The sequence below is a fragment of the Brucella tritici genome (assembly GCF_902825325.1).
Classification (GTDB): Bacteria; Pseudomonadota; Alphaproteobacteria; order Rhizobiales; family Rhizobiaceae; genus Brucella.
Window position 1 is genome coordinate 228,435 of record NZ_CADEAR010000007.1, and the last position, 57,111, is coordinate 285,545.

A 57,111-nucleotide genomic window follows, 5' to 3' on the forward strand; every position below is an offset into this window, starting at 1 on the left:
ACATAGCCATCGCCGGTGCGGTCCTGCAGGATGCGGACAAGGCGGCGTGTCAGCCGTGAAAAAGTTTCGACGCATTCATACGGATCGCCGATGGCCGGTCTGGTTTCATCGATGAAGACGATGAGATCAATATCGGACGAATAATTGAGTTCACGCGCACCGAACTTGCCCATGCCGAGAACAATCCAGCCACTGTCCTTGTCGGGCTGGTTTCGGTCAGGAAGTTTAATCTTGCCCGCACTATCCGCATCAAGCAGCAGAAACCGGACGGCTGCGCCAGTGCAGGCCTCGGCCAGATCAGTGAGCCAGCCCGTCGTTGCTTCCGTATTGAAAATGCCAGCGAGATCGCAAAGCGCGATAAGGACATGCGCCTCACGTTTCAGAACACGCAGGCTGGTCATGAGGGAGGCTTCCGTCACGTCTGCACTTGCAGCACTGGCCGAGATATCCGCCAGAATATTCTCTAGTGCAGCCTCCGGCGATTTGTCGACGATGCGATCCAGAATACGCGGATGACGGGTCAGTGCTTCGCGAATGAATGGAGAAAGATCGAGAACGGCCGAGAAGAACGGCGCGGCTTCTGCCTTTTTCAGCAAGGCTACGACGTCTGTAAGTTCCTCTTCTCCGGCACGCGCCGCAAGGTCGGCCAGGAAGGTCTCCGCCCTTGCGGGATCAAGCGGCGTCAAAGCACGAATCTCTCTCTCCAAGAATAGTGCCGTTGCGTTTTCTGCCGCCATGATCCCCTCTTATGTCACGCCATTATTCGACCTTGCCCGATGGCAATGGAAACTCCAGCACAGCGCGCAGGCCCGGATCATTGCCTTCAAGACGAAGTGCGCCACCGTGCAATTTCATCACCGCCTTGGCAAGACTTAAACCGAGTCCCGAACCGGGCTGCGTGCGGCTTTCCTCAAGGCGAACAAACCGTTCTGTCGCCTGTTCGCGTTTTTCTTCAGGAATGCCGGGACCATTATCGGCAACGATGATGCGGACCCAGTTCGGATCACGCTCCATAGAAAGGCTCACTGTCGCAATCCGCTCATCGCCGCCCGCATACTTAATTGCATTGTCGACGAGATTGGAAATCGTCTGCCCGACCAGTTCGCGATTGATATGAAGCGCAACTTCATCGAGATCACCAAGTGTCAGGTTCACACCCGCATCCTCGGCAACGGGCTCATACATTTCGGCCACGTCGCGAAGGATCGGCGCTACCGGCATGTTTTCGAGATTCTCCGATGAATAGCCTGCTTCAAGACGCGAAATCATCAGGATCGCGTTGAAGGTCCGGATCAATTGATCCGACTCGCCGATGATATCTTCAAGCGCCTCACGATATTCAGGTCCGGCCTTCTTGCCGGAAAGAGCTTCTTCCGCTCGATTGCGCAGGCGCGTCAGCGGCGTCTTGAGATCGTGCGCGATATTGTCGGAGACCTGCTTCAGCCCCTCGTTCAATTCCAGAATTTTGCCAAGCATGACGTTGAGATTGCCCGACAGGCGGTCGAATTCATCACCCGAGCCGTTGACCGGAAGCCTGCCCGTCAAATCCCCATCCATGATGCGCTGTGAAGCCTTGGACACGTCATCGATGCGCTTCAGGGCGCGGCGTCCCACAAACAGCCAGATCAAGAGCGCTCCAACGCCCATGATACCTAACGCCAGCATCAGCGACCGGCGAACAACATCACGGAACCGCTCCGGTTCACCCAGATCGCGACCGACCAGAAGCCGCATGCCGTTCGGCAATGCGATCACGACCGCAATGGCGCGGTGCTCCGTCTCCGTGCCCTGCTCGCCATAGCGCCGATATTTGAACCCGCGCTCAATAATGCCATCGGTATCCAGAACACCGGGCTCCACGCTCTCCACATTACCCGCAAGGATGCGGCCTGTCGGATCAGCGACCAGATAGAGATAAGCGCCCGGCTGGCGCGAGCGATAATCGATTGTCCGCACGAGCTGCGGTATGCCGCCCCGCGCATAGCTCTTGCCAATGCTGCCGATCTCCTCACCCAGCGATTGCTGGGTCTGCGCGGCCAGCATGGAAGCAGACAGATTGGTCATGTAGAAGACCAGCGCTACCGCGCCGACGATGAACAGCAGCAGATAGAGCGTTGATAGTCGAACGGCGGTTGTGCGCATGAGCGCTGAAAAGCGGCTCATCAATCCACCTTGGCGACTGCGGATTGTTTTGCACGTCCGGCCCTCAGCATGTAGCCGGCGCCACGCACCGTATGAAGCAGAGGAACGTCGAAGCCCTTCTCGATCTTGGAACGCAAACGCGAGATATGCACGTCAATCACATTGGTCTGCGGATCGAAGTGATAATCCCATACGTTTTCGAGCAGCATCGTGCGCGTGACAACCTGTCCGGCATGACGCATCAGATATTCGAGAAGTCGGAATTCGCGAGGCTGGAGCGTAATATCCACATCCTGACGGCGCGCTGTATGCGCAAGCCGGTCAAGCTCCAGATCGCCGACGCGGTAGATCGTATCTGCTTCGCGGGGACTGGAACGACGTTGCAAAACCTCGACGCGAGCCAGCAGCTCGGAGAATGCATAAGGCTTGGTAAGGTAGTCGTCACCACCGGCTCGCAGTCCTGTGACGCGGTCATCCACTTCGCCGAGTGCGGAAAGGATCAGGACCGGGGTTTCCATGCCCTTGGCACGCAAACCAGCCACGACGGACAAGCCATCACGCTTCGGCAGCATGCGGTCGACTACGAGGACATCGTAGCTTCCATTCTCGGCCAGCGTATAGCCGGTCTCGCCGTCACCGGCGATATCGGCGGAATGTCCGGCCTCGGTGAAGGCCTTCTCCAGATAGCGGGCCGCTTCGCGGTCATCTTCAATAACGAGAATCTTCATGGCGCTACTTATAATACCGTTTGATGATAAGGCGATGCCAGGCGGAGAACCGCCTGGCATCGAATTGCTCAGAGCCTTAAGGGCTACCGGTCATCATCCCTGATCGATCGGCAGGGCCACGAAGCGGCTCTGATCGTTGCTCTGCAATTGCAGCAGCACTGCCTTGCGACCCGACTTGGCGGCTTCGCTGATGGCGTTGTTGATGTCCTTGGCGCTCTTCACCGTCTGGTTGTTGACGCTCATGATGATATCGCCGGAACGGACACCACGGTCAGAGGCATCGCTATCGGGATCAACGTCGGTTACCACCACGCCGTTGCCATCTTCGGATGGGGTCACGGTCAAGCCATAGGAGTCGAGCGTCTCGCTCTGGCTGCCGCCGCCATTGTCACCCGAAGTGCTGGCCGACTTGCCGAGATCGCCAGGCATCGCCTCGATGGTGATGTCGATTTCCTCGGCCTTGTTCTTGCGCCAGACGGTGAGTGCCGCCTTTTCGCCTGGAACAATGCCAGCAACCTTGCGTGCCAGATCGCGCGGATCCTGAACGGGTTCGCCGTTGACGGCAGTGATCACATCACCGGACTGGATGCCAGCCTTGGCAGCAGGGCCGTCCTTCTGCGGCGAAGCGACGATTGCGCCCTTCTCTTCAGCAAGGCCGAGCGAAGCAGCAATATCCTTGGTCACCGGCTGAATCTGGACACCGATCCAGCCACGTTCGACCGAACCCTTCTTGATGAGCTGGTCAACGACCTGCTTTGCGGTAGAGGCCGGAATTGCAAAGGCAATACCCACGCTACCGCCCGAAGGCGAGAAGATTGCGGTGTTGATGCCGATGACCTGACCGGACAGGTTGAAGGCCGGACCACCAGAGTTGCCCTTGTTCACAGCCGCGTCGATCTGGATGAAGTCGTCGTAAGGACCGGCGCCGATATCACGGCCGCGAGCCGACACGATACCGGATGTCACCGTACCGCCGAGACCGAACGGATTGCCGACAGCCACAACCCAGTCACCGACGCGAATCTTGTTGTCGTCGCCGAATGCAACATAGGTGAACTTCTTCTTCGGATCGTTGACCTTCAGCACGGCCAGATCGGTACGCGGATCGGTTCCGATCAGCTTTGCGTCAAGTTCCGTACCGTCATCCATGACAACGCTGTAGGCATCGCCATCAGAAACCACGTGATTGTTGGTTACGACATAGCCGTCTTCGGAAATGAAGAAGCCGGAACCCTGGGCGACCGGACGTTCATGACCGGGGCGCGGACCGCGCTTGCCGGGGCCACGGCGATCCGGGCGGGCATCGGGACGAGCGTCGCCACGCGGATCCATGCCGAAATCACGGAAGAAGCGCTTCAGCGGATGATCGTCCGGAAGCTGATCAAATCCGGGAGGGCCCGAGAACTGGCCGCCGTCGCCGCGATCAGCAGTTTGCTGCACGTCCTTCTTCACGCGGACGCTGACAACAGCCGGACGAACCTTCTCAACAAGATCGGCAAAACCCGCAGCCTGCGGCGGTGGCGTTACCTGGACTGCGTCAGCACGCGCATCATTGAGCGCACCAAGCGGGCCGGTAGCGAGAAAACCACCGGCGAGAGCAGCCGATAGTGCAATCGCGGCAACGCCCTTGCGATAGTTGGAAATCCTGGCTCTGGACATTTATTTCTCCTTACGAGCAGTAATCCGGCCGCTGCCCTGATCTTTCAGGAAACGCAGGCCTGTGAAACCTTTATAGAGCGTAAGATAGTCAGGGCTACCTTACCGCTCCGTTTCCACAACATGAAAGTTTCGTAAGGTTGCGAACAAGATTCGCAAGCAGATGTCAGTTATTTGCCGTCCAGCAGACGCGAGAGTTCGGCTTTTTCGCTGTCGGTAAGTGGTTTGGGCGCCTCGCCCGCCTGCCTGCGCCCGCGAAAGGCTAAAATCAGCGCAACCGCACCGATTAAAAGGACGACGACTGGAAAGCCCCACAGAAGCACGGTACGCGCATTGAGGCGCGGCTTCAAAAGAACGAACTCGCCATAACGGTCAACGATGAAGTCCATCACCTGTTGGTCGCTATCGCCTTCCTTCAGGCGGTCACGCACGAGAATGCGAAGATCACGGGCAAGTTCGGCATTGGAATCGTCGATAGATTCGTTCTGGCAGACCATGCAGCGCAATTCGCCGGAAATCGTGCGGGCGCGCTTTTCAAGCGCCGGATCGGACAGGACTTCATCGGGATTGACCGCGAGGGCCGCCGTTCCTTGTATCGCCAGCGCAGCGCCAAGCAGGAGTGCGGCGAATGCCGACCGCTTTCTCATGCTGCGGCCTCCGCTTCTTTCGACGCGGATTTGCGACTGCGTGACGGCGCGCCGACCCGCAGACGACGATCTGCCAGGGAAAACAGTGCACCCACCATCATGACAAGGGCGCCATACCAGATGAGCGTTACGTCAGGCTTCCACCAGATACGAACCACAACTGATCCGTCACCCGGCTCATCGCCAAGCGCAACATAGACCTGGCTGAACCACAGCGTCCTGATGCCTGATTCCGTGGTTGGCATCTGGCGTGCCGGGAAGAAGCGCTTGGACGGTTCAATCTGTCCGAGAGTGCGTGCGCTGGAATCGAGCAGGGTGAAAGTGCCTCGATTTTCGGTGAAGTTCGAGCCGGTCAGCGGACGGAGGCCCTCAAAGCGAAGTGTATAATCCTGCACCTTGGCTGTATCGCCCGGACGCATGATCAGCACATTCTCCGTGCCGAACGTGGTCACGCTCACAATACCAAGCAGCGTCACGCCAAGCCCAATATGGGCGAGCGCCGTACCAAAGACCGAGCGCGGCAAACCCTTGAAGCGCGCAAATGCTTTGCTTGCGGAAACCTTGCCAATACCAGCCTTGAGAACGAGGTCCGTCACGCTGCCGAAAATCAGCCACACGGCAAGTCCGATCCCGCAGGCGGCGAGAACCGATTTCGCCGATGTACTCCACAAGACAATCCCCGCCGCCAGAAGCGAGAGCGCGAAAGCCGTCATCAACCGCTGCGACACGCCGTAAAGATCACCGCGTTTCCAGGCGAGCAACGGACCGAACGGAACTGCAAAAAGAAGCGGGATCATCAGCGGGCCGAACGTCATGTTGAAGAACGGTGCGCCAACGGAAATCTTGTCGCCGGTCATCACTTCGAGCAGCAGCGGATAAAGCGTACCGATCAGCACGGTCGCGGCAGCGGTCGTCAGGAACAGATTGTTGAAGACGAGCGCGCCTTCGCGGGAGATCGGGTGGAAGATGCCCCCCGCCGTCAGGCTCTGTACACGAAGTGCGAAAAGCGACAGCGATCCGCCAATGAAGATTGCAAGGATCGCCAGAATGAAAAGACCGCGTCCCGGATCGGTGGCGAAGCTGTGAACCGAAGTCAGAACGCCGGAACGGACAAGGAAAGTGCCGAGCAGCGATAGCGAAAAGGTGAGGATCGCAAGCAGCACGGTCCAGATTTTCAGTGCGGAGCGCTTTTCCATCACGAGAGCGGAATGGAGCAAGGCTGTACCAACCAGCCACGGCATGAACGATGCGTTCTCGACCGGGTCCCAGAACCACCAGCCGCCCCAGCCAAGCTCGTAATAAGCCCAGTAGGAACCCATCGCGATGCCGCCGGTAAGGAACATCCACGCCACGAGTGCCCACGGACGCACCCAGCGCGCCCACGCGGCATCGAGACGCCCTTCGATCAGGGCCGCCACAGCAAAGGAGAAGCATACCGAAAAACCGACATAGCCAAGATAGAGCAGCGGCGGATGGATCGCGAGGCCAATATCCTGAAGGATAGGATTGAGATCGCCGCCCTCCATCGGAGCCGGGAAAATACGGGTGAACGGGTTCGAGGTGAAGATGATGAACGCCAGAAATGCGACGCCGATCCAGCCCTGTACGGCAAGAACGTTGGCGCGGAGCGTTTCAGGCAGATTGCCGGAAAATGCAGCCACCAGCGCACTGAAGAAGGTGAGAATGAACACCCACAGCAGCATCGAACCTTCGTGATTGCCCCAGACGCCGGTGATCTTGTAAAGGAGCGGCTTTTGGGAATGCGAGTTCTCGACCACGTTCAGAACCGAGAAATCCGACACGACATAGGCATGGACAAGCACGGCCGATGCAAGGCAGATCAGCGCAAAGACTGCAATTGCCGTCGGCACGGCGACGGCCATGAGTTGCGTATCCCGACGATGCGCGCCGACCACCGGCACGATCGATTGGACAATCGACAGTGCCAGCGCCAGAACCAGAGCAAAATGGCCGATTTCGACACTCATCCGCAATCTCCATCAAGCACCCGGCCGGACCACGGGTCCGATACGAAATGCCCCAACTATTCGCTTTAAGCATTTCCAAACGCAAAACCGCTTCACACTTTTGCTGGAAATGCCATAATTTTTATTTGCCTTCCCAGACGCCCTTTTCCTTCAGGCTGTCGGCAAGGTCCTTGGGAATGTAATTCTCGTCGTGCTTCGCCAGCACATTGTCGGCGCGGAAAACACCATCGTCTCCGAAACGCCCTTCAGCGACGACGCCCTGCCCTTCGCGGAAGAGATCAGGCGGAATGCCTTCGAACACGACTTTCACAGTCTTGATCGTATCTGTCACCGTGAAACGCAGTTCACTGCCCTCACGACTGACGGACCCTTCCTCAACGAGACCACCGAGACGGAACCGCGAGCCAGAGGCCATATCCTGTTCCGTCAGGTCGGCTGGCGTACGGAAGAAGCGAATGTCCTGACTGAAGGCCATCAGCATCAGTCCGACCGCTACGGCCAGAACCACCAGTGCGCCACCGATCAGAAACAGGCGTTTGCGCTTTCTCTGGCTAACGGTCCGGGCAAAATTACCCGCCGGTTTGGTACCCCGTGCATTATCGTCTGCGGTCGCGCTCATTTTTGTGCGTTCCCTGTTTCCAGTCCAAGACCGGTTGCGAAACTCTGCAAGTTCGTCCGGCTTTCACCCTGAAGGGCTGTCATGCCGCGATTGAGAGCGTCCAGCGCTGCATCGCGACGGTTGAGGATCATATAGGAGCGCACGAGACGCTTCCAGCCTTCGACATCCCCACTATTCTGGCGAAGACTTTCATCAAGACGTTGAACCATGCCTTCGATCATCGCCTGCCGGTCTTCGGGGCTGAGAGACGAAGCGGCGTCGACATCGTCCGTTGTCGGTCCTTTCGGCTGCTGTTCGCCAACGGAAGCGGGGTTACGAAGCCGGGCGATAGCCTGTTCAATCTGACCGCGCCACGGCGCATCGGCGGGTGCCTTGTCGAGGAACGCCTGCAGGCGATTGGCGGCCATATCCATGCGACCGTCCTGCATCTCGCCCTGCGCCAGATAGAACTGCGGACGAACATCATTCGGCTCGAGATCGGCTGCTTTCTTGAAGAAACCTTCAGCCTCAGCGGTCACTGTGCCACCCGAAGCGGTTGCCAGTGCTTCACCCAATCCCAGAACGCGCGGGAAATTCTCGCCGGCAATGCGAATGGAACTGCGATATGCATTGACGGCATCAGTGGCACGACCAAGCCGCAGATAGATCGGCGCCAGCACATCCCATCCACGCACATCGCCGGGATTTTGTGCCAGATGCGCTTCGGCACGCGCCACAAGCTCGTCAACAGAGCCGCGATCCGCACTGGCCGAAAGTCGTTCGGCAAGTGGCATCGACGGCATGTCCGGCTTGCCGAAAAGCGGATAGACGCCCCAGGCGATCAACGGCACGGCGAGCACGGCCAGGAAAGCCAGCAACCGGCCTGGCGCGGCCTTGCTTGCGGCTTCCGCAGCTTCCTTGCCTGACTTTTCAGCATTCAAAATGCGACGCGAAATTTCGATGCGCGCCTGTTCGGCGCTCTGCGGGTCGATCATGCCGCGTGCAGCGTCGGCTTCGACCTCACGCAACTGATCCCGATAGACCTCAAGGTCATTCTTTTCAGCGGGCAAGAATGCCTGCTTGCGCCGCGCGAGAGGCAACAAAACAGCCAGAGTGGCTGCTAATGTCAATAGTGCTGCAATAAGCCAGAATCCCATGGCTACGACTTAAGCGCAGCCAAGGGAAAAACCAACCACTACCTTCAGTAAGTTGCTGACTAGGGCAATTCGCCGCAAAGGTAGGACGCTGGAGTTTACGTCAGCGGCGTCCAGCTACCGTCCGGATTGCGACATGCCGTTCCGCGCGCAGTCTGCTGCGATCCGCCAATGGTGAAGCTGTGCGAATACTGGCGACAGTTCTGAGAGCCCACCTGATAGGGCTGCGCCGCCGTCACATCGCCGGAGTTCGATCCGCTGCCGCTCCAGGATACGGCCTTGCCTGCCGGCGAATATTCAAGCGCACGATATTCAGCCTCCAGCGCCTTCCTGCGGTCGGCTGCATTCAACTGATTTGCGGAGTTGCCGAGCAGACCGTTGCCAAGCGGCGTCAACAGGCTTGTTTCCGGCTTCTGCGCCGTAGAACCGCCGCCCAGCGAGCCGAAACCTGTGCCCTTGCTCGTCGTCCCACAGGCCGACAATGCAAGCGCCACGGCAAGCATCGTCGAAGCAACTGAAACTGGGTGAGAAAACCTGGATACCATCATCATAACAACCGGCCTTCATAAACAATTAGCATGCACACTATATCGGCATGTGACTTTTTCAATTTAATTGTCTAGAGCGGATCCTGTTAAAATGAAATCACGGATCCACTCTATCTCTTGGTTTTTATGCATTATCCGCCGCAAAACCGCTTCGCACTTTTGCTGGAAATGCTCTAGTTGGCTTTCGGCCAAAAACAACAGTCAATCTTCCGTCTGCGGTAACACAACCCGGACACCCAATCCACCGAACGAACTCTTGCCCAGATGCAGATTGCCGCCATATTCGCGAACGGTATCCTGCACGATTGCCAGCCCGAGCCCGGTTCCCGGTTTCGTTTCATCGACGCGGCTGCCGCGCTTCAGCGCCGCTTCGATCTTGTCCGGCGCCAGACCCGGCCCGTCATCTTCTATCAGGACTTCGAACTGTCGTTGCTCCCCAGAAATAGGGGCAAGCCTGATATTGATGCGTTTGCGGCCCCATTTGCCCGCATTCTCCAGCAGGTTGCCGACGATCTCTTCCAGATCTTCCCGCTCTCCGGCAAAAACGGCGTTTGGCAGATCATTCCTGAAGGTAACGCTGAAAGCCGGATTGAGTTTCGCCGTCACGCGCTGCATGCGTTCGAGAACCGGCGTCACGGACGTGCGAAACACGACACTGTCGCGCTGCGCGGCGATGCGCGCGCGCTGCAGATAATGCTGTATCTGCACCTGCATCGCCTCGCTCTGTTCCTGCACGATGCGTCCGTGTTCGCCACCCATGCTCCGCGCTTCATTGACCAGCACGGAAAGTGGGGTTTTGAGAGAATGCGCGAGATTACCGACCTGTGTTCGCGAACGCTCGACGATGCGCCGATTATTCTCGATGAGCGCGTTCATTTCGGTGGCGAGCGGCGCGATTTCGACAGGCAGCGACGCGTCGAGCTTTGACGAGCGCCCCTCGCGAATATCAGCCAGCGCCTGACGCACCTTATCGAGCGGACGTAGACCGAACAGGATCACGGCGGCATTGATGAGAATACTACCGATACCGAAAATCGCCAGATAGGTCGCGAGGCTGGTTCTGAAATCGGATATCTCCTTCAAAACCTCGCTGAGATTGCCCATCACGCGGAAACGCGCAACACGGTTGGCACTATCCAGAACCACTTCGGTCTCTACGATAAAAAGCTCCTCGCCATTGAGGCCGGGCAAGGTGTAGCTGCGCATGAAGGAGCTGTCGAACGGTGCCTGCGTCACCGGCATTTCCGGCACGATGCGCCCAAGCAGCGACGGCGATTGCAGCTTTCCGGTGAGATTTGGCGTGACAGGATCGACAGACCAGTACCAGCCGGAGAGCGGGCTCGAATAGCGCAATTCGCCCAGTTCCGGACGCCCCTGCAAGGAACCTTCACCCGACGTGCTGACGGCACCGACCAGACTGAACAGATGGGCGGTTAGCAAGCGTTCAAAATTGCTGCGTGCCGCATCGCCATACAGTGACCCGATGAAAGTGGCGACCACCACAAGCGCCACGATGACCCAGATCGTCGAAAGCGTGACGACGCGGACCGCGAGCGAACGCAAGGGAGGAAAGACGCGAAGAATCTTCAGCTGTCGTTGCCTTTCGTTTCGCTCTCGACCTCCCCTTCGGAGCGGATGCGATAGCCCATGCCGCGCACCGTTTCGATCAGGTCCACACCCATCTTTTTGCGAAGGCGGCCGACAAAGACTTCAATCGTATTGGAATCGCGGTCGAAATCCTGATCGTAGAGATGCTCGACCAGTTCGGTACGCGAGACCACTTCGTCCATATGGTGCATCAGATAGGACAGAAGCCGGTATTCGTGCGAGGTGAGCTTGAGCGCAACGCCGTTGACACTTGCCTTCGACGTTTTCGTATCGAGATAGAGCGGCCCGCAGACAAGTTCCGACGAAGCATGACCAGCAGCACGGCGGATCAGGGCGCGTAGCCGCGCCAGCACTTCCTCGATATGGAAGGGCTTTGTCACATAATCGTCGGCACCGGCGTCGATACCGGCGACCTTGTCGCTCCAGCGGTCGCGGGCTGTGAGCATGAGAACGGGCATGGCACGCCCGCTGCGCCGCCAGCGCTCCACGACACTGATGCCGTCCATGCGCGGCAGACCGATGTCGAGCACCACGGCATCATAAGGCTCGGTATCGCCGAGATAATGCCCTTCTTCGCCGTCATAGGCGCGGTCGACCACATAACCGGCAGCAGCCATCGCTTCGGAAAGCTGCCGGTTCAGGTCCTTGTCGTCTTCAACGATCAGGATACGCAAGCGGACATTCTCCCCTCAATTCATGTATAACAACGGTTAAAGCTGTTGTTATTGAGCGGGAACAGCCACTTCAACGCGGCGCGGACGCTCGCCATCGCGGCCCGGCACAAGCACCACAACCACACACACGGGGCGGCCGTTCTGAGTCGCAGCGGTTGCCTTGGCGAGCTGGCCGCCCTGCTGGGCAGCCACCTGTTCGCCGACCGCCGCGCAATCTCCGGCGGCAGCGACGATGAGATTGGACTTCTGCGGCGCAGTTATCGGCAGGGCACCGGCATCGACCGGCAGCAAGCCAATACTAACCGCGAGAAGCGCGAAAACTTTGAGTGCAGAATTTTGTTTCATCATGCCGCCTTATATAGCGCCCTACAGCTGAACGATGCATGAACAACCATTCCTCTTCCGGGCCCAAAGGAAAATTCCGCCTCTGACTATCACGCTTTGTGAAATTATGAAATGCGTGAAGTTACACCAATACGCCCGATTATCGTAACAATTCCGGCAATTGCAGTCGCCAATTATAGCAGAACATCCGTTAAAGCGCCCTGATCGATCAAGCCGGTTACAGGATCGAGAGCACATCAGGATGAAAGAAAACCGAAACGACATCGATTAATTCATACACTCAAAAATACAGTCACGTATCTCAACCAACACCCCACTCTTCTCAGATAATCATTGCCGAAATGCGGTCGACGACGGGTCCACCTGTCCGTTCCTTGTAACAATCCAAACAAAACTGAACTGGAAGGCAATAACCGAGATCATTCCGTCTTTTCGTTTGCTCATAAGTGTCGACGTTTGACTAGTTCGCATTTATTACACCCCCATAGGCGAGAGGCACGCGATATCCGAGAAGCTGCTGTCGGGCCCCCTCGAATACCAATAAGGGCCTTTTAAAATTTCATCCATAATCAGGAATCGTCATCGCTCCCTTTTTCTTCGGGAAGCAGCCCGGGTATAGGCGCGTGTTTCAGCCGCTCGGACAAATGCTGAAAAACCCCAATCGCCGACCACGCCGCCAAGCTTGCAACCGCTGACCCTATCAACATCAATTCCGCCTGGCCAAGCAATCCGTCAAGAGCCAATACTTCGGAAACCTTGACGCCTGCCGCACCACCGAAAACCACTCCACAGATCACGCCGACCGCGAAACGGATCGCCGCGTCACGCTTTCCTCGCGGAAGGATGTAGGCGAGCGACGTGAAAGAGCCTGCCGTCGCACCGGCAATCTTGGCGAACCAGATCCACGTAACCTCCGAAGTAAATATTGTATGGTTAAGGATGGTCATGATGACTTCCTTTCGTGTTGCAGACCCAAATACGATCGAATGTCAACCGCACCATGTTTTCTCTGTTTATGAAAAACTACGCCCCAAGCGCACTGCCACAGTGAACTCCGTCCGACGTGTTTAATCGGGAATGGTGCTGCGCTTACCATGCGGCGCGAAATCATCTTTTCGTTGTCCCACGAAAAGAACACGCAACTTACCCGATACCTCTTTACGTTTATTGCGGCAAAATCTGTATCCGCATCCTTCGGCTTCAAAAGACATCCAAAGGAGTACGCGTGAACAATCACATTTTTTCGACTGTACATAAAACCTAGCAAGGCACCGTTACGCAGTCAAGGATTATTTTCCTATTAATAGACTTTTTTCCTAAACAAAAAGCCGCTTGTGTTTTAACCATTTCACATGAGCTGTTGCTTATTAATCTGCTATGATGGATGGGTAAGTTCCGCCTGTCTCCGAAACCAACCATGCCGAAGTCAGTGTTTATGCGTAAAACGGCAGAAAAAGATTCCGGAAGCGAGAAGCGCAAACCGTTCAGGGTTTCGCGCCTGATCGGGTTCGACGCATGGATCGATTCCACCCTCTACAGCCTGCGCTACTATCTCGGCGAATGGTGGGAGAACATTACCATTTTCTCACGGCGTTTTCGTGTGCGCGGTTTCCGGCGTTTTGTGGTCGAGGTTCTCGACGAAGGATTTACGCTGGGCGTGGGCGGCGCGGTTCTGATGCTCGTCCTGGCCCTGCCCGCTTTCGAGGAAACCAAGAAGGACTGGCGTGTGCAGGACGATTATGCCGTCACCTTCCTCGACCGCTATGGCAATGAAATCGGCCAGCGCGGTATTCTCCACCGTCAGGCCGTGCCGATTGATGAATTGCCGGATCACGTCATCAAGGCTGTGCTCGGCACCGAGGACCGACGCTTTTTCGACCATTACGGCATCGACTTCTGGGGGCTGACCCGCGCGTTCAGCCAGAACATGCGCGCCAATGGCGTCGTTCAGGGCGGCTCCACCATCACGCAGCAGCTTGCCAAGAACCTTTTCCTGTCCAACGAGCGCACCATCGAACGCAAGATCAAGGAAGCCTTCCTCGCGCTCTGGCTGGAAAGCAATCTCAGCAAGAAGGAAATCCTGCAGTTTTATCTCGACCGTGCCTATATGGGCGGCGGAACTTTCGGCATCGCCGCTGCTTCGGAATTCTATTTCGGCAAGAACGTCAAGGATGTCTCGCTGGCGGAAGCCGCGATGCTGGCCGGTCTATTCAAGGCGCCCGCCAAGTTCGCGCCGCATGTCAATCTGCCCGCCGCCCGTGCACGCGCCAATGTCGTGCTGTCCAATATGGTTGAAAGCGGCTTTCTGAGCGAGGGACAGGTGACCGTTGCACGCCGTCACCCAGCAAGCGTCATCGACCGCGCCAAGAACGAGAGCCCCGACTACTTCCTCGACTGGGCATTTGAAGAGGTGAAGAAGATCGCCGCCAATATTCCGCAGCACACATTGATCGTGCGCACAACGCTTGACCGTAGCCTGCAGAAGGCGGCGGAGGAATCGCTCGAATATCACCTGCGCCAGTTCGGCAAGGATTATAATGTTTCGGAAGCGGCAACCGTCGTTATCGCCAATGACGGGTCCGTCCGCGCACTGGTCGGCGGGCGGGACTATGGCGAAAGCCAGTTCAACCGCGCCACCAAGGCATTGCGGCAGGCCGGATCTTCCTTCAAGCCCTATGTCTATGCAGCGGCGATGGAAAAGGGACTGACGCCGAGCACCATCGTTTCAGATGCTCCAATTAGCTGGGGCAACTGGTCACCGCGCAATTATGGCCGCAGCTTTGCCGGTCGCGTGGACCTGACGACGGCGCTTGTCCGCTCGTTGAACAGCGTACCGGTGCGACTGGCGCGCGATTATCTGACCACAGCTCCAATTGTTGCCCTGACCAAGGCGATGGGCGTGGAATCGCCGATCTCGTCACACAAGACCATGGTGCTCGGCACATCGGAAATGACGGTGATGGATCAGGCCACCGGCTTCAACGTGTTTCCAAATGCGGGCATGGCCGGCAACCGTCACGCCTTCACACAGATCGTTTCGTCGGAAGGCAAGGTGCTGTGGGATTTCGGGCGCGATGCCCCGAAGCCGCACAGGGCACTGTCGGAGAAAGCTGCACTCGAAATGAATTCCATGCTGGTGCAAGTGCCTGAACGCGGCACCGGACGCCGCGCGGCATTGCCGATGACGCGAGTGGGCGGCAAAACCGGCACAACGCAGAATTATCGCGATGCGTGGTTCGTCGGCTTTACCGGAAATTTCACGGCGGCGGTCTGGTTCGGCAACGACAATTTCACCCCGATGAAGGAAATGACCGGCGGCGTTCTGCCTGCCATGGCCTGGCAACGCATGATGGCCTATGCGCATCAGAACATCGAACTGAAGGCCATACCGGGTGTGACCCCGCCATTCCCCGCGCCGCCCAAGAAGAGCGTGCCGCAAGTGGCGAATGCGAAGCCGGAAGAAACCATGGCTGCGCCGCCGCGCGTACTGTCTCCTCTATCGACAAACGTTATCAGGGAACTGCATGACCGCTTCCTTGCGGCCCCGCCTCTGCCTAAGATCGCCGAGCGCACGAAAATATCGGTACTCTGAGGGGCGATGTTCAAGAGGATATTCAACACGGCGATTGTGCTTGTGCTGGCGCTGGGCGGCGGCATCTGGAGCGTTGACAAGGTTCTTGACCGGTTTGAAGGTTTCGGTGAGCTCAAAGTAGGGATCTGGAGCGCCTATCCGGCGGCTGGCACGCCCGATGCCGACCCCTATTCCAAGGCCCGCGCTGCCCGCAAAGCCTATCTGGCGCTTGGAATGGCGGAAGGTCTTCCATTCTATGCGCGCAGCGACAATAGCGGGCGCACCCTTCGGCGTGGCTGCACTTACCGCCTGAGCGGCACGACACCGCCTGCCCGCTTCTGGACCGTCTATCCCGCTACACCTGATCTGGAACCGATCAAGCCGCGTGAAGGATTGCAGGAAGCGCTGCATTCCCGCGAAGTCCTGTACGACGATGACGGCAGCGTCACGATCACCATTGGCCCCGATGCAGCGCCCGGCAATTGGCTGCCCGTCGAAGGCAGCGGCGATTTCATTCTTGTCATGACGCTTTACGACACGCCTGCGTCTTCATCTTCCGGTCTCTCTGATCTGGTGATGCCAGGCCTCGCCCGTATCGCGGGTGCAAACAAGGGGGCGTGCAGTGGCTAGAATTTTGCGCCTCGTTCTCCTCGGCATCGTGGGCGCTGCGATTGTTCATATCGCGGTTCTCTTCCTCGTCCCCTTTTATTCAGACAAAAATGCGTGGTCGCGGATCGAAGCTGGAAGCGAGCCATATCGTTTCCACAGGCTGGACGAAAAGACCGGTCCGGTCAGCGACAATGACCCGTTGGTGCAGCAAGCCACTTGCCGCTTCGATCTTGCCGACGGGCCTGTGCATATTACAACCGGGGCGAATGTGCCCTATTGGTCGCTCTCTATCTATGCGCCCAACGGGGACAATCTCTACAGCCTCAACGACAGCGTTTCCAACGAACGCAAGCTCGATCTGGTCCTTGCCGACCCCATCGGCATGGCAAGTCTGCGCTCGGATGGTTCGCAGGCGGATGCGCGTTCAATCCTGATCGAGCAGAATATCGGAGAAGGTGCCGCTGTGCTGCGCGTATTCGTGCCTGATGCAACGTGGAACACGGAAGTGCAGCACTTCTTTGCGGAGGCGCAATGCGCGCCGTTTGAAGGGCTCTAAAACCCCAACCAAATGCTGTTTCTTTATGGCACGGTTAATAAGTTGCTAAGGCTTCAAAGCTACTATCCCGAATACCGACCCAAGCGGGGTGCATTTGCGCATCAACCGGCTGCCGCCTGATGCGTGATCTGCAATTTGGGGCGGGTGAGTTGTGTGCCTACCGGAGTATTCTGCGTGACAAATGAACAGTTCCGCGCCCTGGAGGATATTTCAGGCCACCGGAGCCCGTCGAATTCAAAAGCGGAGAGCAGCAAGGCGGACGACCTTCTGGCCGCCGCGATTTCGGCGTTTGCGGGTATCACGCGCCCCGGACGGCAGGATATGCAGCAGCTTGAAGATCTTGCCATGCCGCTTCTCCAATGCGCTTCCACCCGCGGCAAGCGCCATGCGGCCAATGCGCTGGCACAATTGGAGGACGCGCCGCGTCGTCTCATTCTGGCACTGGCCGACGAACCCGTCGAAATCTCCGCACCTATTTTGCTGCGCTCTCCCCTTCTACGCCCTTCCGACCTCATCGAAATCATCGGCAAGAACGGTCTTGCCCATGCGCGCGCCATTGCACGGCGCCAGTCCGGTGACATTCTTCTGCAAGGCGTGCTGCGCAGTTTCGCCGACCCAGTCATCGACCGCACGCTGACGCTTCAGGAAAACCTCGCCAATATCGAGGCCGAGCCGCTCGAAAGGCCGGATGTCCCCGATCTTTCTGCGGCCAGAGCTCCGCTGATGAAAGAAGATAGCTCCGAACGACTGGCGCGCGCGCTGCAACAGCCTTTCTTCGAGGCAGGCGCGACCACCGGCTCGCAGCATCTCATCGATACCGCGCTTCTGATCGACAGTCAGTTTTTCCGCAATGCGCTGGCCGATGCGCTCGACCTGTCGTTTGAACGGTCCGATGCAATCATCGGGCAATGGCCGGATTCGCACCTGCCGATTGCACTCAAGGCGCTCGGATTGTCACCTGCTGAATGCTATCTCGTCATGACGGCCATTCTGGGTCCTATCGACACCAACCGCGATAGCCTGCGTGAGTTTGTGCATATTTATCGCTCCATCGACCGCGAAAAAGCGATGGCGCTCGTGCGGCGCTGGAAGGCGGACGACATGTCTGCCATGCTGCGCGGAAAACTGCGTGAAATGGCTGAATCCGAAGACGACACGCCGCTCGTGGATGCTGCCAATTCTGATCATCCGTCGCTTCAGCGATCAGTAAAATAGCCTCGCCAGTTTATATCGCTTCTCCGTCCTGCGAAATCGAGAACAGTGCCGATGCATCGGCAACATCTTCCAGCTCGACCAGCCACAGGTCGGGATCGAAGCGGGTTTCGCGCGCCATACGGTCGCCTGCTGCCATGTCATCGGCGTCGTGAAGAATGCGCAGAAACATGCGCTCTCCGTCATTATCCTCTTCATAAGAGGTTTGTGGCGCAGGCGAATACAGGTCGCATGTGCCGAAGCGCGAGCTTACCTTGATGAAGATTGCGCCCGCCTCCGGTGAACCGCGACGGGCGAGATAGGCAAAACCGCCCTCGCCCTGCACCTTGCGGATCAATGCCGAAACCCAGAAATCGGATGTCAGGCGCATCGGGAGTCCATCAGCTTATCAGGCCGATCTCGCGCATCTTGGCGATCAGCGTTGCATCGATTTCGCCGGTTACCGGCATGCTGAACAGCTTTTGAAATTCGCGCACCGCTTCCTGTGTCGTCTTGCCGGATTGTCCGTTCACCGGCACGGTGTCGTTGCCGAATGCCTTCAACCCGGCCTGCACGCGGATAATATCCTGCGAACTGACTTTCCCCGATTGTACGGCGGGCGTTGCTGCCATCTGCTTTTTCGGTGCCGGTTTTTCATAAGATACGAAAGCGGGTTTTGGCTTGGAATCCGTCTCCGTCTTCAAGACAGCAGGCTGCGGACGCGGCGTTGGAACTGCTACCTCGATGGCTTTTGCTACATCGTCCTGAGCCGGGGCACTGTTTTGGGCATCGGCCTGCAACTGCGCGGGAATGTTTGCTTCCTGCACGCCGAGCTTCTGTTGCAAGGCGCGCCAGCGTTCTACCGCTTCGCGCGTCTGCGGCCCGGTGAAACCATCCACCGGTCCCTTGTAAATTCCAAGTGTCGAAAGTCGCTGCTGCAAACGTGCGATTTCCAGATCGGCATTGGGCGCAAGTGCCGGCAGCATGTCATCAACCGATGCGCTCATGTTCAGCCGATCCGCCGACAGGCTAGCTGCTTCCAGCGGCTGGGCAGTCTCAGTGTTTGCGGAGCTTGCGGGTTCGGCTGAGGCGGTCGCGGTCGGTTTCGGGGCGTTATCACTTGCTGATGCCGTGCCCGGCAGGACTGCACGCGGCGTCGGCTTGAACACGAAATCTGGTCTGGTGCGGAAGAACACGGCGTTGTGCGCTTCCGGCTGATACCAGAGCGCATTGGCCGAGACGAAACTCAACACAACCAGAAACGCAGTTGCCCCGCCGGTCAGGACGGGGTTGCGCACGATGAAATCTCCGGCGGCAATCGCCAGCGCGGAAGCCGATGTGAAGAAGAAGTGGAGGAGCCGCGAGCCGAGACTACGCCGTTTTGCGGGTTTGCGCATCTTTCTGCTCCCGGATTTGGCTGTTGTCTTCGTCGTTCTGCCAGTCATTACGCCTTTCCCCCTGGTGACGATGCATGTCGATCACCGTGCCAAGTTCCTGATATTCGTCGTCCCCCATGAAAAACTGCGGGCCTGCCACCGGAAGGCGGATCGTGACGATCGTGCCTTCGCCAGGGCAGCTCTTGAGTTGCATGCTCCCCTGATGCAGTTCCACCAGCCCCTTGACCACCGAAAGTCCGAGGCCACTCCCTTCCTGCGTGCGCGTATAGTTATTGTCGGCGCGCACGAATGGCGTTCCGATGCGCTGCATATCTTCCGGCTCGATGCCGATGCCCGTATCCGACACGCTGATTTCCAGCATCGGACGGCCTTCAGCCATAACGCGGGTTGCATCAATGGTGACGCAGCCGCCGCTTTGCGTAAACTTCACCGCATTACCGGCAAGATTGAGAAGAATTTGCTGGACGGCGCGACGATCCGCTACCAGTTCACCAATGCCTGTGCCGACGCGATGGCAGAAGGCAACGCCTTTCTTTTCAGCCTGTGGCAGCATGACGGCGGTGCACATTTCAGCCGCTTCACGGAAAGCGAAGTTCTGCGGGTCGATGCTGTAATTACCCGTTTCCAGACGCGAATTGTCCAGAACGGCATTCACGAGTTCCAGCAGATAATGGCCGGACTGATGAATGAGGCCTGCATATTCGCGCTGCTTCTCATTGGCCAGCTTGCCACCCATTTCGTGCGACAGCATATCGGAAAAGCCGATGATCGAATTGAGCGGCGTGCGCAGCTCGTGGCTGACGGCTGCAAGCAGACGGCCTTTTCCGATGCGCTCTGATTCCAGCTCGGCTTTCAGCGTTGCAATTTCATCCAGAAGCTTCTGTTCGCCTTCGAGCGAGCGGCCAATCAACGTGATGGCGTGAGCGCTTGCGACACCTTCGAGACGATAAGTGCGGAAGATCGTATCGCCGTTTTCGATGGAACGCAGACGCACATCAATCTTGCTGGAAGCGGAACCGGCGCGAAGATCGGCCAGGAGCGAAAGATATTGCACACGGTCAGCCACATGAACGCGGTCGATAAGCGCCGTGCCTTCCAGCATTTTGGGCTGTACGCCCAAAAGCTTTGCCGAATTCGTATCGACCGAGAATACCACGCCATCCGAATCAAGACCGAACTGCACGTCGCCTGCGGCAACAGCAACTTGCGGCGCGTTGATCCTGATCTGCGCGGGCCTGGCGGCGCTCGCGAAACCGCGCGCAACAAGGCTTGCTGCATAAAGCATGAGAACAGCGACGGACACATAGCTGCCGCCGGAAATGGTACCACCGCTTGCCGTCGCAAAATAGCCGAGAATCATGGCCGCCAATGCGGCGCCCGCTGCTGCGGCAGCAGGCTTGCGGGTCGCAAACCAGACTTCAAGCGGCAGACCCGCCACCATCAACCACAGGACCGCATTGCCATGAGAAAAAGCGCCAATGGCAGCCAGACCCGCGCCATAGGCAGCGAAGTTCAGGCCAACCAGAACAGGTGCGGCGACACCCATCAGCGACAGCGCGCAAAGGATCATGGCGATGCCTGCAAAACTTGCTGCAAGAATCGCAAATTCCGTAAAGCCCGGCGTTACGCCAGAGGCGAGTACGGCCGCACAAAGCAGGACCGGCGCGGTGATGACCGAACCGATAACACGTATGGAGGCCGCATCGGGACTGGATACCCAGCGGCGGCAGAAACGTTCGTAAAAACGGCTGATCGCCTGCACATTCGTGCGGACGGTCTCGGCTGTTTTCAAAAGAATGGCGTTCAACGTGCCGTACTCACTCAATACTCTTGCATGGTCTAAACCGGAAAACCGTTCGCCGTGACGACGCTCTCCCAGCCAGCAACAGATTGCAGCCGAGGCTTTAAAGAAACGATAAAGCGAGACCGCCCAAAGCGGATAAGTGACGCCTCGGGTCTGCTTTTCTGCCTATGGTAAACAGAGAGTAGCGATCAGGTGGCGAAACCACAGCCACGGCACAATTTTGACGTTTAAATGCTTTACCATGACGCGCATCTTGTCCGAAAACCGTTTCACACTTTTCGGGATGCGCTCCAATAAATCGAACAGTTACGGAATCTTTTCCAATTCATCGGACATTGACGCAAACCGAGAGCACGCAACCGCAAGAAGGCAATGATCCGTTTTCTACTCAAATCCGTATTCTGGCTGTCGTTGGCATTCATCGTGATGCCGCGCTTCTTTCCTGCGGATGAGCAAAGCAAGCCGCAGGAGAAGCCAGCCATTGCCGAGACGAAGCGGGAGCCGGATTCAATCGACCAGCTTCTCGCCAATGGCAAAACCGCCGTGGAACTGGGCAAGCTGTGCATCGAAAACCCTTCCTTCTGCCAGAACGGCACCTCACTTGTTTCCAGCGCCGGAAGCGGCCTTCTGGGAGGAAGCCGCGCTGCCCTGGAATATCTGAGTGATCGTTTCGGCACAAAGCCGCAGCCGCCCGCGAGTGCGGAACCGTTTGCCACCGCACCTATGCAGACCGCAATCGGCATTCCCATCCCGACCTCGCGGGACGAAGCCCTGCGCGCGCTGGACCGTCGCCCGACTGGTTCCATTCAACGCTAGAGCGTTTTTTAAACGCACATCTTGTCCGAAAACCGTTTCACACTTTTCGGGATGCGCTCGAGTTTTCCGTGACCTTGCGGTGTTTCATGACTATATAAGCGGCAAGAAACTTCTTTCAGGCGAGTATCATGACCACGACCATCGATAGCATCATGTCCGATTTCGAATTTCTCGACGATTGGGAAGACCGCTATCGCTATGTCATCGATCTCGGCAAGGAACTGCCGCCTTATCCTGACGATGCGCGCGATTCTGCGCACAAGGTTCAGGGCTGCGTCAGCCAGGTCTGGCTGAAGACGCTGCCGCAAGACGGCAACGATCCGGTTATCGAATTTCTGGGCGATTCCGATGCGCATATCGTGCGCGGTCTGGTGGCCATCGTGCTGGCGCTTTATTCGGGCCAAAAGGCTTCGGACATTCTCGCCGCGGACCCGGAAGCCATCCTGAAAAAGCTCGGCCTAGATGAACATCTGACGCCGCAGCGCTCCAACGGACTGCGCGCCATGGTGGCGCGCATCCGTCGTGAAGCGGAGCTGGCGAAAGAATCAGCCTAGGAGCCCGTTCCAAACGTCGCCCTGTGCGGCTGCAAATGGCAATTTACCTGCGTTCCGGTGCTCATGTACCTAAAAGTACATTGCGCTCCGGTACTCGGAAATTAACATTTTCGCACTCACATGCCGCTTTTTGATTCAGGCTCTAAAAGTTTCTCGACCGACAAGGCTGCGGCAAGCAGCCTTTTGTCCGTGCCGCCACGTGCGCTGAGCATGAAGCCGGTCGGCAGCGTCATGCCCGGCGTCGGCACAGTGATGCTGCACAGGTCGAACTGGTTTCCGACCTGCGTATCACGCAGCAGCAGCCCTTCCACACGGTCATATTCAGCCTCATCATTGCTGACCGAAGCAATCGTCGGCGCAACAATCGGCGTGGCGGGCGTTACGAACATATCGAAGCCGCTCAGACGCGCGTCCATTTCACGAACAAGCGTAGCGCGCGTTTCCATGATCCCGCGATAGGTTTCCATCGGAACCTTGACGCGGACGGCCAGCGGGCGTTTCACGCGAATATCGACATTGGCATCAGGATCGCCAAGCCAGGTCGATGCATGGATATGACTTGCCTCGATCCCGGCGATGGAGCCGACGCGGGTTACCTCGCGCAGACGCTGGATCAGATCATCGACTTCCAGATCGGCAATGATCGCTCCTGCTTTTTCAAGAAGCGCAACGGTTGCCTCGAAGTGTCTTGCGACGTCCGGCTCCATATCGGCCAGAAGATAGCCCTTCGGCAGTGCGATGCGCAGCCCCTTGAGCGGCAGGCCGTCCGGCAAGACGGGCGCTTCGCCTGCCATAATCGCGTCGGTTATAATGGCATCGGCCACTGTCCTGGTCAGCGGACCAACGGAATCGAGCGACGGCGCCAGCGGAAATGCACCGTCCAGCGGAATGCGCAGCGCAGTCGGCTTGAAGCCGACAATGCCGTTCAGCGCTGCCGGAATGCGCACCGATCCGCCGGTATCCGAACCGATAGCGATTTCGCTGGTGCCTTCCGCTACCGAAACGGCCGCACCCGACGACGATCCGCCCGGAACACGCGTCGGATCAATCGCATTGCCCGGCTCGCCGTAATGCGGATTGAGACCGACCGGCGTGAAAGCGAACTCCGTCATGTGGGTCTTGCCGACAATGACTGCACCCGCATCGCGCAGACGCCGGACGATCGTGGCATCCTGCGTTGCCGGAGCCACATCGCGTCGAATAACCGAGCCGGCAAGTGTCGGCTCTCCGGCAACATCGAAGAGATCCTTGATCGAAACAATACGCCCATCGAGCGGGCTGACGGGGCGCCTATCGCGAAGGCGCGCATCGGAGGCATCCGCCTCAGCCCGCGCCTGTTGTGCATAGACCTTGCTGAAAACGTGTTCGCTTGCTGCCCGCGCTTCCAGTCGCGTCAGGATGCTTTCCAGCCGATCCCGTACCGAATTCATGTGATTTCTCCCCACTTCCCCAACGGGCACAGAGTCCCTTTGAGAAAGAGGCGATAGACCTGCCTCCGATAGCTGTCAATGAGGGTGCCGCCTCGTCAGCTCATATAGTCTGCGGTCGCATCTGTGGCCGGTAGTCGTCGGTTCCCCAATGCAGGACAACCGCTCTTCCCCGTTCCTTTTCGAGGTGAGGATTATAGTGCCGGTGCAGTGCGGCCAGACCGACCTTGAGCAGCATCTTGGCCGAACGAACCGGCCATTGCCGCTCTCGTTCCACGGTTTCGAGCCCTTTCAGAAAGCAGCAGACATCGACAAGAACACCGTTCAGCTCCGGTCCGACCGCCTCCAGTGCCCGCTCGACACGGATGCGGCTGGCCAGCGCGATATCCGTCAGCTCTGCCATGCCGCCCGGCCCGCTGCGCCCATCTCCGACGCGGGTGTCCCAGCGCATGGTGACGGATGGCATCAGCGATCCGCGTGTATAGTCAGCACGCAGTCTTTCACCGGCCAGAAACTCGCTTTCCGAAATGAAGGACGAACCATGCGCATTCTTGCGCCTGTAGAGCATGGCAAGCGGCGATTCCTCAAGATTGATCTCAACCCTTTCGCCCTGCTCATAGTCGATAGTCTGCAGGGTTCTTGCCGGGCGGGGCAATGACTTGCCGCCATCTTTCAACGGCCGGTTGGCGGGCTGCGATAGAACAAGCCGCTCCTCCTCCCAATGCAGTAATCCCCTTTTTTGCATGGCCTCCAGCTCGGCGCGTGAGGCGGCAATGGTCCCCTGTTCCGTCGCAAGCAAAACATGCGAAGCGCGAACGGAATCCTGAACCTCGCAGTCGCCATTCTTCAAAAACCGCATGATTCTCGTTTCGGATGCCGACAATTGAGTGGTCACGCCGCCATCCTCCAGGCCGTGAAGGCACTTTGCGCAATCCGTTCAAATGTCGAGACGATTGCATCGAAATCCGTATCGTCCCGCATGTCTTCCACCAGATGACAGGCATGCATGACCGTTGTCCGGTCCCGCGCAAATCCGGCGGCCACTTCGCGCATGGCCAGCCCGAAAGCCGTATGCGCAACATACATGCCGATCTGCCGAACACGGGCCACCTCACGCCTGCACCGCAGCGGCGACCGCAATTCAGCGCCGGAAACACCGAACATAGCCACAAGCAAATCGATAAGGGCATCACAGAGCACAAAATTCTCCTGCTCCCGCGAACGGTCGGCGATACCCTCCACCCTTTCGAGGCTAAGGCTTCGCCCATGCCGCGCAGCAAGCACCTTCAATGCTTCGAAAGCTTCCGCCCGCGTATGAATGACATCCGATAGTTCCAAAGACATTCATCTTTCCTCGCCATAATAGGAATATCTTCTTATACGGAGAAAAATGCAAGTGTGGATAAGTTTCGTGGAATAATTTGCCGTCTTTGGCTGGTTTCGACGCTTCTAACATAAGCTAAGGCCTTGTCATCGCGGCATAAACTGCTTCGATCGATTGCGATCCATAACTATTTTACAGAAGAATCCGGCAAAATCTAGGAATATTATCCAACACAATTCTGCATGGCTCATGCTCTTTCGCATCACGAAATGAGGATAATTGCCATGGAAGCGGATCTGAAACACGCCCGCACACTATTTTTTGCCCGGCAAAAACAGAATCAACTGACCGCGATGCAGCGCATTGCCTTGCAGATCATCGCCGGTATCGATCTCGATGAGGTTCTCACGGTACCGCAGGAAGAAAAAGAGCGCACCAAACGGCGGCTGACGCGCCTTATGGAAAGGGAACGTTTGAAAGGCATGTGTGGTCACTGGAGTTATGACCTGAACCGGCACATTGCGTTGAAACAGGCTTTCGACCGGATCGGATGAATAGTCCATTTGCTTCCGAAAATGCTCAGCCCAAAACAAAATGGCCGCTATCGAAAAGCATAAGCTCAACGATAACGGCCATTTCTATAAAGTTTTCAGAACAGATGCGGTAAAGCGCAGCTCGCTCGAAATATCGGAGCGATTAAGCGTCCTTAGGCTTGCGGCCCAGGCCCATCTTCTTCGCCAGACGCGAACGAGCAGCAGCGTAGTTCGGAGCAACCATCGGATAATTCGGATCGAGATCCCACTTTTCGCGGTACTGTTCCGGGGTCATGTTGTAATGGGTCATCAGGTGACGCTTCAGCGACTTGAACTTCTTGCCGTCTTCGAGGCAGATGATGTAGTCGTCATGAACCGACTTCTTCGGGTTGACGGCAGGCTTCGGCTTCTCAACAACGACAGGCGCTTCTTCGCGTTCGACGTGACGCTTGAAAGCGGCATGTACTTCAGCGATCAGCAGCGGCAGTTCGCCAGCGCGAATCGAATTATTGCCGACATATGCGGCTACGACATCTGCAGTAAGGCTTAGAAGCAGTTCTGCGCTCTCGTCGTGCGTGTCCAGATTTTCCATAAGGTAGATTTCCTTCTTACTTTTTATTGTTGCGTAATCGACAACTGGAGATCCCCGCCTGCCATCGTCGTTACGTATTCCAAAACTCTGCCCCATCCGTTCGCGATTGCGAATATCAGTTGATAATGTCATTTGCAATAGAATTGTCAAACCACATTACATTACCGACAAGTCTTTCTTCTTGAATCGGCAAATAGAAAAACTCGAACTCAACCTTACTAAGATTGGGAAACTTTGAATCGCGATGTGTTCGCGTCGCCGCTCCTGTCATTTATTGAAGGATATGGATGAAGCCGCAGTTCACTGCCGTGCTTCCTTTAATTTGCCCGGCAAGCGTTAGCAATAGTTTTCTCCCTCAAGTTTTCTTGTACGTCGTGCAAGACTAACATGTTTCCGTTACGTAGCTTTTGGCCGCAGAATCGGGCCTCAAAAAGGCATTGCCCAAATATATTTCAACGGAATCAACTCGCTTTCGCCTTTCTGGGCAACTATATAAACACCAGTATCACCCGCCAGAAGGCACGGCTTACCGGCCTTGCAGCAAATCGAAACAGTTTTCATCGGAATTGTGGATGTCTCAAAGCTCCCCCCAACTTCAACCACCGCATGCAGTCAAACATCCGGTCAATGACACCCGCCACGGGATCACACGCACCGACGACTATGCTTGGTTGCGTGCAGACAATTGGCAGGAAGTATTCAAGGACCCGTCGGTTCTGTCCCCTGAAATTCGCACGCATCTGGAAGCAGAGAATGCATATCAGGCAGCGCTGATGAAGGACACGGAAGCGCTACAGAAAAGTCTGTTCGCAGAAATGCGCGGGCGCATCAAGGAAGACGACTCCTCCGTTCCCGCCAAGGATGGGCCTTTCGCCTATGGCGTGTCCTATCGCACCGGCGGCGAGCAGCCCTATTTCATTCGCACGCCACGCGATGGTGGCGCGGAAACCATCCTTCTCGACGGTGACCTCGAAGGCAAGGACAAGGCCTATTTCCGCCTTGCATCAGCCGATCATGCGCCGGATCACAAGCTTTTGATCTGGGGTTACGATGACAAGGGTTCGGAATTCTACAAGCTGAAAGTCCGCGACCTGTCGTCCATGAAAGACCTTGAAGACATCGTCACCGACACGAATGGCGGCGGTGCGTGGGATGCGGAGAGCAAAGGCTTTTTCTATACGCGCCTCGATGAGAACCATCGACCGTCCAAGGTTTTCTATCACAAGGTGGGCACGGACCAGTCTGAGGACCGCCTGATCTACGAAGAGAAAGATCCAGGCTTCTTCCTCGGTGTCGGCGGCTCAGCGCTGGACGACTATATCTTCATCGACATTCATGACCATGAAACATCGGAATGCTGGCTCCTTCCCGCCAGCGATCCTGCGGCAAAGCCGCAGCTCGTCATGGAGCGCAAGACCGGTACGGAATATGACATCGCGCCGGGTGGCGACGTGTTCTACATCCTGACCAATGCGGATGGCGCCAAGGATTTCAAGATTTGCCAGGCACCGGCATCAGCGCCGCAGAAGGAAAACTGGGTCGAGGTCGTGGCGGAAAAGCCGGGGCGGCTGATCCTGTCGCACTCCGCCTACAAGCATCATCTCGTCTGGATGGAACGCGATAACGGCCTGCCGCGCATCGTGATCCGTGACCGCGAAACCGGCGAGGAACATGCCATCGCTTTCGACGAGGAGGCCTATTCGCTCGGCCTTCACGGCAGCGCCGAATATGATACGGATGTGATCCGCTTCTCCTATTCGTCCATGACAACGCCGGAACAGCTCTTCGACTACAATATGCGGACGCGCGAGCGGAAGCTTTTGAAGACGCAGGAAGTTCCTTCCGGTCACAATGCGCATGACTATGTCACGCGCCGGGTGTTCGCCAAGGCGTCGGACGGTGAACTGGTGCCGGTGTCCCTGCTCTATCACAAGGATACAAAGCTCGACGGCTCCGCGCCCTGCCTGCTTTATGGCTACGGCTCCTATGGCATCACCATTCCGGCAAGCTTCAGCACGTCGCGGCTCTCGCTCGTGGATCGCGGATTCGTCTACGCCATCGCGCATATCCGCGGCGGCAAGGACAAGGGTTTTGCCTGGTATGAAAACGGCAAGCGCGACAAGAAGGTGAATACGTTCACCGATTTCATCGCTGCCGCAAGGCACCTCGTTGCCGAAGGCTTCACCAGTCATGACCGCATCGTGGCGCATGGCGGTTCGGCAGGCGGCATGCTGATGGGCGCGATTGCCAATATGGCCCCCGACGCATTCGGCGGCATCATTGCTGAAGTGCCATTCGTTGATGTGTTGAACACGATGCTGGACGATACCCTTCCGCTGACCCCGCCGGAATGGCCCGAATGGGGCAATCCGATCACATCGGAAACAGATTACCGGATCATTGCCGGCTATTCGCCCTATGACAATGTCAGCCGTCAGGCCTATCCGGCCATTCTGGCCGTGGCAGGTCTTACCGATCCGCGCGTCACGTACTGGGAGCCTGCGAAGTGGGTCGCCAGACTGCGTGAGCTCAAGACCGACAACCATCCCGCCCTGTTCCGTATCAATATGGATGCGGGCCATGCCGGGGCGTCGGGTCGCTTCTCGCGACTGGAGGAAGTCGCCTATACCTATGCCTTCGCCCTCAAGGTGACAGGCAAGGCGGGCGACACGCTCTGAGCCACGAAAACAAGCATCGCGTCCGGTTTTTAGGATGCGATGCTTCCTTCATTTTTCGCATGTCTTGATCCCGAAACCGGTTCCCACTTTCGGGAGACATGCTCTGGAAAAATGCACTATTTCGCTTATGATCTTATAGTATTGTTCAATAGCTATTCTTTTTAGGGAGAGACCGATGTTGCGTCAGGTCATTGCTGTTTGCCTCACTTCCGCATCGCTTGCGGTTTCCGGCCTTGTCGCGCTGCCGATGTCGGCTGAAGCGCAGGTACGCAAGGATGTCAGCGAATATGCGGGCCAGCGTTGCAGCGTGCCGAAAAGAGGCAGCGGCATCATCGTCGGCCAGTTCAGCGGCGTGGACGACTCGCCCTTCATCACAGGCGGCGACGGACTGGTTCCGATAGACCGTGTCCGGTGCTTCAGCAGCATGTCTGAATGCAAGGGCTGGCTCTATACGATGCAGAGCAAATATACCAATGCTGGCGCCGCTACTCTGGTGCGTTGTACCAAGCGCTGAAGCTGAACATAAAAACTGCGGTTTTCATGAAGCCCCACGAATGGCATCCTCCCAACACTTGATGCATCGCCCTCGGGCGTCATCTTCGGTTTGGGAGGATCGGAAATGCAGCAGGCCAGTTATGTACATGGTGCGAGCGACAAGCTTCTCATCGGCAATACGATCGGTCGGCATCTCGACCAGATCGCGGAAAAATATCCCGACCGTCCTGCCGTCATCGTCCGGCACCAGAATATCCGGCTGACCTATTCCGAACTGAGACAACTGACCGACCGGCTTGCCGAAGGCTTCCTCGCCATCGGGCTTCGCCCCGGCGAACGTCTCGGCATATGGTCGCCGAACAATCTAGAATGGATTCTCACCCAGTTTGCGAGCGCAAAAGCGGGTCTGATCCTCGTCAACATCAACCCGGCCTATCGGGCGCATGAGCTGGAATATGTGCTGGGGAAAGTCGAGTGCGCAGCACTCATCCTCGCGCCGTCACTGAAAACCAGCAACTATATCGATATTCTGCGCAGCATCGTGCCTGAACTTGATGCAGCCCGGCCCGGTCATGTGATGTCCGAGCGGCTTCCCAATCTGCGATGCGTGATCCGGCTCGGTGCGGAACAGACGCCGGGCATGTTGAATTTCGACGAGGTCACCCAATCCGGCGACGAAGTCACCGGGCAAGAACTGGCGCAGCTTTCCGAAGAACTGCAATTTGACGATCCCATCAATATCCAGTTCACCAGTGGCACGACCGGCAGCCCGAAGGGTGCGACGCTCTCCCACCACAATATCCTCAATAACGGGTTTTTCGTCGGCGAAGCGATGCAACTTTCCGAACAGGATCGGCTCTGCATCCCGGTGCCATTCTATCATTGCTTCGGCATGGTGCTCGGCAATCTTGCCTGTGTGACCCATGGTTCCTGCATGGTGATCCCGAATGACAGTTTCGATCCACTCCTGACGCTCCAGACCGTTGAAGAGGAGCAATGCACCGGCCTCCATGGCGTGCCGACAATGTTCATTGCCATGCTGGATCACCCGGAATTCAGCCGTTTCAACCGCTCAAGCCTGCGTACCGGCATCATGGCCGGATCGCCCTGCCCCATCGAAGTGATGCGGCGTGTGGTGAGCGAGATGCACCAGAGCGAAATCACCATCGCCTATGGCATGACGGAAACCAGCCCGGTCAGCTTTCAGAGTTCGACGAACGATCCACTGGAACGACGCGTTTCCACCGTCGGGCGCATCCATCCGCATCTGGAGGTGAAGATCGTCGATGCGGATGGCAAGCTTTTGCCGCGTGGCGAAAAGGGCGAATTGCTGACGCGGGGCTACAGCGTCATGCGCGGTTACTGGAACGACGCGGAAAGTTCCGCTGGCGCCATAGACGATGCGGGCTGGATGCACACGGGAGACCTCGCCACGATCGACGACGAAGGCTATTGCAATATTGTCGGGCGCATCAAGGATCTTATCATTCGCGGCGGCGAGAACATCTATCCCCGCGAGATAGAAGAGTTCCTCTTCACCCATCCAGCGATCAGCAATGTCCAGATATTCGGTATTCCCGACCGCAAGTTCGGCGAAATCATCTGTGCCTGGGTCAAGCTGCACAAGGATGGCGAGCTTTCCGAAGAAGAACTGATTGAATATTGCCGGCAGCGCATCGCGCATTACAAGGTTCCGGCCCATATCCGCTTCGTGGATCAGTTTCCGATGACCGTAACCGGCAAAATCCAGAAATTCGTCATGCGGCAGGTCATGATCGAAGAACTGGAATTGCAGGAAATTCGAACAGCGTAATTATCTCGTCACCTCACGAGCCATATGCTCCAAGAGCGGGATGTTTATAAGTTTTATCGTCGTCTCGCTCTAAGTTTTTGTTTGAGCACGATTTTATCCGAAAGGCGGTTCCCACTTTTCGGAATCATGTTCTAGGTGTTTCATCTTTTGACGGAACCATATCCGGCATTTTCGAGATAGTTTTGGCATTCGGCGAGCTGAATGGCTTCGACCAACCTGCCGATATGACGCCATATGTCGTCGATGGTGCACTTTTGTGCATTTCTCATCCAGTGTTTAATCTTGGAGAAGGCCTGTTCGATCGGATTAAGGTCCGGCGAATAGGGTGGCAGGAACCAGAGCCGCGCACCGGCTGCTTTGATCAATTGTCGGATGGTTGCCGACTTGTAGCTGCCGAGATTATCCGTTTTCCGTTGACCTCTGATGTCAGCTGTTCGCTATTGAGATCAACGACAGAGGCGCTATCTCGCGGGGCTGGCAGCAGACAGGAAGGATCAAAATTGAAGATGACTTCTCCCTGACGACCAAAACCGACGAGTTGCGGCGCGCATTTCGGGATCGCCCTGCCCCCCCGTATTCGCCTACGTGTCCTCAAGCGGCCCCTCGCCTTTCCGCACAATCTTGGGCTTATCCTTAAGTAAGCCATCCGGCCCGAAAGTCGCTGAAACGACAACTCTCCCCGTTGCGCCTGGCGGAGAGATGAGACAGGAATCAACCGTCTTCTGGAGACTTGCAACCAAATTATCCGGTTGTTGCGCCATCGTCGGCGCGTGTACGATTGCGAAAACTCCCGCGGTTATCGCCAAACGAGCCCAAAACCGTCTGCATATCATGCGTTAACCGCCTTCCCGCTTGGGATACATCTGCGATGAACAGTTCGCCGCTACCGCACGCCAGGTTCTCACAAACGACGTTTACGATACCTGTTTCATTCAGGATCAGACATCTTCTGCCTGATTTCGGAGAATTTTGCAGCCATCGTCGGATTCCCACGCGTAAGTCGCTTGACCGTCAGGTCCTCAGCCTTGTCGTTTGCCAGCCTCAGATTGTTGGCCGACTTGTGAAGCGCATCTTTCGTTTTTTCCAGATCCTTGATGGCCTCATCAATACGTCTGACTGCTTCCTCGAAGCCTTCTGAAGCCAGTCGCCAGTTACGCCCGAATGCAGCTTTGAAGTCGTCGAGCTGGGATTCAAAGTTTGTAATGTCGATGTTTTGCGCCCGCACCAGTGCCAGTTCCGTCTTGTACTTGAGCGAACTCATTGCCGCATTGCGCAATAGCGTAATGATTGGGATGAAGAATTGCGGTCGAACAACATACATTTTTGGGTAGCGGTGAGATACGTCGATGATCCCGGTGTTATAGAGCTCACTCTCAGGCTCAAGCAGCGAAACCAGAACGGCATATTCGCAACCCTTCGCGCTACGGTCCTTGTCGAGCTCTTTGAGGAAATCTTCGTTCCTCTTCTTGGTCGCTGTTTCGTCGTTCTCATTCTTCATCTCAAACATGATCGAAACAATTTCCGAACCTGCATCGTCTAGATCGCGGAAGATAAAATCCCCCTTGCTGCCATCGCGTGCGTCATTGTCCTTTTCAAAGTAAGCGCGTGGAAAAGCGGTAGCGCGAATGCGGTCGAATTCGGTCGCGCAATGCTGTTCCAGCGTCTCACCGATCATTTTTGTCGACAGTTTCGCTTTCATGTCCCTCAGACGCTCGATTGCCTCGTCGCGGTCCTTAAGCTGTGTTTCGTATTTATCCTTAAGGGCTGTTTCGGCAAGCTGCTTTTCAAGTGCGACACGATCCAGACCGCTCTTTAGTTCGTCTCGTTCTTTCTCAACTGCGCTGACAGCTTCGGTAAGAGCAAGCTTCTGTAAAAGCTCGCCCGCGTTAAGTTTAGCCGTCAGGCTTTGGATCTCGGCATCTTTGGTTGAAGCGGCTTTCTGTAATTCCGCAATAAGCTTCGCCTCAGCCAGTTTTGACGCAGCCTCCTGCTCACGTCTGGAATTTTCAAGATCGTTCAAAAGGGCATCGCGTTCTTTCTCCACGATGCTCAAAGCCTCGGCCACCGCCAATTTCTGTGTGACTTCCCCAGCTTCGAGTTTTGCCTTCAGTTCCTGGATTTCAAAATCCTTGGCTGAAGTCGCTTTCTGCAATTCACTGGTAACTTTGGCCTGTGCCAGCTCGACGGCGCTCCGCTTGTCCTGTTCAGCCAACTCCAGACGTTCGTGCAGCTGCTTCTCAAAATCACTATCGCGAACCTGTTTCAGGATATCTGCATAGCCAGCTTCGTCGATCTTGAATGCTTTGTTGCAATGCGGGCAGATGATTTCATGCATATTTATGTCCTTTGGCTTTGCTGCCAGCCTGTCGAAGAATTAGGGTATCTGTCCGTCATCGTAGCCGCTGCGGTGCTTTCCGTGCAGCCACAGAGCGAGGGGACCAATTATTGCGCCGTTTACAATAAGTTGGGAGTAATCAGCGCAACCGTCGGAAAATATGTTCGGTAACGTCCGACATCTCGCGTCAACAGTGGTATTTGCTGAACTGCTGCATGCGCGCCAATGAAAAAATCGGGCAGAACACCAGTTCGCGAGCCCCCTGCTCTTCGATATTGGGTAAAGACTTTGCCTGCCAGAAAAAGCGCTTCTCTGGGAAGCGAGGCCATTTGAAGGCCGGCAGCCTCAATAAAATGATCCAGGTCTTCAATTCGTTCATAACGAACTGCGAGTTCTGCGTAGATCACTTCATTAATCAGCAACGGTCCCGTCAGACTTGCGGTTTCAAGTTGGCCAATCGACCATTCCGCCCACTGTGGATCATCTGTCGCAAGATCCAGAAGAACGTTTGTGTCAACCAGAGTCACGTTTCACCACGTGTCAGCGCCATAATTGCATCTGTGTCGAGTCCCTTGCCGGCGTGACCGCGCAGCTTCTGGAATCGATTTAGTGTTCTTGGCGCATCAGCTTTAACAAGAAATACATTTCCATCGGACGTTCTATGAAAATCTACTTTGGTTCCAGGCTTGATTCCGAGCAATTCCCGAACTGCTTTTGGAATCGTAACTTGGCCCTTCGATGTCACCGTCGTTGTCATTGCCACACCTTTGTAATACCATTTTAAAATAAGGTATTACCATTACAGCTCGATTTCAAGCGCCCAAAAAGATTCTGCAGCTGTGTGCATGGAGTGCAGGTGAAACCACGCGCGATCCCTGAATTCCCAGATCGTATTGTGCGAGACGGACATACCTCGCTCGGTCAACGCCGCCTTCAGGCCATGCAACGTCAGGTGCGGGTTCTCGGCGAGCCGTTGCACAATGATATCACGATGCGGTTCGAGTATCCGCTTGCGATGGCCGCCCATCTTGCCGGGACGAACCGATCCGGTCGCACGATGGCGCTGCGATCATTTCACAACTGAAGACGCGGCAATTTCAAACCGCGGCGCCACGCAACGAACGCTTTCGTCGCTCAGCATGGCTGAAACAACGCGCTCGCGAAGATCATTCGATATCGGTGCGGTCATCGGATGCTGGCCTTCATCCAGCCAGAATCAATGAGAGCCCATGTCCGTGGTCTGCATAGTGGCTCGTCTCGCAATTTGTTGGCAACGAGGGTTAGCTTTGCAGCCAGAGCCTCAAACATAGGAGACGAGCCGTGGTCGATGATACTGCACTTTATGTTGGTTTGGATGTGAGCAAGGAAAAAATCGTGGTCGACCTTGCGGAAGCAGGTCGCAATGGAGAGGTTCGCTATTACGGCGAAATTGCCAACCGCGCTGATGCTGTGCGCAAATTTGTCGATAAGCTGGCGGGGCGTCACGAGCGCTTGTGCTTTTGCTACGAGGCCGGCCCGACGGGTTATGGATTGTATCGCCAGCTTTCAGGTCTCGGCCATGAATGCCTTGTCGTCGCACCGTCGCTCATTCCAACGCGTCCGGGGCTTCAGATCAAAACGGATCGCCGCGATGCGCTGGCGTTAGCTGCTTTGTTGCGCGCCGGTGAGCTGTCATCCATCTGGGTTCCCGACGAGACGCATGAGGCCATGCGCGATCTTTGCCGGGCGAGGGAAACGGCGGTCTCTGATATGCGACGGGCACGCCAGCATCTCTTGTCATTTTTGCTTCGCCACGGCCGGATCTTCGAAGGCCGCTCTCATTGGACAAAAGCACATCGCAATTGGCTGGCGACCCAGCGGTTCGATCACCGGGCGCAGCAAATCGCCATGGAAGAATATATTCGTGCCATCGAGCAAATCGAGGAACGGCGTGAACGGCTGACCCAACAGATGCTGGCGCTCCTGCCTGACTGGTCGCTCAACCCCGTGGTGGAAGCGATCCAGGCTTTGCGCGGTGTCGCACAGATATCGGCGGTGACCCTGGTCTCGGAGATCGGTGACTTCAGACGCTTCAGAAACCCACGTCAATTCATGGCCTGGCTGGGACTGGTCCCCAGGGAGCATTCCACAGGCGCAAGCGTCGTGCGTGGGTCCATTACTAAGGCGGGCAATACCTGGGCGCGGCGCATGCTGGTCGAAGGCGCATGGACCTATAGATTGCCAGCGCGTGTCGGCCAGGAAATTCTGAAGCGAAGCGAGGGGTTGCCTGAAGAGATCAGGGCAATCGCCTGGAAGGCTCAAGTACGGCTATGCCAGCGATACCGGCGTATGCAGGCCGGTGGCCGTCCCACCAATATCGTCATCGTTGCAATCGCACGTGAGCTTGCTGCCTTCGTCTGGGCGATCGCAACGACCATTCCCGTCACGCCAACAAAAGCCATCTGACGAGGGACCACTCAACACCAAGAAGGAGAAAGATTTACTTCCATCAAACTGCCTATTGTTGGGCGCGGCGGCCGGTCAGGGCAACCCTCGTTGTGATTCAGCGAGCCTGAAAAATGGCAACACGCGTTAACGTGAGACAGAGGAAGGCCCGAGACGAACCACGGTCCTGCGGTATCCAACCCGCGCATCAGAGTCTGATCAACCGTCGTCTCAATGCCGCCGCGTCCTGCAATAGGCAGCCCATTAGTCCTGACGCCAAAAGGCGAGACGGAAACCTATGCCAAAATCCTTGAAAACGGACATGAGATCACAACAAAACTGATTTGGGACCGCTGCCGATTCAGAAAAAAACGGAAATGCTCTAATATTTTCGCTCATGGCGGCTTGCAATGCGAAGGCGAGAATGCATATTACGTAAACGTAAGATTTTTGGGAGAGTTTCTATGGAAGAACTGATCGCACGCATCACCTCCAAAGTTGGCATCGATGCGGCAACGGCAGAAAAGGCAGTCGGCATGATCCTCGCCTTCCTGCAGAAGGAGGGTCCGGCAGCGGAAGTCCAGAAACTTCTAGCAGCATTCCCCGGTGCCGACGAAGCAATCGCGCAGGTCAAGGGCGGCGGCTTTCTGTCTGGCCTGATGGGCGGCGTGATGGGTCTCGGCTCGCAGCTCATGGGCGCTGGCCTCGGCATGGGTGAAATTTCCGGCGTTGCCAAGGAAACCATCCGCTTCGCCAAGGAAAAGGCCGGTGACGAACCAGTTGATGCCGTCATCGGTGCAATTCCGGGCCTCGGCCAGTTCGTCTGATTAAAGTTTACATGCTCGAAAAGGCCCCGGTTTCTGGGGCCTTTATTTGGACAGCCTGGAGCCTCTCCTGTTTTGATTTAACCATTGGAAATGCTCTCTCTTTGTCTTCACGCATGTCTTTCTCCCGAACCGGATGCAGCCGCGTGAATGATGGGCTGATTTCCTCCGCAGGAGGCTTGCACTTTTGCTGAAAAATCCTTCAGTATAAAACAATAGTATTTAAGTCATGTTTTTCACGATAACGTGAATCCCATGTAATAATCCCTATAAATTCAGAATGATACTTGCCGCATTGGGGATTTACTCGATGCGATGATTGCAATGTCCAGGATTGTATCGGATATTTGAACCAAGGGAGAATTTTTGTTCATTTTTTAAATATGGAGAATCGTATGCGTTTGTTTTTCCTGACTGTCAGCTCTGCAGCGGTATTGGTTGCCGGTGTCGCACAGGCCGACGTCATCGCCGATCGTCAGGCAATCATGAAGGACCTTGGACGTTCGGTTGGGTCGATTGCTCCCATGGTCAAGGGCGAGAAGCCGTTCGACGCAGCCACAGCTCTTGCTGCACTCGAAAAAATCGATGCCGACGCCAGGAAGCTGGACGTGGACACGCTGTTCCCTGCTGGTTCTGATCAGGGTGACACCGAAGCTTCTCCGAAAATCTGGGAAAACAAGGATGACTTCGTCAAGCATGTCGATAAATTCCAGACCGATGCCGCAGCAGCACTGGCAGCCAAGCCGCAGGATCTGGATGCGCTGAAGCCAGCCTTCCAGCAGGTCGCCGCCAATTGTGGTTCCTGCCATCAGGCCTTTCGCGTCAAGAAGAACTGATCTTCACTGTTGACACAGAGCACACCGGACGGAAACATTCGGTGTGTTGGATGTGAGTGGCGCGGTGCCAATGCCCCGCGCTCTAACGACCCTGTTGAATGACAGCCATAAGAGCGGTCCGCAATCGCCGGAACCGCCAGACGGGAACGGATGGAATGGTCCGAAAACTGGCATATGTCGCAGGCGCCGTGGTCGTCCTTGGAGCTGCGGCTTTCTGGATTCTGACCACACCGCAGAAGGTGGACGCGATCGTGCTGGACGCGATGAAGCCCGGCGACCCCGTCAAGGGCGAACAGGTTTTCTGGGCGGGCGGCTGCGCTTCCTGCCATGCCGCACCCGGTGCCTCGGGTGATGCGCGCAAGGTGCTGGCGGGCGGCCATGAGCTGGTTTCAGATTTCGGGACTTTCATTGCGCCCAATATTTCGCCATCCGAGCAGGGAATTGGAACCTGGACTATTCAAGATTTTGCCAATGCGATGCTGAAAGGCGTCGGAAAGCAGGATGAACATCTTTATCCGTCTTTCCCCTACACCTCATATACAAGGATGCAGCAGCAGGATGTGGCCGACCTCTTTGCCTTTATGAAAACGCTGCCGCCTTCCGAAAATGTCGCGGCCCCGCATAAGCTCTCCTTCCCTTTCAATATCCGGCGAGGGCTCGGACTGTGGAAGCAGCTTTACCTGACCGACCGGCCGGCGGTGGAAATCGCAAATGCTTCCGATCACGTGAAGCGCGGCCAGTATCTGACAGAAGCGCTTGGCCATTGCGGCGAATGCCACACGCCGCGCAACACAATTGGCGGGCTGGATACCGGCAAATGGCTGGCCGGAGCACTGTCACCGGAAACCGGCAGTGACGGAAAACGAGGCACTGTTCCGAACATCACGCCGGACGAAGCGGGCATCGGCGGCTGGAGCGAGAAAGACATCTCCTATGCATTACAGAGCGGCTTTACCCCGGATTTCGATTCGCTTGGCGGCTCGATGACCGACGTGGTTGCGAATATGGCCCATCTTGCCGAAGCGGATCGCAATGCCATTGCCGCCTATCTGAAGGCCATTCCGGCGCACCCGAACGGCTATCCGGCGCGTTGAGGGCCACGCTCCGGCATAATCTTACCGATCCTCGTTTCACTCCGGCCGGGTTTTGCTCTATATCGTAAGTTATACCAAGTCTCATCGAGTTTGAGTCATCGAGACTTGGTTAAGCCCGTGCGGCAATTGAGCATTTTCAGGGCGTGATGCCTTAGCATCTTAGCGCCCTGCTATTATAGTTGAACAGAGGGAGCAAGCTGCCTGATGACTGCCGAAGACGCTATTTTTCTTGGCGCGAGCCGCAAGCCTGACGACTCCTACCAGCAGCCGGAATATCTAGCGCTGAAATACGGTAACCGGCACGGCCTCGTCACCGGAGCGACAGGCACGGGTAAAACGGTCACGCTGCAGGTTCTGGCCGAAAGCTTTTCGGCGGCTGGCGTTCCCGTTTTCTGCGCTGACATCAAGGGCGACCTTTCCGGCATTGGCGCCATCGGCGTTCAAAATGACGGCCTCATCAAGCGTGCGGCGGAAGTGAAGCTCGACCCTTACGAAATGCGCGCCGCGCCTGTGATCTTCTGGGATATTTTCGGGGAACAGGGCCATCCCGTCCGCGCTACCATTTCAGAGATGGGGCCGCTGCTCCTGTCGCGCCTGATGAGCTTGACCGATGCGCAGGAAGGCGTGCTGAACATTGCCTTCCGCCTGGCGGATGAAGAAGGCTTGCTGCTTCTGGACCTGAAGGATTTGCAGGCCATTCTCGCTGAAATGGCGGAGCGCTCGGCAGAGCTTTCCGGCAGGTACGGCAATGTGAACAAGGCTTCGGTGGGCGCGATCCAGCGTTCGCTTCTGGTCCTCGATCAGCAGGGCGGCTCGAAATTCTTCGGGGAACCAGCGCTCAAGATTTCGGACCTTATGCGCACCACGACCGACGGGCGTGGCGTGGTGAGCGTACTCGCCGCCAACAAGCTAATGATGAGCCCACGGCTCTATTCCACCTTCCTGCTCTGGCTGATGTCGGAACTGTTCGAGGAACTGCCGGAAGTCGGCGATCCCGACAAGCCGCGGCTCGTCTTCTTCTTCGACGAAGCCCACCTTCTCTTCGATGAAGCGCCGAAGGCACTTGTCGACCGTGTCGAACAGGTGGTGCGCCTGATCCGCTCCAAGGGCGTCGGCGTTTATTTCGTGACGCAGAACCCGCTCGACGTGCCGGAAACGGTCCTGGCACAGCTTGGCAATCGCGTGCAGCACGCGCTTCGAGCCTATACGCCGCGCGAAACCAATGCCGTGAAGACCGCAGCCGATACGTTCCGTCCGAACCCGGATTTCAACACGTTCCAGGCGATCACCAATCTCGCCACCGGTGAAGCGCTGGTTTCCACGCTTCAGGCAAAAGGCGTGCCTTCCATCGTGCAGCGCACGCTGATGCGTCCGCCTTCATCGCGCATCGGCCCGCTGACGCCGGAAGAACGCGCCAAGATCATCGCTGCAAGCCCGGTTGCCGGGCAATATGATCAGGTTGTGGACCGTGATTCCGCTTTTGAAATGCTGGCCCGCAAGGCGCAGAATGCAGCAGCAGCCCAGCAAAAGACCAAGGAAGAGGAAGAAGGCGGCGGTGGCATTCTTGGCGATCTCGTCGGCACCGCACTCGGCACTGGCCGTCGCTCCGGCCGCCAGACGGTTGCGGAAGCCGCGATGAAATCCGTCGTCCGCTCGGTCGGCAATTCGCTTGGCCGCGCATTGGTGCGCGGCATTCTCGGCGGCTTCAAACGATAGAAAGCGCTGGAGCATTTCCTGTTTTGACTGAACCAGTGGAAATGCTCCAACCGTTTGTTTTTCAACCATGTCTCCCGAAATCGATACCCGCGTTCGGGAGACATGCTTGAGAATCACGCCTTCGCCGGTTTGGCGAGAGCGTAGGCTACGAGGGCATTGGCGTGACCGTGTCCCATCTCGAATTCCGACTTCAGCCAGTTGACGATTTCCATATGCTTGTCACCCTTTCGCTGCTCAATCAGCGAAAGCCAATGCTGGACAGGCTGTCCGTACTTTTTCTCGATGGACGGGAAATAGGACGCAGGCCCCTTCACCGTTTCCTTGGCAGTTTTTTCCTCGGACATGACTTCCCTCCCCTTGTTCCGACGATTTGTCCGCGCGGAAAGTGACTTATTTTCAAGGCGGCGGCAAGTTGGCGCGACACAATAGAAAAAGCCCCGGACGGTTGACTGTCCGGGGCTTTGCAATCTGCCGTTTCAGCACTCGCTATTACATCACCAGAATTGGTGACTTCGCCGGAACGCGATCATAGAGATCGATGATGTCCTGGTTCAGGAAGCGTACGCAGCCCGAAGAAACCGCCTTGCCGATGGACCACCATTCCGGATTACCGTGCAGGCGGTACAGCGTGTCTTTGCCGTCCTGGAAAATATAGAGTGCGCGAGCGCCGAGCGGGTTCTTGAGGCCCGGAGCCATGCCGCCGTTCTTGGCGCTGTACTGCACCAGTTCCGGCTGGCGGGCGACCATTTCATCTGGCGGGGTCCAGCGCGGCCACTGGCGCTTGTACTGGATCACAGCACGGCCAGACCATGCGAAGCCTTCGCGGCCGATGCCGACGCCGTAGCGCATCGCCTGTCCGTTTTCGAGGACGAGATAGCAGAAGCGGTTAGCCGTATCGATGACGATCGTACCGGGCAGTTCGCCGGTTGGGTCCTGTACAACCTGACGCAAGAAGCGCTTGTCCATCTTCTGGATCGGGATAGCCGGAAGCTGGAAGCCGCCATCCTCGACGGCGGCGTACATCTGCGCCCAACCGCCATAGGAAGAGTCGACATTGGCCTGCGGGGTGCGGTTGATCGGGTTGCCCGACTGATCCACATCAATGATTGGAACATTCTGCCCCAACTGAGCGCAACCGGCCAGACCGGCGGCCGCTGTTGCTGTCATTGCCGTCAGAAAGGAACGGCGGGTAAGGGTCGTTTGCATATGAAAACCAGGTTGGTGACGGGAGGAGTTACAGATACACATTCAGGGTTAACGAATTGCGACCCGGCCAATTGTGGCAGATGCGCGGTGAGCTGTCGAAACGGCCTCAAACGGCTGTTTCCGGTGTTCGGTTGCACGGAAAACGCCCGAGAAATGTGGCGTACACCCGTTCGTAATGCGGCCTAAACGTGGCGAAAGCCCACCAGCGCGACTCGTGTTGCAGCCGCGACACAATTTTGGGTGCAGGAGCCTGCTTTCCATAAACCGGGAAAGTTCAAATTTTAGTGATTACTCAATCAAGCAATTGGAGACTTGGCAGAATCAATGCCGGAGCGAACTGCTTGTATTCGTCGGGCTGGTTGGTCCGATTGATCCAGACCCCGCGCATACCGAACCGTACCGCACCTGCCACATCCCAGCGGTTCGAGGACTGGAACGAGATTGCAGAAGGATAAAGCCGCCATTGCAAAGTGACGAGCTCATAGACGGCGGGGGCGGTCTTGTATTTCCTGACTTCATCGACCGAAATCACGTCGTCAAGCAGGACGTCGAGCGCTGCAGAACGAACGGCGGATTCCAGCATCGCGGGTGAGCCGTTGGAAAGAATTGCAAGCCGTGCGCCCTTTTCCTTCAGGCTTTTGAGGGCCGCAGGCACTTCCGGATAGCAATCGAGCTTCCAGTAGGCATCGAGCAGGTCATTGCGCAGCGCCGGATCGACAGAAGGGTAGCGTGCGAATGCGAAATCGAGCGAATCCTCGGTCAGCTTCCAGAAATCACTATAGGCACCCATCAGGCTCAGCACCCAGGAATATTCGAGCTGCTTTGCGCGCCACAGTTCGGAAAATGCCCGTCCGTCCGGCCCGGCTTTGTCTGCATGTCGCCGCACCGCCGAATGGACATCGAATAATGTGCCATAAGCGTCGAAGACATAAGAACTATAGGACACCATTTCCTCCTGTGAGGGTCCGCCACGCATCGCGAAGCATAAAATCTAGAATTGCGCCATCCTACTGTGATTTCAATAATAATTCATTGTCTTGAAGCTGAATTGCACATTCGCGCCATTGCCGCCCGCACCGATGCGGCCTATGTAGATTCCGCACGCAAGTTTTGAGGCAGCATCTGCTCGGCCCGCCGCAAGCTGCCCACGTAAGTTGCCATGTAAGCAGAAAGAAAAGAGGAGAGTTTCCAATGGCTTTCGAACTGCCCGCCCTGCCGTATGACTATGACGCCCTTGCGCCTTTCATGTCGCGCGAGACGCTTGAACTTCATCACGACAAGCACCATCAGGCCTATGTCACCAATGGCAACAAGCTGCTTGAAGGCTCCGGCCTCGAAGGCAAGAGCCTTGAAGAGATCGTCAAGGAAAGCTACGGCAAGAACCAGGGCCTCTTCAACAATGCTGGCCAGCACTACAACCACATCCTGTTCTGGAAGTGGATGAAGAAGAACGGCGGCGGCAAGAAGCTGCCGGGCAAGCTTGAAAAGGCAATCGAGTCCGATCTTGGCGGCTACGACAAGTTCCGTGCGGATTTCATCGCTGCCGGTGTCGGCCAGTTCGGTTCGGGCTGGGCCTGGCTGTCGGTCAAGGACGGCAAGCTTGAAATCTCCAAGACCCCGAACGGCGAAAACCCGCTGGTTCATGGCGCAACGCCGATCCTCGGCGTCGATGTGTGGGAACATTCCTACTATGTCGATTATCGCAATCTGCGTCCGAAATACCTCGAAGCCTTTGTCGACAGCCTCATCAATTGGGAATTCGTCGAAGAGCTGTACGAAAAGGCCTGATGCCTTTCGTGCAGGAATAAAGAGAAACCCCGGTTTTGCCGGGGTTTTTTGTTGCTGCTATTCCTTGATTACCTGCACACCTACATGTTGCGCGCGCCCTGCTCCCCATCCGGCGATAGCAGCGCCCAACCCCAACACGGCGAAGAAGAGGCCACAGGCGGTAAAGCTGCCCGTCGCGCTGTGGATCAACCCTACGATCAGCGGGCCGATTGCGGCAAGCGTATAGCCTACGCACTGCGCCATGCCGGACAGATGCGCCGCCGTGTGTGAGTCCGGCGCCCGCAGCACGATCACCATCATGGCGGCGGCGATGAGACCGCCCTGCCCGATGCCCTGAATGACCGCCAGTCCCCAATAGGTCCATAGCGGCAAATAGAGAAAGCCGATCAACGGCAAGGCTGCACAGGCGCAGAGAATGACATTGAGCAGGCTCTGGTTCTTCTGGCGCGTGGCAATGGAAGGCACTGCGAGACAGGTAATGACCTGCGCCAATATCGAAAAGGAAACCAGACCGCCTGCCGCTGCCGGGCTGAGGCCCTGTTCGCGCAGGATCGGCGCCAGCCACCCGAAAACGATGTAGGCGGTGGAGGATTGGAGACCCATGAACAGGGTTACCTGCCAGGCCAGCTTATCCTTCCACAAGCCGATCACCTTGAAACCAGAATGGGCGACATTGTGTTTCGCACGCATGGCCTGCGGCAGCCACAACAGCAGAACGACTGCCGCCGGAACAGCCCAGAATGCCAGAGCGAGGTTCCAGGAACCGCCGAGCATCCCCTTGATGGGAATGGTGAAACCGGCTGCGGATGCAGCGCCACCACATAGTGCCATTGTATAAAGGCCGGTCATGATGGCCGCAGTTTTTGGAAAGTCACGCTTGACGACCCCCGGAAGCAGGACATTGCCTGTCGCAATGGCGGCACCGGCCAATGCTGCGCCGATATAGAGCGAATAGAACGAACCGAAGCCGCGAATGGCGGTGCCGACAGTCAGCACGACCAGCACGAAAAGCAGGACACGTTCGGCGCCGAAACGCTGCGCCAGCCGTGGTGCAAACGGCGCAAAGACACCAAGGCAGACAACCGGCAAAGTGGTCAGAATACCGGCCGCAATGGACGACATGCCGGTGGCATCGATGATTTCCGGCAAAAGCACGGAAACGCTGGAAAATACCGGTCGCAGATTGGCGGCGATCAGTACGAGGCTCAGACCCAGCAAAATGCGCATCGCCTTGCTTGGCGGCTGCTGGACTGGCGGCGGCGGAACGCTGTCCACCTCAGCGTCGACAAGCGCCTCTGGCTGCAGCATCGCCTCGTTTTCTGCCGCTTCCGACAGGGCTGTGTTCGTGTGGCTCATGATGCCAGCAACCTTTCAAGTTCTTCAATCAGGGGCGCCATGAAGCGACGAACCGTTGCACCGGCATTGTCAGGATCACCCGAGGCGATGGCTTCAACGATCTGTCGGTGCGCTTCATGGTTTGGCTCGGGCAGTTCGCCGTCGAGCGTGGCTTCTATGGATTCGCGGATGGAGGCGGAGAAAAAGGCATAGACCTCGATCAGTGCGCTGTTGCCCGAGGCCGCAACAATGGCCTCATGAAAGGCAAAGTCTCGGGCCACGAAAGTTGCCCGGTCGAGTTCATCGCGATTGCCGCGCTGTGCCAGTATTTTCTCCAGATGGACAATCCCCTTGGACGTGATGCGCAAGGCGGCGAGCCGTGCCGCCTCTGTTTCCAGAACTGCCCGGGTCTCGAAGCGGTCGCGCAGGCTGGTATGGCGGATGCGGTCGAGGCTGCGCGCCGTGTCGGCTGTGGAGCGGACATAGGTTCCCGAACCCTGCCGGGTTTCCAGCATTCCCTGTGCCACCAGCGCCCGCACAGCTTCCCGTACCGTGCCGCGACTGACATCAAGTGTTGCAGAAAGTGCTGCTTCATTTGGCAACTGGTCGCCTATCGTCCAGCGTCCGGACGTGATTTCTCCGCGCAATGCCTGCGTGGCCGAATCCGTCAATGTCTTGCGGGATATTGCCTTCATACCTTCACCAAAGTCATCTGATGACTTGATGAATTAGACCTGCGTAATGAAGCTGTCAACCGTCGTGAAGAAAGCTGATTGCGGGCTGATGCGGCGGATTTGATAATCCTGTTGTCACACTGGTATCCACTGCCGCATTCCGTTAACAATTTTCGCGCAAAGTGCCCCATAATCCAGCCGCTCGAGATTTCGAGCCAGACTTCAGGTGCCAGTATGATCACACTTTACAACCTTTCCGGAGACCACCTCGAACAAGTGGAAGTCGAGCCCGGTACTCCGTTGCCCGAGAATGTGATCTGGATCGATCTGTTTGCTCCCGGCGTCAACGAAGACAGTATTGTCGAGGCATGGATGGGCATTTCAATCCCGACCCGCGAAGACATGACGGAGATCGAGGAATCGAGCCGCTTCTATATGGAAACCGGCGCACAATATCTCACCGTGCCGATCCTGCACGCAGTCGATCTCGACCACCGCGAGCTTGCTCCGGTCACCTTCATTCTGCACGGCTCGCGGCTGATAACCGTGCGCTATGCCAATCCGAAATCGTTCAGCACCTATATCCTCCGTTCGACCAAGCCGGGCAACGGGCTGATATCAGCCAAGTGCTCGGGCCTGTCGATCATGCTTGGCATCACCGAAGCCACCACGAACCGGCTTGCCGATATTCTGGAAGGCGTGGCGGGCAAAATCGATGCGGCCTCGCACTCCATCTATCGCCGCCAGCCGAAAGCCCGCCCGATGACGACGGAGGATTTCCGGCACATATTGACCCAGATCGGTGGACAGGGAACCTTCCTCTCGCGAATGCGCGAAAGTCTGGCGGGTATCAGCCGCATGCTGGTCTATCTGTCGGCCATCAACAATCCGGCAGCCGGCAAGAAGGAAACGCGTAGCTGGATCAAGTCGCTGGAGCGCGACACGCAATCCCTGACCGCCTATGTGGATTTTCTGTCCAACAAGGTTACGTTTCTGCTCGATACGATCGTCGGGCTGATTTCGGTTGAACAGAACGCCATCATCAAGATTTTCTCTGTGGCGGCGGTTGGTTTCATGCCGCCCACGCTCGTGGCTTCCATCTATGGCATGAACTTCTCCTTCATGCCGGAATTGCAATCGCCATGGGGCTATCCGATGGCGCTTGGTTTGATGGTCGCTTCTGCCCTGCTGCCGCTCTATTACTTCCGCCGCAAGGGCTGGCTGTAGCTTGTGGTGACAACACAGGCTCACCATGTTATATCATGCGTTATAACATAGGAGAAAAGCCATGAACGTAACCCTGCGCAAAATCGGCAATTCCGACGGTGTGATCTTGCCCAAGGAAGTGCTCGAACGGCTTAACCTACAGACAGGAGACAAGCTCCAGATTATCGAAACGCAGAACGGCGTAACGCTGGAGCCCATAGACGATACTTTCGAGCAGCAGATGGAAGCAGCGCGGAAAGTGATGGACAAGTACAAGGTCGCCTTGCAGAAGCTCGCCGAATGAACTGGCGTTTTCTTTCGCGACGCGTCGTTGAGGCAATCCACGTCGAACAATTGCAGCGCCACGGCGGCGCTCAAGGGCTTCGTGACGAGAATGCTCTTGAGTCTGCCTTGGCTCGCGCGCAGAACAAACAGGTTTATGGCCAGCCGGATCATGCGGAAATCGCAGCAGCCTATGTTTTCGGAATAGGCCGCAACCATGCTTTTGTGGATGGAAACAAGCGCACCGCTATCGTTACTGCTGTTACGTTTCTGCTCGTCAACGGCTATGCACTGACCGCAGACGATGGATTGCTTTACAGTTTCACGATGGGCATTGCTTCTGGCGAAATCGATGAAACCGGCGCCGCAGCGTTTTTCCGTGACCACACGGTCGTGCTGGAAGAAGACTAGACAACCTTCAGCGATACGATTTCCCATTCGACATTATTGATTTTCACGACATCGCCGACCGGCTTGCCGAATAACAGAATAGCAACGGGCGCCACATGGGAAATCTTGCCGTTTGATGGGTCGGCCTCGTCCTCGCCCACGATGGTCCAGCGACGGACCTTGCCGTCGTCCAGATTTTCCAGTTCCACCGTCATGCCGAAACGCACGACATCACTGTCGGAAGCGGGAACCGAAAGCTCGGCATTTTCGCGCCGCGCCCTCCAGTAGCGCAGATCACGCGAGATACGCGCAATCGCCGAACGCTCGCCCGCGATATTAGCATCTGCCAGCTCGCGCTGCAGCCGGGCGATTTCGTCCTCGATCATCTTCAGGCCCGTCGGCGTGACGAGATTGCGATGCGGACTGACCGGGCGCTCGCCAAGATCGGTCGGCGCGTCATCCTGTTCCTTGGTGAATGCTCTGCTCATCAGTTGAATGTAGGCAGTTGGCACATCCCCGGCAAGCCTCCTTGCCAGATAAGCCACTCACTGTTGCGACGGTAAATGCATGATTTGCATATCTGGTTTTTATTGATTGATGAGTCAATCAACGTTAAACTGATAGACAATTAGCCTGAGAACGGACCACGATTATGCCCAAGATCGGGATGGAACCCTTGCGGCGGCGCGAGCTGATCGACGCCGCCATTCGTACAATCGGCCAGCGCGGTTCGCTGGATGTGACCGTCGCGCAGATCGCGCATGAGGCGGGCGTTTCGCCTGCGCTCGCGCATCATTATTTCGGCGGCAAGGACAAGCTCATCCTGGCCACGATGCGCCATCTGCTGCGCGAACTGGGACAGGATCTCAACGCCGCCATCGGGCAAGCGGAGACGCCGCAGGAACGTATCGCGGCCATCATAGCGGTCAATTTTTCCGCATCGCAGTTCACGCAGGAAACCATTGCCGCCTGGCTCACCTTCTATGTGCACGCGCAGCAGTCGGAGGATACGCGTCGGCTCCTGCGCATCTATGCGCGCCGCCTGCATTCAAACCTCGTCTTCGCACTTGAACAGCTGACCTCGCGCGAGCGGGCCAGCCGCATTGCCGAGGGTGCAGGTGCCATGATCGACGGACTTTACATTCGTCACGCACTTGGCGCCGATGCGCCCAATGCTGCCTCAGCCATTGCGTTGGTGGAAGACTACATCGCGGTTCAGCTTATGGGGGAGAAATGAGTATGGAAGCGGATTTCGTCATCATCGGCTCCGGATCCGCCGGATCCGCCATGGCCTATCGCCTGTCTGAAGACGGTCGCTATTCGGTGATCGTCATCGAATATGGCGTGCCCGATGTCGGTCCGTTAATCCAAATGCCAGCCGCCCTTTCTTTCCCCATGAATATGGAAACCTATGACTGGGGTTTTTCGACCGAACCAGAGCCGCATATTGGCGGGCGCAGCCTTGTAACGCCGCGGGGCAAGGTGCTTGGTGGTTCATCTTCAATCAACGGCATGGTCTATGTGCGCGGCCATGCACGCGACTACGACCACTGGTCGGAAAGCGGTGCGCGCGGCTGGGCCTATGCAGATGTACTGCCCTATTTCAAGCGGATGGAAAATTCGAGCGGTGGCCAGGAAGGCTGGCGCGGCACCAATGGCCCGCTTTATATCCAGCGCGGCAAGCGCGATAATCCGCTGTTCCATGCCTTTGTCGAGGCTGGCCACGAAGCGGGCTTTGAAGTCACCGAAGACTATAATGGCGAGAAGCAGGAAGGCTTCGGCCCGATGGAACAGACGATCCATAATGGTCGTCGCTGGTCTGCCGCCAATGCCTATCTGAAGCCGGCCCTCAAACGCCCGAATGTCAAGCTGGTCAAGGGGCTTGCGCGCAAGATCGTGCTTGAGGGAAAGCGCGCGGTTGGTGTTGAGATCGAGGCAGGTCGTAGCTTCTCGACCATCCGTGCGCGGCGTGAAGTCATCATTGCCGCCTCGTCGATCAATTCGCCGAAGCTCCTGATGCTCTCTGGCATTGGCCCTGCCGCACAACTGAAAGAACACGGAATTGAAGTGGTCGCCGATCGCCCCGGCGTCGGCCAGAACCTGCAGGACCATCTGGAAGTCTATATCCAGCAGGAATGCACGCAGCCAATCACGCTCTACTCCAAACTGAACCTGTTTTCGAAAGCGAAGATCGGCGCGGAATGGCTGTTCTTCAAGACGGGCGACGGCGCAACCAACCACTTCGAATCTGCTGCTTTCGTACGCTCTAAAGCAGGTGTGGAATATCCAGATATCCAGTATCATTTCCTGCCGGTCGCCATCCGCTATGACGGTAAGGCCGCGGCGCAGTCACACGGCTTTCAGGCACATGTCGGGCCGATGCGGTCGAAATCGCGTGGCAGCGTAACGCTTCGCTCGGCCAATCCGCGTGAGAAACCTGTCATCAAGTTCAACTATATGTCGCACGAAGACGACTGGACCGACTTCCGCCATTGTGTACGCCTCACCCGTGAAATCTTCGGACAAACGGCATTCGACGCCTATCGCGGCGCGGAAATCCAGCCCGGCGCGCATGTGCAGAGCGACGATGAAATCGATAATTTCATCCGCGAGCATGTCGAGAGCGCCTTCCATCCGTGCGGAACCTGCAAGATGGGTGCGGTTGACGATCCAACGGCGGTGGTCGATGCTGAATGCCGGGTGATCGGTGTCGAAGGCCTGCGCGTTGCGGATTCATCCATCTTCCCGCGCATCACCAACGGCAATCTCAACGGCCCGTCGATCATGGTCGGCGAAAAGGCTTCCGATCATATTCTCGGCCGTACGCCGCTGGCGTGCTCCAATCAGGAGCCTTGGATCAATCCGCGCTGGCAAGTTTCCGACCGCTGATAAAATTTAAGGGATAACAATGAAAGCACAACCCAAAGCCTCGCATTTCATCGGCGGCACATTCATGGAAGACAAGGCGGGCAAGACGTTGCCGGTCATCTATCCGGCAACCGGCGAGGAAATTGCCAAGCTCTATTCGGCGACACCCAATGTGATCGAGGCGGCTTATGCCGCAGCGCTGAAAGCGCAAGGTGAATGGGCAGCGCTGAAACCTGTCGAGCGCGGGCGCATCCTGCGCCGCACGGCAGAAATCCTGCGCGAGAAGAACAAGAAGCTGTCGAAGCTCGAAACGCTTGATACCGGCAAGGCGCTTCAGGAAACGCTGGTGGCGGATGCGGCTTCGGCCGCTGATGCACTGGAATTTTTCGGCGGCATCATTTCCGGCTTCAACGGTGAATTCGTGGAACTTGGCGGCTCGTTCGCCTATACGCGCCGCGAAGCACTCGGCATTTGCGTCGGTATCGGCGCATGGAACTATCCGATCCAGATTGCCGCGTGGAAATCCGCGCCTGCACTCGCGATGGGGAATGCCTTCATCTTCAAGCCGTCCGAGAACACGCCGCTTTCAGCGCTTGCATTGGCGGAAGCATACAAGGAAGCGGGGCTTCCCGATGGCTTGTTCAATGTCGTGCAGGGCTTCGGCGATGTCGGTGCCGCGCTCGTCAATCATCGCCTGACGGCCAAGGTCTCGCTGACGGGTTCCGTACCAACAGGCAAGCGCATCATGGCGCAGGCGGGTGAACACTTGAAGCACATCACCATGGAGCTTGGTGGCAAGTCGCCGATCATCGTGTTCGATGACGCTGACCTCGAAAGCGCTATCGGTGGCGCAATGCTCGGCAACTTCTATTCGACCGGGCAGGTTTGCTCGAACGGCACCCGCGTTTTCGTTCACAAGAAGATGCACGACCATTTTGTCGAACGGCTGGTCGAACGCACACGCAAGATTCGCATTGGCGATCCGCTGGATGAAGCAACTCAGATGGGGCCACTAGTAAACGGCGCACAGCGCGACAAGGTTCTGTCCTATATCGAAAAGGGCAAGGCAGAAGGGGCGAAGCTTGCTTGCGGTGGTGGTGTGCCGAAACTGCAGGGTTTCGACAAAGGCTTCTTCATCGAACCGACCGTCTTCACTGATGTGACCGACGAAATGACCATCGCTCGCGAAGAAATCTTCGGACCAGTGATGAGTGTTCTGGAGTTCTCCGACGAGGACGAAGTGATCACACGCGCCAACGATACCGAGTTCGGCCTCGCGGCGGGTGTGTTCACTGCCGATATCGCACGCGGCCATCGCGTAATCGGCCAGATCAAGGCCGGGACGTGCTGGATCAATGCTTATAACCTGACGCCAGTTGAAGTTCCCTTCGGTGGCTACAAACAATCTGGCATCGGGCGCGAAAACGGCATCGCCGCACTCGCTCATTACAGCCAGATCAAGACTGTCTACGTCGAGATGGGCAAGGTCGACAGCCCTTACTGACCACTGTAATCGGCCCGCGGAACTTCATTCGGTTCTGCGGCCGTCGGTGTGCAGTCATAGCGGTAAAGTTGGGGCGACGGCGTTGCCTGCGGATAGACGATGGCACGTTGCGACCGTTGGCTGGCTGGAACCGATGGTGAATTCCATAACGGCATAGCCCAGGACGGCCTTGTCAGCGTATCGGAAAAACCGGTCCCTTGAATAGGAATACGTCGACACTCGGTTCCGAGAGTACCGTTTAATCCGGCTGAGGTCGCAACACTGGTGCAGCTGATCAGGGCAAGCACCAAAGCGGTAAAAAACAGTCTCATATCGAAACACTTTCAAAACAACACTGCCAAATGCCCAAAGGTCGATCAGGCTCACGACTATAAAGCGCCTCCCCAACCCGGCTCCATTTGTACCGACAAGGCCATTCGGGACATCTTCAAACCTGAAACCAAAGATAGAAGATTTATCCAGGCGTTCAACAGCGCCCCCCTGTACGAGACGTTCAAACTTCTGCGAACAAGCAGAAGTTCTATTCTGGCATTCTATCGAGAATAGTTCCTGTTCGGCATCAGACAACATATGGTGATAGTTCCAACAGGGTTGAGTTTATCAGTCAAAATCGGGAGGTTTCAGCTATATTAGAGATTAATAATATATGCTTTGGGTGGCTAGCTAAAATCAAAGCCCCATGCAGAAGAATTTATTTGTTCAAGTACAAGAATGCATAAAATATGCACCTAAACAAAAAATATTGATAATAATACATGCTATCAATATTTCGCACATCGTGCGATTTCATATCAACAACCTGCCTTGGACTGAATGACTTGTGATGGCTAATGAGATTTCAATCTCGACCGACATGGTCGACGACAAGCTTCGCAATGATTTTTGGCGATCTGCAATCAAACCCATATATGAAATCGTGGCAGAGAACAGGAAGTACCAGTTTTCTGGAACAATTGCTGCTCGCGCACTCGGCACTTTCCATGTAGGAACGACTTCCTTCAACACCCAGAACTACTCACGCACACGCAAACTCATCGCACAGGGTGGGCTTGATCACTACGTTCTGCAACTTATTACGGCAGGCAGTTTACGCGGCGATTTCAACGGGGTCGATGTCGTGGCAAAGCCTGGAGATATTATTATCATCGATCTGACACAGACCGTAGAAAGCCAGGCATCCGCCGGCTCACGCATCACTGTGACAATCCCCCGCAATGAACTGGAGGGGATAGTAGGCTGGCGCAATTTACACGGCCTTGTCTTGTCAGTGAATGCTCCCCTGACGCGTCTGCTTTTTGAATATCTCCATAGTCTGCAATCATTGATTGGCAAACTGGACAAGGCCGAAGAAAAATCAGCGCAGGAAGCAATGCTGACACTGCTTGGCGCAGGCATCAAAGGCGTTGCCAGAGAAGAAATGCAGAGCCTTCCCGTCAATCTTCCCATGCGCAAGACTATCCTCGCCTATATCGACCATAACCTGTTCAATCCTCTGCTGGGGCCAAATCTTATCGTCCAGAATCTTCGCGTCTCCCGCTCACGTCTTTACCGGACATTTGATACAGAGGGTGGTGTTGCCACAATCATTCGTGAGAAGCGGCTCGATCATGCCTATCGCATTCTGGTCGGCGAGCGCGAGCGTAGCAGACACGTGACATTCAAGGAAATCGCTTATCGCTGCGGATTTCATGACGGCGCACAGTTTACCAGGGCATTCAAGATTCGTTTTGGCATTTCCCCAAAGGAAGCTCGTGAGACAAAAGCCCCGCTGCTATCGTCAGATATAGGCAACTTCGATTATACGATACACCTTGCCGAAGAAGCCGCCAAACTCGGCGTTGTCAAACCCTAGCCCGTCAACCGGAAGAAAGACGGTCCAGAAAGTCATCGCACCAGTGATTGACGTCGTGGGTGATCAGAAAAGCCATCATGCTTTCAAACCGCTCCTTACGTTCCTCAAGTGGCATAGCAAGTGCGCGCGCCATAGCATAAGCCATCGCCTCGGTATCATAGGGGTTGACCAGAAGCGCGCCGTCCACCAGTTCCTGCGCGGCACCGGCAAAGCGGGACAGGACTAGCACGCCCGGATTCTCGGGATCCTGTGTGGCGACATATTCCTTGGCGACAAGATTCATGCCATCGCGCAACGGTGTAACCAGTCCCACAGCGGCAAGCCGATATAACCCTGCCAGCACTTCCCGGTTCAAAGAGCGATTGATGTAACGTATTGGCGTCCAGTCGACGGTAGCGTTCGCACCATTCACTCGCCCGGCAAGTTCCGCCACCGCGCGTTGCATGTCCTTGTATTCTGGGACTTCCGAGCGGGATTTCGGCGTGACCTGCAGGAAAGTGACCTTGCCACGATTGCCGGGATCAACCTTCAAGAAATGCTCGAAAGCTTCCATTCGGTTGGTGATGCCCTTGGAATAGTCCAGCCGATCGACACCGATGATAAGATCGCGGTCCAGCATGCTGTCGCTCATGCGCTTTACCGTCGGGTGGCGTTGCGCCTTTTTGGCTATCTCGGCGAATGCGGCTGTCTCGATACCGATGCCGAAGCGCTCGGCACGGAACTGATGTCCGAAAGCCTCGAACAGACCGTCATCATCGAGACGCTTGCCGATTTTCTCCCGCCGCAGACAGCCGATGAAATTATCGACGTCGTTCTCGGTCTGGAAGCCCACCACATCATAGGAAGCAAGGCCACGCATGATCGTTTCATGCACGGGCAGCGTGAATAGAATATCAGCGGGAGGCCAGGGAATATGCAGGAAAAAGCCGATGCGATTGGTGACACCGAGATTGCGTAGTTCGGCGGCCAGTGGAATGAGATGGTAATCGTGAATCCATATCACATCCTCCGGCTCGATCATCGGTAGAAGATGCTTCGCAAACAAGCGATTGACCCGGAAATATCCCGCCATGTCCTTGCGCGTGTAATCGATCAAATCGAGACGATAATGACAGAGCGGCCAGAGCATGCGGTTGGCGAAGCCAGCATAATATTCATCGATATCCTTCTTGTGGAGATCGAGCAGCGCGTAGCGAATGGAGCCCACATCGCGGATCGCCAGTTCCTGTGTTTGGCGATTGGGAAGTGTCTTTCCGGACCAACCGAGCCAAATACCGCCGCGTTCGCTGAGCGCCGCCTGCAACGCAACTGCCAAGCCGCCCGCAGGCGCCTTGCCCTGCTCATCAGGCAACGGAACACGATTGGAGACCACGATCAGTCGGCCCATACGTCAAGTCCTTTCAGTATTATTCTCATTCACGATCCCAGAAAGCCAAAGCCACAGCTCACCCGGGCTTGCCAGTCTGGCTGCGCCCGGATGGTCGATCGCACGGCCGATCACGACGGCTGTACCGCCAAGTTTGCGCGCCGCGCCAAGCATCGGTAAATCTGTCAGGTCGTCGCCGAATGCGATCGGCACCCTCCCCGCAAATGGCTCTTCTTCCATGAAGCGGCGCAAGGCAGCACCCTTGTCGCTGATTGCCGGGCGCAGCTCGAAAACCATCTTGCCTGATTGCACGATCCAGTCCGGCCCGGCGAGCTTCAGTGCCTTCCCGACGAGATCATGTGCCAGATCGGCTTTTTCTGGCGCGGAGCGATAATGAAGGGCAACCGCACTACCCTTGTCTTCGGCGAGAAAGCCGCTGACGCGAAGTGCAGCCTGTCGTAGAAAATCCTTCGCAATCAAAAAATGTTCGCCGGGCTCGATCAGCTCAACCAACCCGGATGCGTGCCGGAATTCGGCACCATGCAATGCGGCTATGGGGCCGCGATAATCGGGAAAGCGTTCTTCGATGAACGCAATTGCCCGGCCCGTGACCAGCGCCATTGCACCGGACAGCCGGTCGGAAATGAGCGAAAGCGATTTTTGCAGGCCAACTGGAACGATAACGCCATCGGGATTGGCCGCGATATCGAGCAGTGTTCCGTCCACATCGAAAAAAAGGGCGTTTTTTTGAAAGTCAATGACCGGCATACCGATCTGATCGGTTGCCGGGTCCTGTTCCTTGCTGGGCATGTTAAGGCAAACATCCGCGACGGCGAATGGTTCCCGAATAAATTCTACCCGCTCCTATTCCCTACCGGTCAGGCGGCCCTACGTGCGCCCATAGACATCATCGAAACGCACAATGTCGTCTTCGCCCAGATACTCGCCGCTTTGCACCTCGATAAGCACAAGTGGCAGGATGCCCGGATTTTCCAGCCGGTGGCGGAAGCCGCAGGGGATATAGGTCGACTGGTTGGTCGTGAGCAGAATCTCGCGGTCGCCATTGGTGACCTTTGCGGTGCCGGAAACGACGATCCAGTGTTCGGAACGGTGGTGATGCGCCTGCAAGCTCAGGCGACGCCCCGGCTTCACTTCGATCCGCTTGATCTTGAATCCGTCGCCTTCCTCGAGAACCGTATAAGTGCCCCATGGACGATGCGCAGTGCGGTGAAGCTTGGCCGCTTCATGACCGCTTGCCCGCAGCTTGTTGAAGACCTTTCGCACTTCCTGCGCCTTGTCTCGATGCGCCACAAGCAAAGCATCCGGTGTGTCCACGACAAGCAGATCGTGAACGCCGACAAGGCTGACCAGCCGGGTTTCGGATAAAACAAAGCTGTCGGTCGTGTCTTCGATAACCGTCTCACCGCGCAGACGGTTGCCGTCGTCATCCGGCGCGATAAGATCGGCCATCGCCGCCCAGGACCCGATATCAGACCAGCCGCAAGACACCGGAATGCAGGCAATATTTTCGGCCTTTTCCATGATCGCGTAATCGATGGAAATCGCAGGGGCCGTCGCAAAATCATCCTTTGCGATTTCGATGGTCCTGGTCTCACCGTTGACGCCGCGTCGGGCATGTTCAAGCGAAGCCTGCACGGCATTGAAGATTTCCGGCGCAAAATGCTGCATTGCTGCAAGCATGGTTCCGGCCGTGAAACAGAACATGCCGGAGTTCCAGAAATATCGACCGCTCTCGACATAGGTCTGCGCGGTCTCGGCATCAGGCTTTTCAACAAAACGCAGCACATCCGTACCTTCGGCTTCAATATAGCCGAAGCCGGTTTCCGGATGATCGGGCACAATACCGAAAGTGACGATGCGGCCTGTTTCAGCAAGCTGCCGGGCTCTCGTCACAGCTTCGGCAAAAGCAGCCTCGTCCTCGATCAGATGATCGGCGGGCATG

Annotated in this window: 55 protein-coding genes and 2 pseudogenes (2 of these 57 running past the window's edge); 23 read left to right on the plus strand and 34 right to left on the minus strand. The window is 56.6% G+C overall.

Annotated elements, in window-relative coordinates; translation table 11 throughout:
- The 13 genes from HWX93_RS12645 to HWX93_RS12705 all read right to left on the minus strand — a co-directional run.
- Positions 1–737 carry the beginning of a bifunctional [glutamine synthetase] adenylyltransferase/[glutamine synthetase]-adenylyl-L-tyrosine phosphorylase gene (locus tag HWX93_RS12645; protein ID WP_176037525.1) on the minus strand. The gene continues 2,206 nt to the left of window position 1, outside the view, so the window shows 737 of its 2,943 coding nt (coding positions 1–737); it begins with the start codon at positions 735–737; its stop codon lies beyond the left edge, outside the window.
- A 22-nt stretch (positions 738–759) separates the two neighbouring features.
- A complete protein-coding gene (locus tag HWX93_RS12650) occupies positions 760–2,166 on the minus strand; it encodes a sensor histidine kinase (RefSeq protein WP_176037526.1) in 1,407 nt (468 codons plus the stop codon).
- Positions 2,163–2,870 (minus strand): response regulator transcription factor, encoded by a 708-nt coding sequence (locus tag HWX93_RS12655; RefSeq protein ID WP_176037527.1) that lies wholly within the window; start codon positions 2,868–2,870, stop codon positions 2,163–2,165. Before HWX93_RS12655 ends, HWX93_RS12650 begins: the two co-directional genes overlap by 4 nt.
- Before the next feature lie 93 nt (positions 2,871–2,963).
- Positions 2,964–4,529: a Do family serine endopeptidase gene (locus tag HWX93_RS12660; RefSeq protein WP_151652639.1), complete on the minus strand. Its 1,566-nt coding sequence runs from the start codon at positions 4,527–4,529 to the stop codon at positions 2,964–2,966.
- Positions 4,530–4,696: 167 nt separating this feature from the next.
- Positions 4,697–5,173, minus strand: coding sequence for a cytochrome c-type biogenesis protein (locus tag HWX93_RS12665; RefSeq protein ID WP_151557856.1), 477 nt, complete (start codon positions 5,171–5,173; stop codon positions 4,697–4,699).
- The gene (locus tag HWX93_RS12670; protein ID WP_176037528.1) at positions 5,170–7,161 is read right to left on the minus strand and encodes a heme lyase CcmF/NrfE family subunit; all 1,992 of its coding nucleotides are present in this window, start codon (positions 7,159–7,161) and stop codon (positions 5,170–5,172) included. Before HWX93_RS12670 ends, HWX93_RS12665 begins: the two co-directional genes overlap by 4 nt.
- Before the next feature lie 121 nt (positions 7,162–7,282).
- Entirely contained in the window at positions 7,283–7,780 is a 498-nt protein-coding gene (gene ccmE, locus HWX93_RS12675; protein WP_176037529.1) for a cytochrome c maturation protein CcmE, read from the minus strand.
- Complete coding sequence (gene ccmI / locus HWX93_RS12680; protein WP_176037530.1) at positions 7,777–8,916, minus strand: c-type cytochrome biogenesis protein CcmI; 1,140 nt, start codon at positions 8,914–8,916, stop codon at positions 7,777–7,779. Before ccmI ends, ccmE begins: the two co-directional genes overlap by 4 nt.
- Before the next feature lie 95 nt (positions 8,917–9,011).
- On the minus strand, positions 9,012–9,464 hold the full coding sequence (locus HWX93_RS12685; RefSeq protein WP_176037531.1) for a hypothetical protein: 453 nt from the start codon (positions 9,462–9,464) through the stop codon (positions 9,012–9,014).
- A 198-nt stretch (positions 9,465–9,662) separates the two neighbouring features.
- Entirely contained in the window at positions 9,663–10,973 is a 1,311-nt protein-coding gene (locus HWX93_RS12690) for an ATP-binding protein (protein ID WP_176037566.1), read from the minus strand.
- A gap of 74 nt (positions 10,974–11,047) precedes the next feature.
- Positions 11,048–11,743, minus strand: a complete 696-nt coding sequence (locus HWX93_RS12695) for a response regulator transcription factor (protein ID WP_176037532.1) — start codon at positions 11,741–11,743, stop codon at positions 11,048–11,050.
- A 48-nt stretch (positions 11,744–11,791) separates the two neighbouring features.
- Positions 11,792–12,088, minus strand: a complete 297-nt coding sequence (locus tag HWX93_RS12700; protein WP_061347242.1) for a hypothetical protein — start codon at positions 12,086–12,088, stop codon at positions 11,792–11,794.
- Positions 12,089–12,657: 569 nt separating this feature from the next.
- Entirely contained in the window at positions 12,658–13,035 is a 378-nt protein-coding gene (locus HWX93_RS12705) for a DUF6107 family protein (RefSeq protein ID WP_176037533.1), read from the minus strand.
- 470 nt (positions 13,036–13,505) lie between these two features.
- Here HWX93_RS12705 and HWX93_RS12710 point away from each other — a divergent pair, with 470 nt between their 5' ends.
- The 4 genes from HWX93_RS12710 to HWX93_RS12725 all read left to right on the plus strand — a co-directional run bounded on the left by HWX93_RS12710 (position 13,506) and on the right by HWX93_RS12725 (position 18,039).
- Positions 13,506–15,680, plus strand: coding sequence for a penicillin-binding protein 1A (locus HWX93_RS12710; RefSeq protein ID WP_176037534.1), 2,175 nt, complete (start codon positions 13,506–13,508; stop codon positions 15,678–15,680).
- A 6-nt stretch (positions 15,681–15,686) separates the two neighbouring features.
- Positions 15,687–16,289, plus strand: coding sequence for a DUF1214 domain-containing protein (locus tag HWX93_RS12715; protein WP_176037535.1), 603 nt, complete (start codon positions 15,687–15,689; stop codon positions 16,287–16,289).
- Positions 16,282–16,824, plus strand: a complete 543-nt coding sequence (locus HWX93_RS12720; protein ID WP_176037536.1) for a hypothetical protein — start codon at positions 16,282–16,284, stop codon at positions 16,822–16,824. Before HWX93_RS12715 ends, HWX93_RS12720 begins: the two co-directional genes overlap by 8 nt.
- A 174-nt stretch (positions 16,825–16,998) precedes the next feature.
- Positions 16,999–18,039, plus strand: a complete 1,041-nt coding sequence (locus HWX93_RS12725) for a DUF2336 domain-containing protein (protein ID WP_176037537.1) — start codon at positions 16,999–17,001, stop codon at positions 18,037–18,039.
- Between the two features lie 10 nt (positions 18,040–18,049).
- Here the strand turns inward: HWX93_RS12725 and HWX93_RS12730 are convergent, their stop codons facing one another.
- From HWX93_RS12730 to HWX93_RS12740, 3 genes are read right to left on the minus strand one after another with little or no spacing between them, the layout of a single operon-like run.
- On the minus strand, positions 18,050–18,406 hold the full coding sequence (locus HWX93_RS12730; protein WP_176037538.1) for a DUF1491 family protein: 357 nt from the start codon (positions 18,404–18,406) through the stop codon (positions 18,050–18,052).
- A 10-nt stretch (positions 18,407–18,416) separates the two neighbouring features.
- Positions 18,417–19,412, minus strand: a complete 996-nt coding sequence (locus tag HWX93_RS12735; protein WP_176037539.1) for a peptidoglycan-binding protein — start codon at positions 19,410–19,412, stop codon at positions 18,417–18,419.
- Positions 19,387–21,219 (minus strand): sensor histidine kinase, encoded by a 1,833-nt coding sequence (locus tag HWX93_RS12740; protein ID WP_176037567.1) that lies wholly within the window; start codon positions 21,217–21,219, stop codon positions 19,387–19,389. Before HWX93_RS12740 ends, HWX93_RS12735 begins: the two co-directional genes overlap by 26 nt.
- A gap of 369 nt (positions 21,220–21,588) precedes the next feature.
- Here HWX93_RS12740 and HWX93_RS12745 point away from each other — a divergent pair, with 369 nt between their 5' ends.
- Both HWX93_RS12745 and HWX93_RS12750 read left to right on the plus strand, forming a co-directional pair.
- Positions 21,589–22,032 (plus strand): hypothetical protein, encoded by a 444-nt coding sequence (locus HWX93_RS12745; protein ID WP_176037540.1) that lies wholly within the window; start codon positions 21,589–21,591, stop codon positions 22,030–22,032.
- A 128-nt stretch (positions 22,033–22,160) separates the two neighbouring features.
- Positions 22,161–22,586, plus strand: coding sequence for a SufE family protein (locus tag HWX93_RS12750; protein WP_109987919.1), 426 nt, complete (start codon positions 22,161–22,163; stop codon positions 22,584–22,586).
- 116 nt (positions 22,587–22,702) lie between these two features.
- Here the strand turns inward: HWX93_RS12750 and HWX93_RS12755 are convergent, their stop codons facing one another.
- From HWX93_RS12755 to HWX93_RS12765, 3 genes are all read right to left on the minus strand, one after another.
- A complete protein-coding gene (locus HWX93_RS12755; protein ID WP_109987918.1) occupies positions 22,703–24,016 on the minus strand; it encodes an amidase in 1,314 nt (437 codons plus the stop codon).
- A 100-nt stretch (positions 24,017–24,116) separates the two neighbouring features.
- Entirely contained in the window at positions 24,117–24,908 is a 792-nt protein-coding gene (locus HWX93_RS12760; protein WP_176037541.1) for a DUF6456 domain-containing protein, read from the minus strand.
- On the minus strand, positions 24,905–25,351 hold the full coding sequence (locus tag HWX93_RS12765) for a helix-turn-helix domain-containing protein (protein WP_176037568.1): 447 nt from the start codon (positions 25,349–25,351) through the stop codon (positions 24,905–24,907). The genes HWX93_RS12760 and HWX93_RS12765 overlap by 4 nt, the downstream gene beginning before the upstream one ends.
- A gap of 270 nt (positions 25,352–25,621) precedes the next feature.
- Here HWX93_RS12765 and HWX93_RS12770 point away from each other — a divergent pair, with 270 nt between their 5' ends.
- Positions 25,622–25,891 carry a cytoplasmic protein gene (locus HWX93_RS12770; RefSeq protein ID WP_109988025.1) on the plus strand — a complete coding sequence of 90 codons (270 nt, stop codon included), beginning with the start codon at positions 25,622–25,624 and terminating at the stop codon, positions 25,889–25,891.
- Positions 25,892–26,033: 142 nt separating this feature from the next.
- On the opposite strand, the gene HWX93_RS12775 is transcribed toward HWX93_RS12770, so the two are convergent.
- Positions 26,034–26,462, minus strand: coding sequence for a MucR family transcriptional regulator (locus HWX93_RS12775; RefSeq protein ID WP_010661576.1), 429 nt, complete (start codon positions 26,460–26,462; stop codon positions 26,034–26,036).
- Between the two features lie 572 nt (positions 26,463–27,034).
- On the opposite strand from HWX93_RS12775, the gene HWX93_RS12780 reads away from it, so the two are divergent.
- From HWX93_RS12780 to HWX93_RS12790, 3 genes are all read left to right on the plus strand, one after another.
- On the plus strand, positions 27,035–29,140 hold the full coding sequence (locus tag HWX93_RS12780) for a S9 family peptidase (protein WP_176037542.1): 2,106 nt from the start codon (positions 27,035–27,037) through the stop codon (positions 29,138–29,140).
- Between the two features lie 175 nt (positions 29,141–29,315).
- Entirely contained in the window at positions 29,316–29,654 is a 339-nt protein-coding gene (locus tag HWX93_RS12785; protein ID WP_176037543.1) for a hypothetical protein, read from the plus strand.
- 105 nt (positions 29,655–29,759) lie between these two features.
- On the plus strand, positions 29,760–31,448 hold the full coding sequence (locus HWX93_RS12790; RefSeq protein WP_176037544.1) for an AMP-binding protein: 1,689 nt from the start codon (positions 29,760–29,762) through the stop codon (positions 31,446–31,448).
- Between the two features lie 140 nt (positions 31,449–31,588).
- On the opposite strand, the pseudogene HWX93_RS12795 reads toward HWX93_RS12790, so the two are convergent.
- The 5 genes and pseudogenes from HWX93_RS12795 to HWX93_RS22990 all read right to left on the minus strand — a co-directional run.
- Positions 31,589–31,852 (minus strand): annotated as a pseudogene (locus HWX93_RS12795) (transposase); the annotation flags it as partial.
- A gap of 524 nt (positions 31,853–32,376) precedes the next feature.
- Entirely contained in the window at positions 32,377–33,783 is a 1,407-nt protein-coding gene (locus HWX93_RS12800) for a DUF2130 domain-containing protein (RefSeq protein ID WP_109987912.1), read from the minus strand.
- A 119-nt stretch (positions 33,784–33,902) separates the two neighbouring features.
- The gene (locus tag HWX93_RS12805) at positions 33,903–34,310 is read right to left on the minus strand and encodes a type II toxin-antitoxin system VapC family toxin (protein ID WP_109987911.1); all 408 of its coding nucleotides are present in this window, start codon (positions 34,308–34,310) and stop codon (positions 33,903–33,905) included.
- Positions 34,307–34,540 carry an AbrB/MazE/SpoVT family DNA-binding domain-containing protein gene (locus HWX93_RS12810; protein WP_109987910.1) on the minus strand — a complete coding sequence of 78 codons (234 nt, stop codon included), beginning with the start codon at positions 34,538–34,540 and terminating at the stop codon, positions 34,307–34,309. Before HWX93_RS12810 ends, HWX93_RS12805 begins: the two co-directional genes overlap by 4 nt.
- Positions 34,541–34,651: 111 nt before the next feature.
- Positions 34,652–34,972, minus strand: a pseudogene (locus HWX93_RS22990) (IS630 family transposase); the annotation flags it as partial.
- A 131-nt stretch (positions 34,973–35,103) separates the two neighbouring features.
- On the opposite strand from HWX93_RS22990, the gene HWX93_RS12820 reads away from it, so the two are divergent.
- The 5 genes from HWX93_RS12820 to HWX93_RS12840 all read left to right on the plus strand — a co-directional run bounded on the left by HWX93_RS12820 (position 35,104) and on the right by HWX93_RS12840 (position 40,677).
- Positions 35,104–36,228, plus strand: a complete 1,125-nt coding sequence (locus HWX93_RS12820; RefSeq protein WP_151556501.1) for an IS110 family transposase — start codon at positions 35,104–35,106, stop codon at positions 36,226–36,228.
- 443 nt (positions 36,229–36,671) lie between these two features.
- The gene (locus tag HWX93_RS12825; protein ID WP_109987907.1) at positions 36,672–37,034 is read left to right on the plus strand and encodes a DUF2267 domain-containing protein; all 363 of its coding nucleotides are present in this window, start codon (positions 36,672–36,674) and stop codon (positions 37,032–37,034) included.
- A 392-nt stretch (positions 37,035–37,426) separates the two neighbouring features.
- Positions 37,427–37,867, plus strand: a complete 441-nt coding sequence (locus HWX93_RS12830) for a c-type cytochrome (RefSeq protein ID WP_109987906.1) — start codon at positions 37,427–37,429, stop codon at positions 37,865–37,867.
- Positions 37,868–38,022: 155 nt separating this feature from the next.
- The gene (locus HWX93_RS12835; protein ID WP_109987905.1) at positions 38,023–38,961 is read left to right on the plus strand and encodes a cytochrome c; all 939 of its coding nucleotides are present in this window, start codon (positions 38,023–38,025) and stop codon (positions 38,959–38,961) included.
- 204 nt (positions 38,962–39,165) lie between these two features.
- Positions 39,166–40,677 carry a helicase HerA-like C-terminal domain-containing protein gene (locus HWX93_RS12840; RefSeq protein ID WP_176037545.1) on the plus strand — a complete coding sequence of 504 codons (1,512 nt, stop codon included), beginning with the start codon at positions 39,166–39,168 and terminating at the stop codon, positions 40,675–40,677.
- Positions 40,678–40,790: 113 nt separating this feature from the next.
- Here HWX93_RS12840 and HWX93_RS12845 read toward each other — a convergent pair whose 3' ends face one another.
- The 3 genes from HWX93_RS12845 to HWX93_RS12855 form a co-directional block, all read right to left on the minus strand.
- Positions 40,791–41,021: a DUF4287 domain-containing protein gene (locus HWX93_RS12845; RefSeq protein WP_109987903.1), complete on the minus strand. Its 231-nt coding sequence runs from the start codon at positions 41,019–41,021 to the stop codon at positions 40,791–40,793.
- Between the two features lie 145 nt (positions 41,022–41,166).
- The gene (locus HWX93_RS12850; protein ID WP_061347206.1) at positions 41,167–41,883 is read right to left on the minus strand and encodes a L,D-transpeptidase; all 717 of its coding nucleotides are present in this window, start codon (positions 41,881–41,883) and stop codon (positions 41,167–41,169) included.
- A gap of 292 nt (positions 41,884–42,175) precedes the next feature.
- Positions 42,176–42,829 carry a haloacid dehalogenase type II gene (locus tag HWX93_RS12855; RefSeq protein WP_151556504.1) on the minus strand — a complete coding sequence of 218 codons (654 nt, stop codon included), beginning with the start codon at positions 42,827–42,829 and terminating at the stop codon, positions 42,176–42,178.
- A gap of 245 nt (positions 42,830–43,074) precedes the next feature.
- On the opposite strand from HWX93_RS12855, the gene HWX93_RS12860 reads away from it, so the two are divergent.
- Positions 43,075–43,671, plus strand: coding sequence for a superoxide dismutase (locus HWX93_RS12860; protein WP_012092469.1), 597 nt, complete (start codon positions 43,075–43,077; stop codon positions 43,669–43,671).
- Between the two features lie 57 nt (positions 43,672–43,728).
- On the opposite strand, the gene HWX93_RS12865 is transcribed toward HWX93_RS12860, so the two are convergent.
- Both HWX93_RS12865 and HWX93_RS12870 read right to left on the minus strand, forming a co-directional pair.
- Entirely contained in the window at positions 43,729–44,979 is a 1,251-nt protein-coding gene (locus HWX93_RS12865) for a CynX/NimT family MFS transporter (protein ID WP_235920671.1), read from the minus strand.
- A 44-nt stretch (positions 44,980–45,023) separates the two neighbouring features.
- Positions 45,024–45,701 carry a FadR/GntR family transcriptional regulator gene (locus HWX93_RS12870; protein ID WP_109987899.1) on the minus strand — a complete coding sequence of 226 codons (678 nt, stop codon included), beginning with the start codon at positions 45,699–45,701 and terminating at the stop codon, positions 45,024–45,026.
- A gap of 213 nt (positions 45,702–45,914) precedes the next feature.
- Here HWX93_RS12870 and HWX93_RS12875 point away from each other — a divergent pair, with 213 nt between their 5' ends.
- The 3 genes from HWX93_RS12875 to HWX93_RS12885 all read left to right on the plus strand — a co-directional run bounded on the left by HWX93_RS12875 (position 45,915) and on the right by HWX93_RS12885 (position 47,579).
- Positions 45,915–46,907, plus strand: a complete 993-nt coding sequence (locus HWX93_RS12875; RefSeq protein ID WP_109987898.1) for a magnesium transporter CorA family protein — start codon at positions 45,915–45,917, stop codon at positions 46,905–46,907.
- 61 nt (positions 46,908–46,968) lie between these two features.
- Positions 46,969–47,190: an AbrB/MazE/SpoVT family DNA-binding domain-containing protein gene (locus HWX93_RS12880; protein WP_109987897.1), complete on the plus strand. Its 222-nt coding sequence runs from the start codon at positions 46,969–46,971 to the stop codon at positions 47,188–47,190.
- Positions 47,187–47,579, plus strand: a complete 393-nt coding sequence (locus HWX93_RS12885; protein ID WP_109987896.1) for a type II toxin-antitoxin system death-on-curing family toxin — start codon at positions 47,187–47,189, stop codon at positions 47,577–47,579. The genes HWX93_RS12880 and HWX93_RS12885 overlap by 4 nt, the downstream gene beginning before the upstream one ends.
- On the opposite strand, the gene HWX93_RS12890 is transcribed toward HWX93_RS12885, so the two are convergent.
- Positions 47,576–48,046, minus strand: a complete 471-nt coding sequence (locus HWX93_RS12890) for a GreA/GreB family elongation factor (protein WP_109987895.1) — start codon at positions 48,044–48,046, stop codon at positions 47,576–47,578. The two genes, HWX93_RS12885 and HWX93_RS12890, sit on opposite strands and share 4 nt — an antisense overlap.
- Positions 48,047–48,210: 164 nt before the next feature.
- Between HWX93_RS12890 and betI the strand changes: the two genes are divergently transcribed.
- The 4 genes from betI (at position 48,211) to HWX93_RS12910 (ending at position 53,782) form a co-directional block, all read left to right on the plus strand.
- Entirely contained in the window at positions 48,211–48,795 is a 585-nt protein-coding gene (betI, locus tag HWX93_RS12895) for a transcriptional regulator BetI (protein WP_176037546.1), read from the plus strand.
- A gap of 2 nt (positions 48,796–48,797) precedes the next feature.
- A complete protein-coding gene (gene betA / locus HWX93_RS12900; RefSeq protein WP_140019956.1) occupies positions 48,798–50,447 on the plus strand; it encodes a choline dehydrogenase in 1,650 nt (549 codons plus the stop codon).
- Between the two features lie 19 nt (positions 50,448–50,466).
- Positions 50,467–51,930: a betaine-aldehyde dehydrogenase gene (betB, locus tag HWX93_RS12905; protein ID WP_140019912.1), complete on the plus strand. Its 1,464-nt coding sequence runs from the start codon at positions 50,467–50,469 to the stop codon at positions 51,928–51,930.
- A gap of 823 nt (positions 51,931–52,753) precedes the next feature.
- Complete coding sequence (locus tag HWX93_RS12910; RefSeq protein ID WP_235969107.1) at positions 52,754–53,782, plus strand: helix-turn-helix domain-containing protein; 1,029 nt, start codon at positions 52,754–52,756, stop codon at positions 53,780–53,782.
- 4 nt (positions 53,783–53,786) lie between these two features.
- On the opposite strand, the gene otsA is transcribed toward HWX93_RS12910, so the two are convergent.
- From otsA to HWX93_RS12925, 3 genes are all read right to left on the minus strand, one after another.
- Positions 53,787–55,169 carry an alpha,alpha-trehalose-phosphate synthase (UDP-forming) gene (gene otsA, locus HWX93_RS12915; protein ID WP_176037547.1) on the minus strand — a complete coding sequence of 461 codons (1,383 nt, stop codon included), beginning with the start codon at positions 55,167–55,169 and terminating at the stop codon, positions 53,787–53,789.
- A gap of 3 nt (positions 55,170–55,172) precedes the next feature.
- Complete coding sequence (gene otsB / locus HWX93_RS12920) at positions 55,173–55,958, minus strand: trehalose-phosphatase (RefSeq protein WP_176037548.1); 786 nt, start codon at positions 55,956–55,958, stop codon at positions 55,173–55,175.
- 78 nt (positions 55,959–56,036) lie between these two features.
- On the minus strand, positions 56,037–57,111 hold the 3' portion of the coding sequence (locus HWX93_RS12925) for a mannose-1-phosphate guanylyltransferase/mannose-6-phosphate isomerase (RefSeq protein ID WP_176037549.1). It continues 341 nt past the right edge of the window; 1,075 of the gene's 1,416 nt are visible here — the last part of the coding sequence; its start codon lies off the right edge, out of view; its stop codon occupies positions 56,037–56,039.

What these genes read in the sequence shown, in the direction of transcription:
- HWX93_RS12775 (WP_010661576.1), bottom strand. Translation starts at nt 26,462, where the DNA reads ATGGAAAATCTGGACACGCACGACGAGAGCGCAGAACTGCTTCTAAGC.
- HWX93_RS12660 (WP_151652639.1), bottom strand. Translation starts at nt 4,529, where the DNA reads ATGTCCAGAGCCAGGATTTCCAACTATCGCAAGGGCGTTGCCGCGATT.
- ccmE (WP_176037529.1), bottom strand. Translation starts at nt 7,780, where the DNA reads ATGAGCGCGACCGCAGACGATAATGCACGGGGTACCAAACCGGCGGGT.
- HWX93_RS12770 (WP_109988025.1), top strand. Translation starts at nt 25,622, where the DNA reads ATGGAAGCGGATCTGAAACACGCCCGCACACTATTTTTTGCCCGGCAA.
- HWX93_RS12790 (WP_176037544.1), top strand. Translation starts at nt 29,760, where the DNA reads ATGCAGCAGGCCAGTTATGTACATGGTGCGAGCGACAAGCTTCTCATC.
- HWX93_RS12755 (WP_109987918.1), bottom strand. Translation starts at nt 24,016, where the DNA reads ATGAATTCGGTACGGGATCGGCTGGAAAGCATCCTGACGCGACTGGAA.
- HWX93_RS12700 (WP_061347242.1), bottom strand. Translation starts at nt 12,088, where the DNA reads ATGAAACAAAATTCTGCACTCAAAGTTTTCGCGCTTCTCGCGGTTAGT.
- HWX93_RS12870 (WP_109987899.1), bottom strand. Translation starts at nt 45,701, where the DNA reads ATGAAGGCAATATCCCGCAAGACATTGACGGATTCGGCCACGCAGGCA.
- HWX93_RS12875 (WP_109987898.1), top strand. Translation starts at nt 45,915, where the DNA reads ATGATCACACTTTACAACCTTTCCGGAGACCACCTCGAACAAGTGGAA.
- HWX93_RS12665 (WP_151557856.1), bottom strand. Translation starts at nt 5,173, where the DNA reads ATGAGAAAGCGGTCGGCATTCGCCGCACTCCTGCTTGGCGCTGCGCTG.
- HWX93_RS12865 (WP_235920671.1), bottom strand. Translation starts at nt 44,979, where the DNA reads ATGCTGCAGCCAGAGGCGCTTGTCGACGCTGAGGTGGACAGCGTTCCG.
- betA (WP_140019956.1), top strand. Translation starts at nt 48,798, where the DNA reads ATGGAAGCGGATTTCGTCATCATCGGCTCCGGATCCGCCGGATCCGCC.
- HWX93_RS12730 (WP_176037538.1), bottom strand. Translation starts at nt 18,406, where the DNA reads ATGCGCCTGACATCCGATTTCTGGGTTTCGGCATTGATCCGCAAGGTG.
- HWX93_RS12860 (WP_012092469.1), top strand. Translation starts at nt 43,075, where the DNA reads ATGGCTTTCGAACTGCCCGCCCTGCCGTATGACTATGACGCCCTTGCG.
- betB (WP_140019912.1), top strand. Translation starts at nt 50,467, where the DNA reads ATGAAAGCACAACCCAAAGCCTCGCATTTCATCGGCGGCACATTCATG.
- otsA (WP_176037547.1), bottom strand. Translation starts at nt 55,169, where the DNA reads ATGGGCCGACTGATCGTGGTCTCCAATCGTGTTCCGTTGCCTGATGAG.
- HWX93_RS12850 (WP_061347206.1), bottom strand. Translation starts at nt 41,883, where the DNA reads ATGCAAACGACCCTTACCCGCCGTTCCTTTCTGACGGCAATGACAGCA.
- HWX93_RS12710 (WP_176037534.1), top strand. Translation starts at nt 13,506, where the DNA reads ATGCCGAAGTCAGTGTTTATGCGTAAAACGGCAGAAAAAGATTCCGGA.
- HWX93_RS12735 (WP_176037539.1), bottom strand. Translation starts at nt 19,412, where the DNA reads ATGCGCAAACCCGCAAAACGGCGTAGTCTCGGCTCGCGGCTCCTCCAC.
- HWX93_RS12910 (WP_235969107.1), top strand. Translation starts at nt 52,754, where the DNA reads ATGGCTAATGAGATTTCAATCTCGACCGACATGGTCGACGACAAGCTT.
- HWX93_RS12670 (WP_176037528.1), bottom strand. Translation starts at nt 7,161, where the DNA reads ATGAGTGTCGAAATCGGCCATTTTGCTCTGGTTCTGGCGCTGGCACTG.
- HWX93_RS12845 (WP_109987903.1), bottom strand. Translation starts at nt 41,021, where the DNA reads ATGTCCGAGGAAAAAACTGCCAAGGAAACGGTGAAGGGGCCTGCGTCC.
- HWX93_RS12780 (WP_176037542.1), top strand. Translation starts at nt 27,035, where the DNA reads ATGTCTCAAAGCTCCCCCCAACTTCAACCACCGCATGCAGTCAAACAT.
- HWX93_RS12785 (WP_176037543.1), top strand. Translation starts at nt 29,316, where the DNA reads ATGTTGCGTCAGGTCATTGCTGTTTGCCTCACTTCCGCATCGCTTGCG.
- HWX93_RS12835 (WP_109987905.1), top strand. Translation starts at nt 38,023, where the DNA reads ATGGTCCGAAAACTGGCATATGTCGCAGGCGCCGTGGTCGTCCTTGGA.
- HWX93_RS12890 (WP_109987895.1), bottom strand. Translation starts at nt 48,046, where the DNA reads ATGAGCAGAGCATTCACCAAGGAACAGGATGACGCGCCGACCGATCTT.
- betI (WP_176037546.1), top strand. Translation starts at nt 48,211, where the DNA reads ATGCCCAAGATCGGGATGGAACCCTTGCGGCGGCGCGAGCTGATCGAC.
- HWX93_RS12655 (WP_176037527.1), bottom strand. Translation starts at nt 2,870, where the DNA reads ATGAAGATTCTCGTTATTGAAGATGACCGCGAAGCGGCCCGCTATCTG.
- HWX93_RS12880 (WP_109987897.1), top strand. Translation starts at nt 46,969, where the DNA reads ATGAACGTAACCCTGCGCAAAATCGGCAATTCCGACGGTGTGATCTTG.
- HWX93_RS12810 (WP_109987910.1), bottom strand. Translation starts at nt 34,540, where the DNA reads ATGACAACGACGGTGACATCGAAGGGCCAAGTTACGATTCCAAAAGCA.
- HWX93_RS12825 (WP_109987907.1), top strand. Translation starts at nt 36,672, where the DNA reads ATGGAAGAACTGATCGCACGCATCACCTCCAAAGTTGGCATCGATGCG.
- HWX93_RS12745 (WP_176037540.1), top strand. Translation starts at nt 21,589, where the DNA reads ATGATCCGTTTTCTACTCAAATCCGTATTCTGGCTGTCGTTGGCATTC.
- HWX93_RS12715 (WP_176037535.1), top strand. Translation starts at nt 15,687, where the DNA reads ATGTTCAAGAGGATATTCAACACGGCGATTGTGCTTGTGCTGGCGCTG.
- HWX93_RS12840 (WP_176037545.1), top strand. Translation starts at nt 39,166, where the DNA reads ATGACTGCCGAAGACGCTATTTTTCTTGGCGCGAGCCGCAAGCCTGAC.
- HWX93_RS12685 (WP_176037531.1), bottom strand. Translation starts at nt 9,464, where the DNA reads ATGATGATGGTATCCAGGTTTTCTCACCCAGTTTCAGTTGCTTCGACG.
- HWX93_RS12800 (WP_109987912.1), bottom strand. Translation starts at nt 33,783, where the DNA reads ATGCATGAAATCATCTGCCCGCATTGCAACAAAGCATTCAAGATCGAC.
- HWX93_RS12885 (WP_109987896.1), top strand. Translation starts at nt 47,187, where the DNA reads ATGAACTGGCGTTTTCTTTCGCGACGCGTCGTTGAGGCAATCCACGTC.
- ccmI (WP_176037530.1), bottom strand. Translation starts at nt 8,916, where the DNA reads ATGGGATTCTGGCTTATTGCAGCACTATTGACATTAGCAGCCACTCTG.
- otsB (WP_176037548.1), bottom strand. Translation starts at nt 55,958, where the DNA reads ATGCCCAGCAAGGAACAGGACCCGGCAACCGATCAGATCGGTATGCCG.
- HWX93_RS12705 (WP_176037533.1), bottom strand. Translation starts at nt 13,035, where the DNA reads ATGACCATCCTTAACCATACAATATTTACTTCGGAGGTTACGTGGATC.
- HWX93_RS12830 (WP_109987906.1), top strand. Translation starts at nt 37,427, where the DNA reads ATGCGTTTGTTTTTCCTGACTGTCAGCTCTGCAGCGGTATTGGTTGCC.
- HWX93_RS12750 (WP_109987919.1), top strand. Translation starts at nt 22,161, where the DNA reads ATGACCACGACCATCGATAGCATCATGTCCGATTTCGAATTTCTCGAC.